Below are 57,671 nucleotides of genomic sequence, written 5' to 3'. Positions count from 1 at the left end.
GTGGCTTTGTTGGTTGATTCCATTGAGAAGGTCCAGGAGCGTTTGAACCCTAAACTTCAGATTGACGGTGTGCTGGCAACCATGTTTGATTCCCGCACCCTGCACTCTAAAGAGGTTCTTGCTCGTATTATCGATGCGTTCGGTGACAAGGTCTTTGACACCGTTATCAAACGCACCGTAAAGTTCCCCGATGCAACTGTTTCAGCAGAACCGATTCTGTCCTACGCATCCAACCATCCCGGTGCTGATGCTTACCGCCAGCTCGCACGCGAGCTGATTTCTCGTGGTGGGGCACCCTAAAGCCCAGGCCTTGAGATAGCAAAAGGGGCGCCTGCTCGTGATGAGCGGGCGCCCCTTTTTGCTATCGATAGCCTCCTAGGTTCTACGAACCTGCGGCATGGTTTTAGTTCACGGTGCTTACTGCTGCCGCTGAACCCACGTTGATTATGAAGTTATCTTCTACTGGCTGGTAGAGCGAAACTGAAGGACGTGCGTAAACGTTTTGACGCAACTGATCCTTCTCAGCATCCGTCATGAACATGTCTTCACCGCGGGTGAGCACACGCATCACCATGTCGGTTTCAACCTCAACCACGCGAGCCGCGAAATCAGCATCAGCGTCGCAAAGATTCTCGAGCATCGGCACATGCGCACGGATGATGTTTTCTGCGTGGTTCGCAAGCTCCTGCACACGAGTCTTATCGAGGCGTGCAGTCGGGGTGTTGGTGGGTAGGGTTTCAAAAGTTGCAATAGTCATTATCTTCTCCACAAGGTGTTTATAAGGGGCGCGCCTCTACTATGGGACCGCCCGCCACAATGTTTGATGGCGCGCTCGGGTAAAAAGTGAGCGCATGAACTCGTGAGTTGATGGAATGGACGCGAGGATGCGCGGTGCATCTGCTGTGTATTGCGCCAGTGTTCTTGCTGGGAACTCTTTGTGATGAGTGCGCAAGAAAAAGAAAAATCCACGAGTTGGGATGTCAGCTGTAGCGCCGTGCCAAAGTGCTTGCTACTGCTGAACCCTCAACACTACACACGTTCATGATGTAAAACAAGAGGGATTTTCAAAATATTCCCGGATGTGTCAGTGAGGGGAAGGAGACGGGCGGAATGGGGTAGTGGCGCACCTAATGACGTTAAGACCTTGAAACCGCAGGCATTTACCGGCACAATCTTTATACGAGTATTCTGCACTTTGTAGTGCACATCATTTTTCAGTCGTAAAGGACGCTTTTTCACTTTTATGAGCGCACACTCAGTCGCTGCCGTGAGGGTACCGACACAGCCTAAGAGCTCTGCGAGCACTTCTTCTCAGCAGAGCCACGAATTCACGCTACACCTTCATAACTTTGAAGGTCCTTTCGACCTCCTTTTGCAACTGATTGCCCGCCACCGTCTTGATATCACCGAGATTGCGCTGGCGCAGGTCACGGACGAATTTATTGGTTATATCAACCGTATGTACGAGCTGGGCACTGAAGCCGCTTTAGATCAGGCCAGCGATTTTCTTGTCACAGCGGCAACCCTGCTTGATATCAAAGCTTCGAGGCTTTTGCCCCAGCGTGCCCCAGAAACCACGGAAGAATTTGCAGCTCTTGAAGCCCGCGACCTTCTATTTGCGCGGTTGTTGCAGTACCGAGCCTACAAAGAAGTTGCCTCTGTTTTAGAACAGCGATTTGGTGAGGAATCATCACGATACATGCGTGATGTCACCCTCGAACCTCGTTTTGCTAAAGCACTACCTGAACTGGTTTTTGACGTTTCGCCCGAGGAATTCGCGTCCATCGCGTATAAGGCGCTTTCAACGGCAGAAGAGTCGCAGAGCGTTGAGCAGGTTGAAACCGAACACCTGAGAGTCCCCCTCACAACTATCGCAGCGCAAGAACAAGCAATTTTGGACGCGTTAGAAACGGAACAGACAGTAAGCTTTGAAGAACTTGCCAGCCGAAGCCAAGAACTTGAGATTGCTGTAGTGCGATTTTTGGCGATGCTTGAACTCTACAAGGAACACCGCATCGATGTGCGCCAGGATCAACCGTTAGCGAGCATTATCCTGACTAAGCTCGCATCCAGAACAGTCGAAACTGAACACGGCAAAACTTCAGACAGCGCCCGAAAGGAGGAGCAATGAGCATTTACCCCGGACAAGAGTTCAACCGCGATGACGAGTCGATTGTGAACCTAGGCTACTGGGATCCTGGTGCAGACGACGATGCTCCTTCAGAGCCGGCTGAAGATGTTGACCCTGCAGAAAACGACACAGAACCTGAAACTGCTGATGCAGAATCGGCTGGCGAAATGCCAACCGTCGCCCCTTCTAACCCCTGGGACACTCCTGACACCGCTCAGACCTATGCAGCGACCACTGTTAACGAACCCATTATTGCAGCGGGTGAGGACGCGGTCTCTAAAGTCGAACTGATTCCTGGCGGCGTGAAAAGCGCAGTGGAATCAATTCTGGCAGTCGCTGATGTTCCGGTGAGCACACGAGAATTCGCATCCGCTTTAATCGTCTCGGAACGAGCGGTTGATGCCGCTTTAGACGAGCTGTACATGGAATATAACGGCTATACCGATTCTGACGGCAACTCGCATGAACCCCGAGGATTTGAACTACGACGCATCAACGGCGGATGGCGCCTGTATGCTCGCAAGGATTTCTCGCCGTGGGTAGCGCGCTTCGTCACCGGCGGGCAAGGAAAGAAACTGACCGCATCGGTAATGGAAACCCTCGCTGTTATTGCCTACCAGCAACCGGCAACCCGCGGGTATGTCTCGCAGGTGAGAGGAGTGAATGTTGATGCAGCTTTTAGGACGCTCAAACAGCGTGGCCTCATTACCGAGACCGTTCCAGAAACCGGTAGCGGAGCAGCCCAGTACATCACCACCGACACCTTCCTTGAAAAACTCGGGTTAAACAGCCTGGACGAGCTACCTAAGCTCGCGCCGTTCCTCCCCGATATCAATGACATCGAAATAGCAACCGAAAATTCATAATTTTTACTAACTTCAACGAACATATGCGCTAGAGAAAACAGCACAGAAAGAGAGAAACAACATGGCACAAGGACGTTCAGGTAACCACGGACGCGGCGGCGCTGGCCGCGGTTTCGGCAAGAACAATGAGTACCGCGGTGGCAAGCCCGGTGCAGGTGGACGCGGCGGAAAGGGCGGCGGTCCTCGCGGAGGTGCAGGCTTCGGCAACGGATCAGGATTCGGCGGCGGTAAGCCGGGCAAGCCCGGTAAGCCCGGCGCTAAAAATGGTGGCGCTCGCGGTAAGGGCGCTCCCGGCAAGTCAGCTCAGGGCAAGCCTTTCCGTTCCGGCAAGCCTTTCGCATCAGAACGCGGCGAGTACCGCCCGTCATCGAACTTTCAGCGTAACGACAACTACGCTGGTTCGCACCGTCCGCGTCGTCCCAAGAACGCACCTGTAGATCACTACGATTTTTACGATCACGATGGCGTACGTTTGCAGAAGCTGATGGCTCAGGCAGGCGTAGCATCACGTCGCGTGTGCGAGCAGATGATTGAAGAAGGCCGCGTGACCGTCAATGGTGAGCTCGTCACCGAGCTCGGCGTTCGTGTTAACCCTGATCAGGCAGAAGTACACGTTGACGGTATGCGTATTCAGACCAACGAAAAGCTCGTGTACATGGCACTGAACAAGCCTGCTGGCGTGGTTTCATCCATGGATGATCCCGACGGTCGCCCCGACATCTCCAACTTCTTGCGTAAGTCCATGTCCCAGCGCGTTTTCCACGTTGGACGTTTGGACGTTGAAACCGAAGGTCTGCTGCTGCTGACCAACGACGGTGAGCTGGCTAACCGCCTAACCCACCCGTCCTACGAGGTGCCCAAGACTTACCTGGTGCAGGTTCCCGGTCCGATGGACCAGGGCATCGGCGCAGCGATGAAGAAGGGTATCCGCCTTGAAGATGGCGTTTCGCGTGTTGATACCTTCAAGCTCATCGATTCAACTCCCGGCCACATTCTCGTTGAGGTCACCATCCACTCGGGTAAGAACCGCATCGTGCGCCGTATGTTCGAAGCAGTGGGACACCCCGTTGAGAAGCTGGTTCGCGTGCAGATGGGCCCCGTGCGTATTGGTTCGCAGAAACAGGGCACTATTCGTAACCTGTCGAAGGTAGAAATCGGCGAGCTGCTGGCATCCGTAGGCATGTAATGAGCGTCGGTCTTTCAGCTGTTGAAGGGCCGGTGCTGATCATTGGTGCCGGCCTTTTAGGAAGTTCAATCGGTCTGGGGCTACGCGCTCAGAGCGTTGATGTTGTGGTGTCTGATGCTTCGCCCACAAACGAGGCTGTTGCTGAGGACATTGGCGCGGGCCGTTCTTTGCGTGCTCTCGAGCAATCGCAAGAGAGCCTATCAGACCCCGCTGTCGTAGTTGTGGCGTCCCCTCCGGACGTCACGGCCTCCATCGTTATTGAGTCTTTACGTAAGTACCCGCACGCAACGGTGATGGACATTTCCTCCGTCAAACGCTCTATTGCCGAGGAGGTTCTTGCCGCTAACGTAGATGCATCGCGCTACGTGGGCACGCATCCCATGGCAGGACGCGAAAAATCCGGCCCTGTGGCAGCACGCGGTGAGCTCTTTACCTCTATGCCGTGGGTTATCTGCGCACACGAGAGCACGCGTCCAGAAGCCGTGAAAACTGCGGTTACTATTGCGGTAGAACTCGGCGCGACGGTGACTCACCTCGATGTGGAAGAACACGACCGTACCGTGGCGTTGATTAGTCACGTACCTCAGGTCATGAGCTCATTGTTAGCCTCACGTCTGCAAGACACTCCGCTGTACGCCTTGGGGCTTGCGGGGCAGGGACTACGCGATACCGTTCGTATCGCAGGCAGCGACCCCGGGTTGTGGGTGCAAATTCTTTCTGCCAACGCGCAACCTGTGGTGCAAACGCTTTACGGTGTGCGCGAAGACCTCGAACGCCTGATCAAAACACTTGAATCTCCCACAGCATCCGGCGCTCGCCTTGATATCGCTCAGCTTATGAGCGAAGGAAATAACGGCGTGAACCGTATTCCCGGTAAACACGGCGGTGCACCGGCGGCTTTCTCACAGATGACAGTGCTGGTAGACGATACCCCAGGCCAAATTGCGCAGCTGCTGGCAGAAATCGGCGAGCTGGGCGTGAACCTTGAGGACCTTCGACTTGAACATTCACCGGGGCAACCCGCTGGTCTTGTCGAAATCTCGGTCAACCCTAACGAACACGAAAAGCTGGTTGAAGACCTCACCGAACGCGGTTGGAAGGTTGTGCGCTAGGGCAGAAACCCGCACTTTCACGGCTAAGAACCATTAGAATAGTTGACGGTACGCACCGTTAGAAAAGGAAAATTTCATGACCTCCGAACGTCTTGTGATTGCTATGGACGGCCCTTCAGGCTCGGGCAAGTCTTCAGTTGCTAAAGCTGTAGCTCAGCACTTTGGTCTGGCCTACCTCGATACCGGTGCGATGTACCGTGCCCTGACCTGGTACTGCCTCCAGCAGCAGGTTGATCTAACCGATGCAGACGCTGTGTTGGCTGCTGCGCAAAACTTCCCGCTGTCTCAAGGAACTACCGCCGACGTAGAAATGATTGAGGTCGACGGTGTAGACGTGGTCGAGGCAATCCGCGAACCCCGCATCTCGGAGAACGTTTCGGCTATCGCGTCCAACCGCGGTGTGCGCGACCTTTTGATCAACATGCAGCGCGACGCGATTAAGAATTCCGGCTACCGCATGGTGGCAGAAGGACGCGACATCACCACCGTCGTTGCCCCCGATGCTGATGCGCGCATCCTGCTCACCGCCTCAGAAGAAGTGCGTTTGGCGCGTCGTGGCTTGCAGCTGGGCGGAACGCAAAATAACGAACAGCTGGCTCAGCAGGTTTCGGCTCGCGATGCCAAAGATTCCAAGGTCAACAACTTCACCGAGGCTGCAGAAGGCGTGACCCTCGTAGACTCCTCAGACCTGAACTTCGAAGAAACTATCGACGCCGTCATCAAGGCCGTCGAAGAAGCACGCCAAAAGTAACACCCTTTGAGGTTGTTTCCACTAAACTTGTACACAATGCTTGACGCGCCGTGAGGCGCCACAACAGGGAGGTCGCTTAGATATGAGCACCGGTAATTACGAAGACAAATTCTTAGGCGGTGGCGAGGACGACGTCACCGAGCGCCTTGCCGAAATCGATGATGAGACCGCGAATCAGCGTGCAGAAGCACTGCTTGCAGGTCTTGAAGACTACGACCTTGATGAAGAAGACCGCGACCTTCTGGGTGTGTGGGGCTTTGACATCGATGAAGACGATGACGATGAGGCAGACCCGGTTGTAGCGATTGTTGGCCGCCCTAACGTTGGTAAGTCAACTATTATCAACCGCATCCTTGGCCGTCGCGAAGCTGTCGTTGAAGATAAGCCCGGCGTAACTCGCGACCGTGTGTCGTACAAGGCTGAACACTCCGGCAAGGACTTCACCTTAGTTGATACCGGTGGTTGGGAGGCCGACGCTAAGGGTATTGACGCGCAGGTTGCAGCTCAGGCTGAAATCGCTGTTGCCGGTGCTGACGTGGTGCTCTTGGTTGTTGACGCCATGGTTGGCATTACCGCAACTGACGAGGCAATCGTTCGTATGTTGCGTCGTAGCGAAAAGCCCATCATCCTGGTGGCTAACAAGATTGATGACCTGCACCAAGAACCTGAAGTTGCCAGCCTATGGTCGCTGGGTATGGGCGAGCCGTACCCCGTTTCAGGTCTTCACGGACGCGGTTTGGCAGATATGCTGGACGCGCTGTTGGAGATTCTGCCGGAGCACTCACAGTTTGCTGAACCCGAGGTCCGTGGCGGCCCGCGTCGTGTGGCATTGATTGGTCGACCCAACGTTGGTAAGTCATCACTGCTGAATAAGATTGCTGGCGAAGAGCGAGCTGTCGTGAACGACCTTGCCGGCACCACCCGCGATCCCGTTGACGAAATCGTTCACCTGGGTGATAAGCCTTGGCGTTTTGTGGACACCGCGGGTATTCGCCGCCGCGTTCACATGTCCAAGGGTGCTGATTTCTACGCATCGCTGCGTACACAGACCGCGATTGAGCGCGCTGAAGTTGCCGTCATTTTGTTGGATGTTTCAGAACCTATCTCTGAGCAGGACGTTCGCATTATTCAGATGGCAATCGACTCGGGTCGTGCCATGGTTCTTGCCTACAACAAGTGGGACACCCTGGATGAAGACCGCCGCGAGCTGTTGGAACGCGAAATCGACCGCGATTTGGCGCACGTTGCGTGGGCACCTCGCGTGAATATTTCAGCGAAGACCGGTTGGCACAAGGACAAGCTCGTTCCCGCTTTGGAACACTCACTGCAATCATGGGATTCACGTATTCCCACCGGCCGTTTGAACGCATTTTTGGGCGAGATTGTTGCAGCGCACCCGCACCCCGTCCGCGGTGGTAAGCAGCCTCGCATCCTGTTCGGTACCCAGGTGTCTTCACGCCCGCCGAAGTTCGTTCTCTTCACCACCGGCTTCCTTGACCCCGGCTACCGTCGATTCATCACTCGTCGCTTGCGCGAGGCCTTCGACTTCACCGGTACTCCTATTGAGGTCAGCATGCGCGTGCGCGAACGTCGCTCACTGAACGCTGATAACAAGAAGCGTGGTGGCGGACGCCGCTAACGTTCTCAGCGTCTAGAAACTAAAAAGGCCCCCTGCCCGATCAACATCGAGCACGGGGCCTTTGCTGTTTGAACTAGTCGAGCAGTCCGGTTTCGCGGAAGATCCGCACCGCGTTGATAAAACGCGGGAACCCAACATAGGGGTAAGCCTGAAGTAGCGCGGCAAGGATTTTCTCGGGAGAGTTGCCGGCCTTAACTGCTCCGTGAAGATGCGGTACCAGCTGGTTCGCGACATCACCGTGCGCGGTCAGAATAACCACAATCAACAACTCGCGTTGAGCGACCGATAAATCTTTGCGCGTCTCAAAATCACCGAAACCTGTAGCCGACAGGTGGTAGGCAATCGCCTCGTTGAACGGCGCTGGAAGCGATGCAAACGCACCCTTAATCTCTGTACCGTAGAGAGACTCTTGAAGCTCGCGTCCTTTTTCAAAGCGGTCATCTTCGGTGGTGGTAGCTGAGGACGGCAACGGCAGAGCAATTTCGTGAGACTCAAAGACCTTGTTCATTGTTGCAATAGCGTTGAGCGTCTTGGGATAACCGATGAACGGTGCGATTTGGTAAATAGTTTCACGAATAGTCACAGGGCTGACATCAATGTTTAACGCGGCGTGAATATGTACCTCAAGCTGGGGGAGCGTCTGCAGAGTTGCCAGAGCAACGATGGTGATAATTGCGCGGGCACGGTCATCTAAATCAGCGGTGTGAAAGATATCGCCGAAAATCTGGCGTTGCAAAATTGTCATGAACTCCGGGTCGGTGTCCATCATTCCACCGGTGACGCCGCCGAAAAGTTCTTGAAGTTTGTCTTCGGTTTGTTGGACGCGGTTGGTCTTCTCAGCCACGGTTTCCTCCTTTTGCGGTGCGTGGAGCACCTGGGTTTTCTACTTTTATCCTAGACCTGCAGACGATATGCGGGAAGGAAATAGTGTTTTATGGGTGAGCTCTCAAAAACGTGACATAGAGCGCGCAAAAAACTTGCTAAAAGTGGGGTTCTCGATTTGGCAAAGTGCAAAAAGGGTCTGTATAGTAGTACGAGTGTTCAGGGCACAAGCCCTTGAAAACAATCGGGTTGTGGCGCAGCTTGGTAGCGCACTTGACTGGGGGTCAAGGGGTCGCAGGTTCAAATCCTGTCAACCCGACAAAACAAATCCTGTCTACTTCGGTAGGCGGGATTTTTTGTTTAACTTTTCTCAGCTGTCTCACCTGCTCGTCCACGATGCGTGACCACAAAAACATCAGGATGACCACAAAACCGTCACAAACAGCGCACTTTGAGCAGTACTTTGACGCTTACGTGGTCACTGTGATGTTTACGTGGTCACTGTGTTGCGAGAAGGCTACGGTGAAGACAAAGGGAGAGGGGGGAAAAGAATGTTGAGGCTCCTACCTGCGCAGGTTCGGACGCTGCTCCCGACCGGGAGACCTCGCGCCACCCGCCTTACGGCCGCGTCCTGCCGGGCTGCCGGGCTGTCGCACCTGCTCTATCGGTAGCTAAGGATCTTTCATATCGCGTGTGAGCAAGATTCAAGCACTAGTAACCTTCGATTCACCTACCGGTAGTAAGTACGTCACATGAACCTGACAGAGTAAAGCAGTCTCATACAACAAACATCTGATCACACAGGATGTAAAGGACTGCTTTCATGACCACTCAGAACTCACCGCAACAGCGTCGTCTGCTCCCCATGCTCAACCACGTGCGCGGTAAGCGCTCTGCTGTAACCTGCGCGCTCAAGTGCAACAATGCATGTTTGGAACCCACCCCAAACTGCTCAGATAACCACTACTTCAAAGACGTAATTGAAGGCGCTATCTCACGACGCGCGATGCTCGGCGGCGTTGCCGGCGCGGCACTCGTGGTTGGTACCGGGGCTACTTCTCAGAATTCAGCCTATGCAGCACCTGGTGGCGTTCCCGGTAGCGCCAACGGCAAGCTGAAATTTAATCCCATCGCGCCGGTTGCGTCCACTGTTGATGACTTCAACGTACCCAGTGGCTTCAAGTGGGAACCCATTATTCGCTGGGGAGATCCCCTGTTCTCAAGCGCGCCTGAATTCGATATCAACAATCAAACCGCTGAAGCTCAGGCGCAGCAGTTTGGCTACAACAACGACTACCTGACAGTTGTACCGGACCCCGACAACCCATTGCGTGGCATCCTCGTAAATAACCACGAGTACATTAACCCCGCGCTCATGTTCCCAAACTCGCCGCTTTCTGTTGAACAGCTTCGCGTGTGCATGATGGCCACCGGCCTTGCTGTGGTTGAACTGGAACGCAAGAAGGTTGGCGGCCCCTGGAACTATGTTGTCGACGGACGCCGTAACCGCCGCATCACTGCAGACACAACCTTTGAGCTTGACGGCCCTGCCGCTGGCTCAGATTTGCTCAAGACAAAGGCTGACCCCGAAGGTCGTTTTGTCTCGGGTACTAACAGCAACTGCTCCGGTGGGTACACCCCCTGGGGTACAGTGCTCTCGGGCGAGGAGAACTTTGACGGATTCTTCTTTGGCCGCGGCACCGATGAAGAAAAGCGTTACGGCATCAAGAACAAGGCAACCTCTTACGGTTGGGAACGTGCAGATGACCGTTTTAATGCGAATGTGTCCGGCTTCGAAAATGAGGCACAGCGTTTTGGCTACGTAGTTGAAGTTGATCCTGAGGAACCCACCTCAACCCCGCGCAAGCACACCGCGCTGGGTCGCTTCAAGCACGAGGGTGCGAACATTCACGTTGATCCTAAGACCGGCAAAGTTGCGGCGTACATGGGTGATGACCAGAAGTTTGAGTACATGTACAAGTTCGTCTCGTCCAAGAATTACATTGAGGGCGACCGCGAGCACAACAAGACTCTGCTCTCTGAAGGCTCACTGTTTGTCGGTCGTTTTACCGGTGATACTCCAAGCCTGATTGATGGTTCAGGACGTCTACCTGAAGACGGTGAGTTTGACGGCGTTGGCGAGTGGATTCAGCTCACCGACGGTAACAAGTCGCTGGTGCCCGGTATGTCTATTGAAGAGGTGCTCGTCTTCACCCGCCAGGCTGCAGATAAGATGAACCCCACTAAGATGGACCGTCCTGAGGACGTTGAACCCTCCCCCTACACCGGTAAGATTTACGCGGCGCTGACCAATAACACCGACCGCGGCATGGGCGGCACTTTTGCTCGCCCCGATGAGGCGAACCCGCGCGCTAATAACCGCTCAGGTCACGTCATCGAGATCACCGAAGACAACAACCGGGTGGACGCTAAAACCTTCACATGGAATCTTCTGCTGGTTTGTGGTGACCCTGCAGGTGATGAACCCGTTTACTTCGCAGGGTACGATCCCGCCCGCGTCTCACCTATCTCTTGCCCCGACAACGTTGCCTTCGATTCGGAAGGTAACCTGTGGCTGACCACAGACGGCGCTCCCGATAAGATTCAGAAGAACGACGGACTGTTCAAGGTTGGTCTTGAAGGTGCTAACCGCGGCAAGGTAGAGCAGTTCCTTTCAGTACCTCGTGAGGCTGAAACCTGTGGTCCCGTTATCCATGACCAAGAGAAGATGGTCTACGTCTGCGTGCAGCACCCGGGTGAAGATGGTTCATTCGCCGAGCCTCACTCATACTTCCCGGACTACGTGAACAAGAAGAATAAGTGGTTCAAGAAGGGGCAGGCTCAGTCAACCCTTGCTGAAAAGCACGGTGTTTTGGCGCACCCGCGTCCTTCTGTGGTTCAGATTTACCGCTAAACCGCTAGAAAATCCCGTCAAGCTACGTAAACGGGGCGCCCCCCCCCACACTGTGTGAGGGCGCCCCGTTTTTCTGATTGAAAATTACTAACGACTAGCCGTGCTTTTTAGCTTGGCCCGGAGGCAAAACGGTTTTCTTGCAATCCCGTGTTGCCCTTGCCATTGTTGCACTCGCCGCGCGGATTCTTCTTGCCTGTAGGCGGCGTTACAGATTCATCGTTGGGTTGGCTAAGATTGAATCCAGCCACTAGCGGATCATGGTCCGACGAGCGGTAAGGATCAGCCGAGTACAGGTTGGTGATGTTGCTGTTGTAGCGGCTGTATTCAAAGCCGATGGATTCAACGGAGTTGATGTTCCAGACATCTGCGTCGGTGAAATTGTCGATAAAATCGCCGGACGCGAGTACATGGTCGAGCGAGCCGGTGCGGCCTCCGTAGGCGTAGGTTTGGCCGGCGTCAAAGTGAGTGTCGAGGCTGATGTAGCCTGCCCGATAGAGAACCTGGAGCGGATCTTCTTGCAGGTAGGAATTAAAATCGCCGAGCACTACAACGTTGCCGGTGTTGTGTTTAGCTTCTTGGGCGTCAGCAAACTTCACGAGGTCGGTTGCCTGCGTCACTCGTGACGCGTTTGAGGCGCCTTGACCATCGCCCTGATCCGCATTTTCGCCGGAGCCAGAGCCTTTGGACTTGAAGTGGTTGACGATCGCTACGAAGATTTCATCGTTATCGTCGCTGTTTACAGATGCGAAGGCTTGAGCCAGCGGCTTGCGGGCATTTTCAAAAGCGGTGGTGTCAGTTAGGATTTCTGATTCACCGACCGGGGCGACGCGTGCGGGCTGGTAGATGAAGGCGGTACGAATAACGTCTTCAGTTTCTGGAAGCTGCGCAGGTGAAGGCACAGCCGCCCACTTGTTCTCACCGGCGGCGGCATTCAGCGCATCCACCAGGGTGTTCAGGGCTTCGTCGCGGTCTTTGCCAAAGACGGCTGAGTTCTCAATTTCTTCAAGAGACAGTACCGAAACGTCCATAGTGTTAATGGCCGAGACAATTTTTGCCTGCTGACGCTCAAAATTCTCTTGGTTGGCGGCGCCGCGCGCATCGCATCCTGAATTGACGGTCACGGGGTTATTCTGACGGTCCTTATAGAAGGTGCAGCCGGTGAGCTCATCGCCGGTGGTTGAGAAATAGTTCAGAACGTTAAAGCTTGAGATGCTGACTTCGCCGCCGATAGGGTGAGGCGCGACCTCGCGGGTGTCCGTCCATGAGACGGGAAGATCACTGGGGCTAGTTGACCCGTTGACCGTGGTGGTGGGCTGCAACGTCCACGCGTCGAAAGAATAGGACAGCACGGCAGGGTGCTGGAAGGTTACGGGCGCGCCGATGCGCAATGGGTTATCCTGCGAGAGATAGGCGACTGGAGTCTCAGAACCACCGCGGGTGTAATCAACGGTTGACCCGTCGTCGAGAACAAAAGTTTTCTCTTTATTTGCAGCCTCGTACGCGATGGCTTCTTCACCGGGTTTTACAACGTCGGTGGCGGTGCGCAGGGGAGAGTCGCCGTTGACCAGGGTAAACGATCCGTATCGATTGGTGCTGTAGTTATCCGTTACCGTGATGTCACCGGCTGGCTGAACTAGCATGCCTTCGAGTGCCTCGCGGGCGGTGGCATCCTCAGGCAGAACATCGCGAATGGGTTCAATGCTCTGGCCAGCACCGAGTTTCTCGAGTCCACCGGTTCGAACGGTCAGCTGAGTTTGCTTCTTATACTCGCTCACCGTGCCGGTCACTTTGACGAGATCACCGATACCAACGTTTTTGACGGTGTCGACGGAGTACACGAAGATGCCGTCTGATTCTCCGGGCGTGAAGTCAGCGGAAGAAGAACCGGGTGTCTGAATGAAGTAACCGTTCAAACCGCCCTCAGCGTAGACCGCGGTGACGATGCCGGTGGTTGTCACGCTGCGCGAGGCAAGAGGCGAGACATCGGTGGTTCCTTGCACCTGAGCGATACTGACTTCTTCGGCGGCCTGTGCTGCGGGTAAGGACGCGAGTGAGCCCAAGCCGAGTGCGGCAACGGAGGTTGTTGCGGCAAGGCAGGAGAGCTTGCGCCAGCGGTAGTGAATGTTCATAGGAGGTTCCTAGTGACAATCAGTGGTTAGTGCGGTGGTTCCATCTTCAGTATAGGGAGGCTCGAGTCACGGCGGGGTTAACTGCGGGTTTATTTTGAGATTGAAGAAGTGGTGGGTTTTGATGCGGTAGTGAGTGTGTTGCTGAGGAAGGATGAAAATATTTTTTATTTCATCTATCACAGTACTTAGTAATCTGCGTCATAAGGTTTAGATGTGACTATGCATAGTGATGCGGTTCTTTGTGGAGCTGTGGACTTATGTTGGTTTTGACTCTATTTTGCGGGGAGTTGCACCCCATAAAACCGGAAAATCAAGTTGGTTTTATGTGGTAATTTTTCTAACGGAACAAACTCCACAACACATCACTCCCGTGAGGCTACCGCCTCGTGAAAGGACACCAACACCATGCAACAGGTGTACGACCCGCTAGGAAACCAAGCGCTCTCAGCCTTGGTTGCCGCAGTGCCCATCATCATCTTTCTTTTAGGTCTGACGGTACTGAAGCTGACAGGCCTCAAATCAGCAATCATCTCGCTGGTTGCAGCTGTTGCGATCGGTGTGTTGCTCTTTAAGCTTCCTTTCACCGCGTCCTTGGGCGCGATTGGACTGGGTTTCTTGGGTGGTCTGTGGCCCATCGGCTGGATTGTTTTGATGGCCGTCTGGCTGTACCGCGTCACCGTGCGAGCAGGCAACTTCGATATCATCCGCTCTTCAGTCTCTTCTATTTCAGCTGACCAGCGTATTCAGGTTCTTCTAATCGCATTTTGCTTCGGTGGCTTCTTGGAAGGCGCCGCTGGCTTCGGTATCCCGATTGCAATTTGTGCAGCCCTCCTCGTAAATCTGGGCTTTGACGCCGTTAAAGCTTGTGTGGTTGCATTGGTTGCTAACGTTGCAGCAGGTGCTTACGGCGCTATCGGCATTCCGTCCATCGTGGCTGTACAGCAGGGCGCCGTTGACAAGGCAGAATTTGCCATGATGATGGTGCTGAGCGTTCAGGTCATCTCACTCTTCATTCCTTTGCTCCTCGTTGCAATTCTTGACGGCGTACGCGGAATCAAGGAAACCTGGTGGGTTGCACTGCTCATCGGTTTTGTAGTCTCTGCAGCTCAGGCTATCGTCCTTGTTGCTCTTGGCCCCGACCTGGTGGACATTATCCCGCCGCTTCTCGGCCTGGTTGTACTTGCACTCATCATGCGCAAATGGCAGCCCAAGCACATTTACCGCGAACCCAATGCGCCAACTCTCGCAGAACTTGAATCGCAGACTGTTCGCCACACTGGCTCACAGATTGCTAAGGCATGGAGCCCCTTCCTCATTCTCTCCGCCATGATTCTGCTGTGGAGCGTCCCCTTCATCAAGGGCCTCTTCGCTGCTGCCGACCCCAAGACCGGTAAAGAAGCAGGTCTGCTTGGCTTTACCACCTTGAACTTCAAGATTCCCGGCCTGCACAACGTCATGGAGAAAGTTGCTCCCATTGCACCGCAGACCACCCCGATGCCCGCAACCTGGAGCTGGTCAATCATTGGCGCATCCGGTACCGCAATCCTGATTGCAGTTCTGATTACCATCGCCATCTCGAACATCTCATGGGGCGCTGCCTTTGAAGAATTCAAGGGTGCTATCAAACAGTTGTGGATGCCGATTCTTATGATCTGCTTGGTCATGGGCGTTGCTAACGTGATGAACTACGCGGGCATGTCATCGTCACTCGGCTTGGCGCTAGCTACGGCAGGTTCAATCTTCCCGTTCTTCTCGCCGATCATCGGTTGGATTGGCGTGTTCGTCACCGGCTCAGTGGTCAACAACAACACTCTCTTTGCCGGACTGCAGAGCGTTACCGCGCAGCAGATTGGCGCTAACCCCGCGCTGTTGGTTGCTTCCAACACCACCGGTGGCGTTATGGCGAAAATCGTCTCACCGCAGTCCATCGCTATTGCGGCTGCTGCAGTAGAAAAAGGCGGTCAGGAGTCGCAGATTACCTCTGCCGCTATCAAGTACTCCATTGCTTTGCTCGTCATCTCAATGGTGTGGATTTTCGTTCTCTCGCTCTTCGTCTAAAGAGCTGTGAGGCTAGATAGAAACAGCTTCTGAGGGATGGTTGCTCTGATGCGAGTAACTGACTCATCGGGTAGGTACTTTTCTCAAGTGCCTACCCGATTTTTGTGTGCAGTAGCTATGACGCTGTCGGTGAACCGAATGCTACTGCTCAGTTGCTCTGCACGGTTGAATGACAGAATGAATGAGAACGATTTTCAACGATAGGGAACGAAAATGTCAATGCACGATGTAGACCCCACGATGGATCCCACCGAATTCTGGGAAGGACGCTACGGTACCGGCGATAACATCTGGTCAGGCAAAGCGAACGCTGTACTTGAAAAAGTGGCATCGGAACTAACCCCCGGTACCGCGCTTGATCTGGGCGCTGGCGAAGGCGGCGATGTTCTCTGGCTGGCATCTTTAGGCTGGGATGCGACAGGTCTTGAACTTTCCCGCACCGCAGTGGCGCGTGCTGAATCGGCGGCAGAAAAAGCTGGCCTGTCTGAGCGCACACATTTCTTTGCCCAGGACTTACACCAGTGGCAGCCAGAACAACAGTATGACTTGGTGACCGCGTCCTTCTTTCAATCGCCGGTAGCTTTGGAACGTCATGAGATTCTCAAGCGCGCAACCCAGGCGGTAGCGTCCGGCGGCACCATGCTGATTACCTCGCATACCGCGCCGCCGTCAGGCAAAGAACCAAATTTTGACCGCTCGATGTTCCCTCAACCAGACACTGACTTAGCCGCCCTAAATCTCGATCCGGAACTGTGGGACGTTGCCACTGCAGAGATTTGGACGCGTGAAGGTACGCATCACGGGCACGACGAAATCATGACTTTCGAGGATACCGTTGTCATCGTGCGTCGTAAATAGTTGTTGCAAGAGATGCTTAGGCGGATGCCTCGTCCCACGAATCCTTGGCAAGACGCGCAACGTGAATAGTCAGGTAAGTGTGCTCATCCGCCGAAAGATCAACATTCAGATGTAGCTCCAAGAGCATTTTGACGCGGTGAGCGCACTCGTAAGCCTTCGGGTAACTGGTGCGCACCGCCTCACGGATGGCAGGAGCAGCTAGATCACCGCCAGCGACAGTCTTACCCTGCTCAGCGCGCACAAAAAGGTAGCGAAGATGCGTGAGACAAAACGAGCCACCGACATATGCGTCTGATCCAGCGGATGACCGTAAGCAAAAGCAATCACGTTGAAGATTTGCGCAAAGACCTCGGTCATGCGATAAATCTTGCTCAAATCCTCGTTGGAGAACTGCGTGTTCACCAGGTGAAGCGCGAACGGCGTGGCCTCTTCTTCAGGAAGGGCCACGTCAAAGCGCTCTTTCACGAGCTGCAAAGCGTACCTGCCGAACGAAAACTCACGCGGGTACAGTTGCGTCACCTCTATACTCAGCGGATAATCCACCTGAACACCGTCACGCGCTCGCGATAGCGCGTAATTGAGGTGATCTGCCAGGGGCAACACCATCGAGTGAGCGGCCTTGAGACCAAGCTGTTCTTTGGCGTAGATTTCTAGCTCTGTTGCCACCTGCAGAACATCGGACGGGATTTCAGACAGCAGAGCGCTCACATGGTCATCATCAGCTGACTGCGGCGTGAAGGTTTGCTCAATCTTTGCGGGGTCAATCTCTTGCCCCTTCTTAGCACCAAAGGCAAGACCTCGCCCTAAAACCACAGCCTGCTCACCAGAATCTGACTGCGCAAGAACAACGTTGTTGTTGTAGATATGCACGATGCGCATGAGACTCCTAGCGATTGAGAAAACTGTGGCGTAGAAAACGAAAACCGTCTTAAGTCTAAATGAAAGGTAACCGTAGATTCTTCATCAAAGAGCGAGGTGGGCGTCCTCAAATATGCATGGTATTCATCGGACAGCCAGCTGACTTGAGACTTTGTAGATTACCTACGGTTTCGATGTTCAACATCAAAGTGGAACAAAATTTCTTATCGACACACTGTTGTCATATTGCTTAGTAACACCTACCAGTCAGTAGTTTTTAAGTATGGCTACTTCATTTTCAAAAATTCCAACCACAGAAAATTTTCAACGCTTTATCACTAAGGGCTACCTCTTTGCTGCTGAGATGCGCCGCAAGGCTGGCGTAGCCCCGGCATCGCACCAGCCCTTCACCTTCCCGTTGCTGGGTAAGCCTGCAACCATTATTCGCGGTGAAGAAGCAGTTGATTTCTTCTACGATGAGTCAAAGATTGCGCGCGGGGGAGCGATGCCCGGCCCGATTAGCGACGCCCTGTTTGGTAAAGGCGCGGTGCATACCCTCGATGGTGAGGCGCACAAGGTTCGCAAAACCCAGCTTGCCGCTATGGCGTACGATGATGACCGCGTAGAGAACTTCAAAGTTCTGGTTGAAGAAGAAATTCAGCGTGTGATTGACGGTTGGGCGCAGAAACCCGGCAACGTCTACGACGATGTTGCTATCGCTTACGGTCGCGCGGCTTTCCGCTGGGCTGGCATCCCAATGAACGATAGAGAACTGCAAAAGCGCGCTGAACTGTACAGCCACCTGCTCGATAACTTCGGTTCGCCCTTGCACAATGCGCTGGCGCAGGTTGATCGCATCAAGCTCGATAAGTGGGCAAAGAAGCTGATTACCGATGTTCGCTCGGGTGCTTTGACCGTTGATCAGGATTCGGTGCTGGCGCACATTGCACGGTTGGTCGATGAAAACGGTGAGCTTGTACCCGCTAAAACTGCTGGCATTGAGTTGCAGAACTTGACGCGTCCTACCGTTGCTGTCTCTCGTTTTGCTGCTTTTGCGGCGGTTGCGTTGGTGCAGAACCCCGATGAGGCGTTCAAGGTTCGCGAGGCTGTTGTTGCCAACGGCGGACGCCTGATTAACGTTGCCGAGGCTGTGGCTTTCGCGCAGGAAGTTCGCCGTGCATACCCCTTCGTGCCTATGCTGCCCGGTTTTGCAATCGAGGATGCAGAGATTTCGGGTTGCCCCATCCACAAGGGCCAGCGCGTTCTCATGGACATTGTGGGCACGCACAACTCACCGTCCGTTTGGGAGAAGCCTGCGGAGTTTAATCCCGAACGCTGGATGGGCGTTGAGGATTACGAAGCTGTGAAGGGTTTCTTGCCTCAGGGCGGTGCGGACGTGCTGACTGGCCACCGTTGCCCCGGCGAGAAAATCGCTATTGCGGCACTGTCAGCAACCGTTGCTGCTTTGAGCGACGAAAAGGTTGAAATCTCAGACGACCCCGCCGACACTACCTTCTCGTGGACTAGCGTGCTGACCCGCCCGTCAACCGGCGTGCGAGTGAGCGTTAAGGCCTAGTTTTTAGCGACGTAAGGACGCGCCGCCCACCGTCAATGGTGGGCGGCGCGTTTTTCGTCAGTTTAGTCTCACCTAGCCCCTCCGCTGGAACTTCGTGATCGCGTCCGTCAGCCACTTGGGGCTGTTCGCATCCATAACCTTCAGCGGATTGATGCGCGGGGAAACCTTGACCACCGGTTTGTGATGCGAGAACGTGTCGAACGAGAATTTGCCGTGGTAGCGCCCCATACCTGAGGCACCCACACCACCGAAGGGGAGTGCGCCCAAGCCTGCCTGAATCAAAGCAGCATTATGTGCCACTGCTCCAGACGACGTTTTCTGCTCAAACAATCGCTGTGTCTCCCGGGAAGCACCAAAAGTGTAGAGCGCCAGCGGTTTATCCCACGCGTTGATAATCTCAATAGCGCGCTCAGGCGTCTCAACAGGCACAATCGGCAGAACAGGTCCGAAGATTTCCTCGCTCATCAACGGCTGATTCGAGCCCTCACCAAGAACCTGATTCCACTCATCCAGTACCACAACAGTCGGCTGAATATAACGGTCACTCTTATCGCAAGACACTTCATATTCAAGCGGGGCACTGCCCAACAACTCCACCAAGCGGTCAAAACGTTTCTCTGAAACAATGCGACCAAAATTCTTGGCAGTCTGCGGGTCATCACCAAAGCTTTGGCGGATCGCTTTTTCCATCGCATCTTTCAATGGGACAACATTTGCCGCGGGAGTCATCACATAATCCGGTGCCACACAGGTTTGGCTAGCGTTCAAAAACTTAGCCCACGCAATGCGCTGTGCAACATCCTCCAAATCAGCCTGCGCATCCACCCACGTAGGTGACTTACCGCCAAGCTCCAACAGAACCGGGGTTAGATGCTTGGCAGCTGCCTCAAGAATAATTTTGCCGGTCTTGCCTGACCCCGTAAAAACGATGAAATCAAAGCGATGGGTCAGAAGCCCAGTCGCCACCTCAACGGGGCCGGTAGCAATAGTGACCGCGCCATCGGGAAAATACCGAGGAATCAGCTCACCCAGTAGCGCCGCCACCTGCGCTGTCTCAGGTGCCGGTTTGAGTACTGCTGTATTACCTGCAGCCAGTACGCCAATCAGCGGATTAAGCAACAGCTGAACAGGGTAGTTCCACGGAGCCATAATCAGCACTGTGCCCAGCGGCTCAGGCTGCAATTGCGCACCCATAGCGGGCATACCGGTGCGTACTCGCGAAGTCTTCATCCACTTGCTCAGCGAGCGCAACGCCGCGTTGATCTCTGAGATGAGCACGTTGAGTTCTGAGAAGTCTGCCTCGAATTGGTTTTTGTGGAGGGTGGCGTGTAGAGCCTCATGTAGAGCGTTCTCGTTCTCTGTCACAAGACGTCGCAGCGCGAGCAAATGGGTGCGGCGCTGTTCTTGGCTCGAGTTGACGCCGGTGTTAAAGGCAGACCGGGCTGTATTGACGATGCTGGCAATAGCGGCTTTATCAGCGGTACTCATTTAGAATTCCTTTGCGCGCTGGTTTTTATTTAATCATGGCATGAAATCAGGGACTGGTACCGCTCGTTGAGCTTCACTGCGGCGCTCAATGGTGGTTCCAGTCCCTGAAAAAGAGTCGCATCGTTGTTGCCAGCGGGGCGATGATAGCCAGGACGCGCCCCACGGCGTTTGCTGTGCGGCGCGTCCTTAGGTATTAGCGTTCGATGATGACGGCGAGGTCGCCAACGTTTAGTTTTTCGTCAACGCGGGGTTCGACAACGGAGAAGTTGCCGGTGTTGGTGACGATGGTGAGAACGGAGGTATCGTAGCCTTCGGCTGCTACAGCTGGGAAGTCAACGTCGACCAGTGGCTGGCCAGCGCGTACGGTGTCGCCCTTGCCAACGTGGCGGGTAAAGTGCTTGCCTTCTAGCTGCACGGTGTCGATGCCGACGTGAACGAGCAGTTCAACACCGGTTTCTGAGCGGATGCCGTAGGCGTGGCCGGAATCCAGTGCGGTGACAATCTTGCCTGAGATGGGCGCGACCACCTGGTTTGAAGTCGGCACAATCACGATGCCCTTGCCCATTGCGCCGGATGCGAAGACGGGGTCATTGACGTCCTTCATGGCGATGGCGGTACCTGAGACGGGCGCGACGAGGTCGGTGGTGTTCTCTTCAGTAATTGCGGTGGGAATGACGGTTCCGGCGGGTACAACTACGGCGTCGGCGGGAACTACCTTGGAATTGGCGGGAACAGTCTGGGCGGGAATACCTGAGTCTTCGCCGTTGTCGAGCTTTTCAACAAAGGCGTTCTCGGTTTCGGTTTCTACCTTGGGCACACCGAACAGGGAAGTCATGATGAATGCAAAGATCATTGCCACTGCTACGCCGAGGAAGACCATGAACATTGCGGGGGTACCGATAAATACGGGCAGAGTCAGACCTGAAGGTACGACGAATGCGCTGGTCTGCGCGCCGCCTGCTGCTGCCAGTGCGCCACCGATTGCACCGCCCACACAGCCAAAGATAAAGGGCTTCTTCAGGGGCAGGTTAACGCCGTAGATTGCGGGTTCGGTGATACCTGCAAGAATGCCGGAGAGCGATGCGGGGCCTGCAACCTGCTTGAGTTTCTTGTCGCTGGTCTTGAGCATAACTGCCAGTGCAGCTGCACCCTGAGCAAGCACAGGAGCGAAGATGGTTGCTGCCATAACGTCGTGACCGAGCGTGGTGAGGTTATTGAGCATGACAGGAACCAGGCCCCAGTGCAGACCGAAGATGGTTAGTACCTGCCAGGAGCCAGCGAGAATACCGCCTGCTAGCCACGGTGCGAAGTTCCAGACTGAGGTAATGCCGGATGCGATTAGGCTAGATGCAAAGGTGGTAATGGGGCCGACGACCATCAGGGTTGCCAGGCCGACAATGGGCAGAACCAGCATGGGAACGGTGAAGTTTCGGATAGCTGAGGGGAGTGCACGCTGTAGCCAGCGTTCAAGAATACTCTGTACCCAAACAGCCAGGATGATTGGGATAACCGATGAAACGTATGAAACCATCACTACCGGAATACCGAAGAAATGAACCGGCTCACCAGCAGTGTGCAGACCAATAATGGTGGGGTAGAGCAGAATGCCTGCCAGCGCCAAAGAGGTGAACTGGTTAGCCTTGAAACGCTTTGCCGAGGTGATTGCGATGGCAAAGGGCAAGAAGTTGATAATGGAGTCACCAATGGCGTTCAGGATGATGTATTCCTGACTTTCGGCGTTGAAACCAAAAGTAACTGCCAGCGCAGTGAAAGCTTTGATTAGACCGGCACCGGCAAGCGTCCACAAAATGGGCAAGAAGATTGAAGAAATCAGTTCAATAAAGCGGTTGAGCAGATTACCCTTTGAACCTTCGGCTGAGTCGTCTGCAGCGTCGCTTCCTAAACGCGAGTTGTTGACGATGCCAGCGTAGGCGCGCGGTACATCGTTACCAATAACCACTTGGTACTGACCGCCAGATTTCATGACGGTAACGACGCCTTCGGTCGCCTTGATAGCGGCATCGTTCGCCTTGGACTCATCCTTGAGCTTGAAACGCAGACGCGTTGCGCAGTGAACGAGTGAGTTCACGTTTTCTTCGCCACCGACCAGGCGTAGCACCTCTTGGCCGGTTGCTTCGTAGTCAACTTTAGTTGCCACGGGATCTCCCTTGTATCTGACCGACAAGCCCGGGGTTGCGCACGCCAAACACCACCCACAGGCGGTGCAGAACGAGCAACTCCAAGTCTTTTTCGTTCCCTCTGCGTGCCGGTGCAACGCGCGTGCGCTGGCATCAGGTAACAAAAAAGACCCAAGTGCTGTACACAAATATGCGAGAGCACTTAGGTCTTGCCTCCAGTACAGTTTTCGTCAAAACTCCGCAGAATTTTGTGAGATCACTGCCTAAGTAACAACCCTAGGATTGCCGGTTTTTAACCGTATGGCGTCTATATAATCACACTATGTGACGCCCGTCTACTGTATGGCGCAAAATTTCAGGTTCTGGCACACAAGAGAGGTCTCAAAGCGCTCTCAAAATTTCGACCGGACGCTTTGGTACCCACCTGTGAGAAAAGGGTGAGGCTATGCCCCGAATGTGCCTTCGAGCCTGCTGGAGCTACCGGGGTGAAGTAGCACAGCCGCGCTGATTAGGGTGGTACCCGACCACGTTTTGCGTGACAGTCGCAAGCAGGGATCAGCCGGGCTAATGCCCAAAAGTTCGGCCTGCTCTGAGGTGGGTAGAACCGCCTCTACAACATGCTCACCGCGTGTGAGCGGTGCCTTGTCAGTCAGGTACGTATTCGGGGTGGTTTGCGTGAAATCTTGCTCGATGTACTGGGGGATAGCCTCGCGGTTGACGTAGCGATCCTCTAGCTGAATGGGGCGTCCATTGTCATAGTGCACCAGCACGGAGTGAAAGGCGCTTTCACCGAATCCAATATCAAAGTGCTGCACGCTATCCTTGCGGTACTCCACGCCCATGAGCACAATATCGGTACTGTGCTGGTGGCCTCGTTCAGTGACTTCATCGGCAATATTGCGTACCTCAAAGAGCGATGAGGTTGACTTGGTGTCTGAAACAAAAGTGCCGATGCCCTGGATGCGGGTGAGTAGCCCTTCGCCGGTAAGTTCGCGAATGGCGCGGTTGACTGTCATGCGCGAGATGCCAAGAGCCGCCACCAACTCATTTTCGCTGGGGATAATTTCGCCGGCGCTCCAGCGTCCTGACCGTACTTGTGAGGCAATGATGTCTTTGAGCAGTTTGTAGGCGGGCAGCTTGAGAGTCGCGTGCGATGTAAACATCTCCGCAAGTTCTTGGTCTTTAGTCACGCGCTTCTCCATTGACAATAGGTTGTATATACAAGACAATAAATCGTGTAAGCTGTGCCACGTACCTAGAAATTCTACCTGCAAGGTACGCCACAACTAAACAAACTCGTCAATAAGTCACTTCATGAATCACCGTCGATTCAAGAACACAAGGAGTCTCACCTATGACTGCTCACGAACCCCGCGAAGTACACGCGCCCACCGGCACCGACCTCAACACTCTTGGTTGGCAGCAAGAAGGCGCACTGCGCATGCTCATGAACAACCTCGATCCGGCAAACGCTGAACACCCCGACAACCTCGTGGTTTACGGTGGCACCGGCAAAGCAGCTCGTAGCTGGGAAGCCTTCGACGCGATTACCAACACCCTCAAGACCCTGAAGAATGATGAAACCCTGCTCGTTCAGTCAGGTAAGCCCGTTGGTGTTTTCCGCACCCACGAATGGTCACCTCGCGTTCTGATCGCTAACTCAAACCTGGTAGGCGACTGGGCTAACTGGGAGCACTTCCGCAAGCTCGAAGCTGAAGGCCTGATGATGTACGGTCAGATGACCGCAGGCTCATGGATCTACATCGGCACCCAGGGCATCCTGCAAGGCACCTATGAAACCTTCGGCGCTGTTGCTCGCAAGCGCTTTGACGGAACCCTCGCAGGCACCATCACCCTCACCGCTGGTCTCGGCGGTATGGGCGGCGCACAGCCTTTGGCAGTTACCATGAACGACGGTGTTGTCATCGCCGTGGATGTCGACGAATCTCGCATCGACCGCCGCATCGAGCACCGCTACCTCGACGTCAAGGCAGACAACCTCGACCACGCCCTTGAGCTGGCAATAGAGGCTCGCGACGCTAAGAAGCCGCTATCCATCGGCGTCGTTGGTAACGCAGCAGAAATCTTCCCCGAGCTTCTTGCCAAGGACGCACCCATCGACATCGTCACCGACCAGACCAGCGCGCACGACCCGCTGTCATACCTGCCCACCGACGTCACCTTCGATGAATGGAAGGCAGAAGCAGCTCGCGACCCCGAACTGTTCACCAAGCGCTCACGCGAAGCAATGGCGGCACACGTAGAAGCAATGGTCGGCTTTATGGATAAGGGCGCTGAAGTCTTTGACTACGGCAACTCAATCCGCGATGAAGCACGCAAGGCAGGCTACCAGCGCGCCTTCGAATTCCCCGGATTCGTACCCGCCTACATCCGCCCCATGTTCGAAGAAGGCCTTGGACCCTTCCGCTGGGCAGCTCTCTCAGGCGACCCCAAGGACATCGAAGCAACCGACCGTGCAATCCTCGAACTCTTCCCCGAGAACGAGCACCTTGCACGCTGGATCAAGATGGCAGGCGAAAAAGTTGAATACCAGGGCTTGCCCGCACGCATCTGCTGGCTGGGCTACGGCGAGCGCCACAAGGCTGGTCTGAAGTTCAACGAAATGGTTGCAAACGGCGAAATCTCAGCCCCCATCGCAATCGGTCGTGACCACCTTGACTCAGGTTCTGTGGCATCACCCTACCGCGAGACCGAGGCGATGAAGGACGGCACCGACGCTGTTGCTGACTGGCCGCTACTTAACGCACTGGTTAACACCGCATCCGGCGCGTCATGGGTTTCAATCCACCACGGTGGCGGCGTTGGCATGGGTCGCTCCATCCACGCAGGTCAGGTCTGCATTGCTGACGGTACCGACCTGGCAGCGCAGAAGCTTGAGCGCGTGCTCACCAACGACCCCGGCATGGGCGTTATCCGCCACGTGGACGCAGGCTACGAGCACGCAGCAAACGTTGCAGAAGAACGCGGCGTTCGCATCCCCATGAAGGAACAGGACTAAATTTGAGTTCTCATCTTTTCACCAATATCTCCTCACTCGTGACGAACGATGCGTCGCACGAGCGAGGAGCCTCGGGCGTTATCGATAACGCGGCAGTAGTGGTGGAAGATGGTCGGATCGCCTGGGTGGGGGAAGCTGCCCAGGCACCCGATGCTGATTCCAGCACTGACTTGGATCACCGCGCCGTCTTGCCCGGCTTTGTGGAGTCGCATTCGCACCTGATTTTTGCGGGCGACCGTTCACACGATTTCGCGGCGCGCATGGAAGGCACCAAGTACTCAGCTGGCGGTATTCGCTACACCATCGAGCAGACCCGTGCCGCATCACCTGAACAACTTGAGAACAACGCGCGTAAGCTCCTTGACGAGTACGCTCGTTCCGGAAGCACCACCGTTGAAATCAAGACAGGGTATGGGCAGTCTGCTGAGTCTGAGCTGACCGGCATCCAGGTGGCATCATCCTGTAGCGATGAGGCGACTCTGCTTGCCGCTCACGTTGCCCCGCCTGAATATGCCGATAAGCACGATGAATACGTGCAGATGGTCGTTGACCGTATGATTCCCGAATGCGCACCGCACGCCAAGTGGATCGACGTGTTCTGCGAAAAAGGCGCGTTCACCGAGGATGAGTCCCGCACTGTCCTCAAAGCAGGAATGGAACACGGTCTGATTCCGCGCGTGCACGGTAACCAGCTCACCTATGGCGCCGGTGTGCAACTTGCAGTGGAACTGGGGGCAGCCTCCGTGGACCACGTGGTCTACCTCAGCGATGCTGACGTGGATGCGCTCGCCAACAGCTCAACCGTTGCTACGGTTTTGCCGGGTGCTGATTTCTCAACCCGTAACGATTACCCTAACGCGCGTCGTCTTATTGACGCCGGGGCTACCGTGGCTTTGGGCGCGGACTGCAACCCGGGCACTAGCTTCACCACGTCCATTCCGTTTTGCATTGCGCTTGCTGTGCGTGATCTTCACATGTCACCGGATGAAGCCGTATGGGCAGCTACCGCCGGCGGTGCCGCGGCACTGCAGCGCACCGACATCGGCTCTTTGACAGTCGGTGCACGCGCCAACTTTATTGTCCTGGATGCGCCCAACCACCTGCACCTGGCCTACCGCCCCGGCGTTGACCTCATCAGCGGTGTGTGGCGTGACGGCGCATCATTGTATGAAAGGAGAAGTGCATGAGCACCTCCATCAGTGTTGACCAACCAGCCGCCGCTTGGAGCGGACGCATGGACGGCGATGGTGCCGAACACGCCCGCATCCACACCAACGTGAAGCCTTTAGCCGAGACTTCTTTGGGGGAGTGCGACGCCGTATTCATCGGTTTTTCATCCGATGAGGGTGTGCGCCGCAACTCAGGACGCGACGGAGCAGCTACTGGCCCCAATGCGCTACGTACAGCATTGGGTTCTCTTGCCTTAGCCAAGGCGCCCAAGAGCACTCGCGTCACCGATCTTGCATTGGCAGATGCGGGCACTATCGTTGTCGATACCGACCTTGAAGACGGCCACCGCAAACTTGCTGAAGCCGTTTCCACTGCCATCGACGCGGGAACTCTGCCTGTTGTTCTCGGCGGTGGCCACGAAATAGCGTTCGGTACCTACAGCGGCGTTGCCGGTTCAAAGCTACGCGCTCACAACGGCAAACCACGTACCGTGGGCATCCTCAACCTTGATGCCCACTTTGATTTGCGCCAGGCTGATCGCCCCACCTCAGGGACACCTTTCAAACAGGCACTGGATGCTGAACGCGCTCACGCCACCAACGCCAAATACGCGGTCATCGGTATCTCAGAAGCATCCAACACCCAGGTTCTCTTTGACACCGCCCAAGAGTACGGCGTGAAATACCTGCTCGATGAAGAATGCACCGTCTCGAATAAAGAACACATTGAAACATTTGTGCGCTGGTTCATCGAATCCGTTGATATCGTCTACCTGACGCTTGATCTCGATGTGCTACCGGCAGCAAACGCCCCCGGCGTCAGCGCTCCAGCAGCCTACGGTGTGCAACTGGAAATCATCAACAGCATCATCAAACAGGTCACCCGTAGCGGCAAACTCATTGCCTTCGACATCGCCGAACTCAACCCGAGCTTCGACATCGACGGACGCACCGCCAAAACAGCGGCACGTCTAGCCCACACCGCCCTCACTCACCACCAACCTTTCTCAGCATAAACTGAGCAAAATCTCGCGAAGGGAAAACAATGACTACCTCACGCCCCACCGTAACTGTCGGCATCGGCGCCGTCAGCTTCGAAGACGTCATCAACGTCGCACGCAACAACGCTGAAGTAAAGCTCAGCGAAGACGCACTGGCAGAAATCGGAAAATCAGCAGAACGCATCCGCGAACTCGCTAACCACGAAAAGCCCGTCTACGGTGTCTCCACCGGTTTCGGCGCGCTCGCATCCAAGCACATTCCGCTGGAGATGCGCACCGCACTGCAGCGCGGTCTGATTCGTTCGCACGCTGCAGGCTCTGGCCCGGAGGTTGAACGCGAAGTAATCCGCGCGCTCATGTTTCTGCGTCTTTCAACCCTTGCGACCGGACGCACCGGCGTTCGCCCCGAAGTTGCACAGGCTTACGCAGATATGCTCTCTGCCGGTATCACCCCGGTAGTGCACGAATACGGCTCACTGGGTTGCTCCGGTGACCTAGCACCGCTGGCTCACTGTGCACTTGCCATCATCGGCGAAGGCTACGTCCGCGATGAAAACGGCGAACTGTACGAAACCGCAGACGCCATGGAAAAGTACGGACTTAAGCCTGTAGAACTGGCTGAAAAAGAAGGTCTTGCCCTCATCAACGGTACTGACGGTATGCTGGGCATGCTCGTGATGGCACTTGATGACCTCGACCGCCTGACCAAGCTGGCAGACGTTGCCGCAGCAATGAGCGTTGAAGGTCTTGTAGGCACCGACCGCGTGTTCTCTGCAGACCTGCACGAACTGCGTCCTCACCCCGGCCAGGGAGATGCCGCAGCAAATATGCTCAAGGTCCTCGAAGGCTCAGACATTATTCAGCACCACTCAGGCAATCACAGCACCTACGTACAGGATGCCTACTCCCTGCGTTGCGCACCCCAGGTAGCAGGCGCTGTACGCGATACCATCGCTCACGCCCGCACCGTCGCTCAGCGCGAACTCGCATCGGCAGTCGATAACCCCGTGGTAACTCTCGACGGTCGCGTAGAATCCAACGGTAACTTCCACGGCGCACCCGTGGCATACGTGCTGGACTTCCTCGCTATCGCAGTGGCGGACGCCGCATCCATCTCGGAACGACGCACCGACCGCTTCTTGGATACCGCCCGTAACCGCGGCCTGCCTCCCTTCTTGGCAGATGATCCCGGCGTAGACTCCGGCCATATGATTGCCCAGTACACCCAGGCAGCAATCGTCTCTGAGCTGAAGCGTCTGGCTAACCCCGCATCCGTTGACTCCATTCCGTCATCGGCAATGCAGGAAGACCACGTATCCATGGGCTGGAGCGCTGCACGCAAGCTACGCCGCGCCATCGATGGTCTGACCCGCGTCATCGCTATCGAGATTCTGACCGCGGCCCGCGGTATTGATCTGCGCGCACCTCAGGTGCCTGCACCTGCGACCGCCGCTGTGATTGATCGCCTGCGTCAAGAGGTCCAGGGGCCGGGCACCGACCGCTTCCTCTCACCTGAAATTGAGGCAACAGTAGAAATGGTTGCAAACGGCGAGCTTCTGGATGCGGCGCAGTCCGTAACCGGCAAGCTCAACTAGACTAGGCGGTTTCGTCAGATACATATGATGTTCCCGAGATACATACAGTTTCCGTGTGTATCTCGGGAATTTCGTATGCAGCGATAAATCTTGAAAATTTGAGCGAAAAGACCGCCAACGACCATAAAACTCGGAATTGAATTTCCTCACTCGAACTTCATCGCAGAAGTAGCTAAAAGAGTAAATGTCAACGCTACCAGCATAAGAAACATTGACCATTCGCCGTTGAAATTCTCACTTGATAACTTGCGACCAAGAAAAGCTATACCGGCAAGATAAACGATAAAGCCGATGAGGCTCGCCCAAAAGTTAGCGTCATAGAAATTGAACTCAAAGTGGTGTTCTGTAAGCGCAGATATAAAGTACAGAAGCACAGGCGCGCTGATAATACCCGTGGCAAAGAACGTGACAATGGTGTAATCAACCTGAGGATCCGTTGTATCATCAACTAGCTTTTCGAGTTGACCTTTAGAATTATCTGGATTCACCGGTGGAGTTGGATGCTTAGTCATTTTTCTTACGTCTCGTCGATACCATGAAGATACTCTTTAATAATCCTGACAGACAGTAAACTTTTCCCAAAGATGTGCAGAGATTCTTTGCAGTACCTCTTATCTGTTTAAAAACTGAGGAAAGTAATTAACACAATAGTTCTACTCACTGTGCAGTAAAGAACTCAGCTGTATATTTGAACGACACTACTTTGCCCCTGAAAGGTCTGCCGTGCTTATCGCATCTTTAGTTTTTGTTACTGGCGCAATTTTGATTCACATTTATATCTGGGTTCTTGAGACCTTTCTATGGGACCAGCCCAAGGGCATGAAAGTCTTTGGTAGCACCCCCGAACGTGCCGCTATCACCAAAGAAATGGCAGTAAATCAGGGGCTGTATAACCTGATGCTGGCACTTGTAGCTGCGGTAGGAGCAGGTGCAACTGTCGCCGGCGCATCCTGGGGTCCGGCACTCATCTTTGCCGGGGCTGGCTCAATGGCTGTAGCAGGAATCTTCTTATTTTTGACTTCACCCGATAAGCGTAAACCTGCCCTGATTCAGCTTGTACCTCCGCTGTTGGGCGTCCTTCTGCTGGCAGTTGCGTAAGCACAGCACTGTATCTTTTCTCAGGTAATCGCCGGCGGGATTTCTGACTTAATCGCGGTAAATACCTGAGATTCCGCGCCGGTGTGAATCTACCAGGTGCGTATCAATCAGGCCAATGGCTTCCATCAGAGCGTAGGCACTGGTGGGGCCAATGAAATTAACCCCTTGCTTTTTTAGCTCTAGCGCAAGGGCTGCCGACGTCGCGTCCTGCGTTGGAATCTCTTCTAAGGACGCAGGACACGGGGTAGCGGCGGGTCTGAAGCCCCAGATGAGGGCGGGGAGACCTGCGTCCACGTCGAGCGTACCGGCAGGTTCAACGTCGTTGGTTCGAACACGATCTACCGTGAAGCCCTGCAAGGATGCCTCACCTGCGGCTGCGCGCTCACGTAGCGCGAGAGTTACCTGCGCATTAGCGATGGCGGCACGAATCTTTCCGCGATGCCTAATGATGCGGGAATCATGGGCAAGACGCTCAATATCGTCCTCGGTGAATTGGGCTACGGCCTCGGGGTCGAAATGGGCAAAGACCTCCCTGAACGCTTCGCGTTTGGCCAAAATGGTGCGCCACGATAAACCTGCTTGAAAACCTTCGAGGCACACCCGTTCGAAGACGCCTCTCTCGTGTGTCACCGGCACGCCCCATTCGGTGTCATAGTAGCGCTGCAATAGCGAATCTGCTTGTGCCCATGCGGGGCGAACGAGTTGGTCAGTCATGTCTTCCTCACTGCTATTTCAGCGGTAATCCGGCTGCTGCTAGCGCTGCTAATCCAGTATCTCGCAGGGTCAAGTTAAACCTACCTTCGGTAAGACCTGCGCTGTGCAAACCGATGTCGGTGGGAGCTGTCCCGGCAAGAATTTTGGGCACCCCGTGGTACATGAATCTGCTGGGGCCGCCGAAAACAACAAGATCGCCGGATGCCAGCCGAAGGTCAATGTAGGGGTGGTTTTTGGTTTCTGTGTTTCCTGCCCTAAAAATGGCGGTGTCGCCTATGGATAGCGAAACGATGGGGGCGCTGGAGCGTTCTTCTTTGTCCTGATGCATACCCATGGACGCCTGCGGTGAGTAATAGTTCACCAGCGCCATATCCGGGGTGTAGGAGCGCGCCCAACGTATCGTGCGTTCGGTTTCCTCCACCGGCCACTGCAGATTTGGCCGGGCATAGGCGTCCTCTACCGCGCGGCGTCCTAACCTTACAATCCAATCCGGGACGGGTAGGGGAGCGGCGCCGCCTAGTTCAGGTACAGACTGCGTGTATTCGTAGTTGCTCCAATGCCAGCCCAAGGACGTCATTTGAACAGACATTTTCTTGCCGAAAATATCGGGGCTGTGCGGCGGGATGCCGCGCTGGGCAAAGAGCTGAAACTGGCGGACTAAAAAGAGCTGCTGAGTCGCGTCTAACCAGCCGGGAAGGTGAATAACTCCCGGTAAAATTTCGCGTGCCTGGCGCGGTAAATCGCTGTCGGTAAAAAGAGAATCAGACATAAGTGAGCTCTTATTAGAACAGGCGACCTTCTTCTTCGGCGGACGGCGCTTCAAGATCGAGCAGGTATTGCTTGCGGTCGATGCCTGCTGCATAACCGGTCAGTTTGCCGTCTGCAGATAGCACACGGTGGCAGGGGACAAAGATTGAAATTTTATTGTGGCCCACGGCTTGTCCTACTGCTTGGGCAGGAGCTCCCGGGCCAACGATTTTACTGATGTGCCCGTACGTGGTGGTGTAGCCGTAGGGGATATCTTTTAGGGTCTCCCACACAGCTAGCTGAAAGTCAGTGCCGTCAGGGGCTAGGGGGAGGTCAAAGCTGGTGCGTTTACCTTCAAAGTACTCGCTCAGTTCTTCAGCGGCCTGTTGCAGTATGGGAGAATCGTTGAGTTGGACGCGGTCTCCGAGCACATGCGGGGTGGGAAAGTGTGCTTGGCCTTGAAACCAGGAGCCCACCAATGCAGTGCCTGTGGCAGCTAGATAGAGCGTGCCCAGTGGAGATTCGTACAGAGCATGTACCGTGGTTGCCTCAGTGCCCTCGGCGTCTGTCTGCGGTGCGCCGGAGGCAACTGTGGTGTCGTTAGATTCTAGCGGCTGAGAACTGTCGGTCATGTCTGCTGTGTGTTGTGCGTCCATATCAATATTGTGACATGAAAATATTTGTTGCATCTGTTAAGTAAATTTTCAAGCGGTGTGTGCTCCCGGGTGTATGGTGAAAAAGATGCAAACTCCCTGAAGAGGAGTCGAAAATTGTCAGACCTTATTATCGATATCACCGAAGAAAATGAAGGTACCTACCAGGCTCAGCTTATGGGACACTACGGTGTTGCAAAACCTATTCTTGATCTCAACGGCGCAGAAGACGTCACCGAAGGCATCCTGAGTGAAGATCAAGAATCAGCGTACATCCTGGCTGAATTTTTACTGGAGCACCAAGAAGCAGGTTTGCTGCCGCCCATCGTTGAAATTGCTGATGTTGTAGCTGCTTACGATTTTGCCATCGAACGTTTTGAAGAACTAAAGAAATAACGCCACAGGTACAGAAGGTGCAGATACAAGGCCGTATCTGCACCTTCTGCCTCTTAACTTCAAGGATGCGCTATTGAGAGGCTACTGCTGCCAGGTGAGAGCCGCGCCGGTATGACCGGTCAGTGCGCCGGTGACCAAAACAGCTAGGGCACCGATAATCAGAACAAAGCGCAGAACCGCAAATACCTAAGGCTTGCCGGTAAGCGATTCTAAAGCGCTAACGCGGTGTGCCTGCGAGCTCAACACCCACCACAGCAGGCACGCGATCACAAGCACGCCAGTACTAGCTACAGCCGCATCCGCATACTTTTCATGCTGGTGAAAATTCACGTCGGTGACTGTCTTACCCAGCATTTCACCGGTTTCTTTCGTCAGCAGAGCTGCCACGCCTGTGATCACAGCCAGCACCGGCAGACCCCAGCCCAGCCACCGGCTAAAACGCGATGAGACAGCAAGTGCTATACCTACAAAAGCCAGAACTACCATCAGCACAACACCAAAGTGAACAACCAACGGGTGCGCCGGTAAACCCAAAACCTGCATGAAACTCCCCTTGAGAACAAAAACCAAAATGACCGCTGAGGTCTAATTCGCTGTGTTACTCGTTGAGAATACCTGTGCGTTTTTTGTGTAGCTTATGAGTTTCCTGGGAACTGAGGGTTGTATAGTAGCGGCCAAAGCTAGGCGTGACTTGGGGTTTTGCTGAACTTAAGCTGGTAAATAGCTAAGCTTTTCCTCAGCCAGTAGGTGTCTGCACACGCAGGTTGCGCATCCTGTTAATGGTCGCCATCAGCTCGGACGCGCGCGGCATCGCAAGGTCACCGCGAAAGTTCTTGCCGCCACCGGTTAAACCATCCAGCCCATTAGCGCGCAACTGCGCAATCACAAGCTGCGCGGTACTGGCAATGCTGGTGGTCGGAGTCAGTTGCTGATCCACTTGTTTCAACGCAAGTGCAATAGCCTGGGTCTGCGAGGAATCAACAAGCTGAGACACATAGCGCAGCTCGGTGCTCTGCTTATCGATCTCAACCTCATGCAAACCTCGCGCTCGCGGGCCTTTACGCGCCTGTTGAGTACCTAGAGCACCCGGGCGGGCAACGCGGTAAGGCGCAGGATCTTGCTTGAGCATTTTTTGCTCAGAGGCACTGAGAAAACCGGTATAAATTTTCTCACCTTCACTGTGGATATCGCTGACTGGCCGTGGCGGCGCATAGCTCGCAGCGATTTCGTGGGCTCGAGCGGTGACGTCCTGCGGAACGTATTCGTTCAAGGCAATCACAGTGTCAGCCTCCGAGAAGAATGCCCCGGAGCCGCCCATCACAATCACAGTCGATACGCCTAGCTCGTCATACATTGCCCTGACCCGATCGACAAACGGGGTAATAGGCTCAAAGCGCGGAGCCACCAGTTCTTTCATGGCGGTGTCGCGGATCATGAAGTTAGTCGCTGAGGTATCCTCGTCCATCAGCAGAGCCGATGTTCCAATTTCCAAAGCTTCTGCAACATTTGCCGCCTGCGATGTTGAGCCCGATGCATTAGACGTTGAAAAATCACTCGTATCGATTCCACCGGGTAAGTTTGAGATAAACGGATCGATATTGACGCCCGTGACAGCTCGTCCGTCTTCAGCGCGCACCGCCATAGCATCGGCCGCGGTGATAACAAACTCGCGTCCATCGCCGGGAACATGAGCATAGACACCGCGTTCTAAAGCCTTTAACACGGTGGATTTGCCGTGGTAGCCGCCGCCCACAATGAGAGTGATGCCCTTGCGAATTCCCATACCTTTAAGGACGCGACCGCTAGGGGCAGTAAGGTCCACCTGCAAAGACTCCGGCGACTCAAAGGGCACTGCCTGCGCCAGCGGACGGTCAGAATCACCGCTAGCGCGTGCGAGCACCGAGCCATTGGCAACAAAACCAATCAGACCGTCATGTGTGAGACTATTCTGCAGCCATAAAAAATCGGTGTAGGTGATAACGTGCTCAGCCAATGCCTCACGATCGAGGTCCTCACCCAGGGCACTAAAACGCACAAGGTCGGGCAAATCATCCACCAGTAACCGCGCGGCAAGAGCACCTTTGACGCGTCGTCCGGCAGCGGGAAACCCGAACGTTAGACGAATCTGAACCTCGCTGTCATCAATAACAACCGATGATCGTTCCAAAATTTCTTGGCCGGGGGATACAAACCGAAAATCTCGTGGGCCGTGAGCAATAGCATCCGCAATATCGCGAGCGATGAAGTCGCGAACAGCCACCTTCTGCTCATAGGTGCTCAAAGTATCTTCTGACAGGTTGGTTTTGCTGATCGGCACGCTGATGCGGATGCGCGATGGCGGCGCATACGGGTCAGACTGCACCCTATCGATGTGAAGGGAAAACCCCTCAAATTCATACGTGCCCGTCAAAGATTTGAGAGCACCGTAGGATTTTCCATCGAGTGAACGTAAACGTTGAGCCAACGAAGATGAAGTAGCCATGTTCTCCACCCTACAGGTTTAAAACAAAAGAGTTCTCGCCGGGAGCTTTCACCCGGCGAGAACTCGTACGATATCAGCGCATCACAAATTAGTGCTGCTCAACGTCATCATCAACCCAGTCGAGGGTCTTTGAGACTGCCTTCTTCCAGTTGCGGTACTGACGCTCGACCTCTTCTGAGTCCATCTGAGGCGTCCAACGCTTATCTTCAACCCAGTTGTCGGTCACATCCTGCTCGCCATCCCAGAAGCCAACAGCGATACCTGCTGCGTAGGCCGCGCCGAGAGCGGTGGTTTCAATAACCTTGGGGCGAACAACTTCAACACCCAAAATGTCAGCCTGGAACTGCATGAGGAACTCGTTAGCGGTCATACCGCCGTCTACACGGAGTTCGCCCAGCTGCACACCAACGCCGGCTGCCTCAGCATCAGCGTTCATAGCATCGAGAACTTCACGGCTCTGCCATGCCACGGACTCAAGAGCTGCACGCACAATATGTGCGCGGTTGACATAGCGAGTCAAACCAACGATGACGCCGCGGGCGTCTGAACGCCAGTGCGGTGCGAACAGACCCGAGAAAGCGGGAACGACGTACGCCCCACCGGAATCTTCAACGCTGGTAGCCAGCTGCTCTGACTCCGCAGCGTCCTTGAGCATACCCAAGTTATCGCGCAACCACTGAATCAGTGAACCCGAGACCGCAACGGAGCCTTCCAAAGCGTAGACGGGGTCAGCGTCACCCAGTTTGTACGCAACCGTGGTCAGCAAACCGTTGTCAGAGATAACGGGTTCAGTGCCGGTATTCATCAACATGAAGTTACCGGTACCGTAGGTGTTCTTTGCCATGCCCTTTTCAAAACATGCCTGACCGAAGGTAGCAGCCTGCTGATCGCCGAGGATGCCAGCAATCGGCACGCCGTTGAGCAAGCCCTTTTCGCGGCCCTTGCCGTAGATTTCAGATGAAGACTTAATCTCGGGCAGCATGCTCATGGGAATACCCATCTCAGCTGCAATCTTTTCATCCCACTGAAGGGTGCGAATGTTCATGAGCATGGTGCGTGATGCGTTGGTAACGTCGGTGACGTGAACACCGCCGTTGGTGCCACCGGTGAGGTTCCAAACAACCCAGGTGTCGGTGTTGCCGAAGAGCAGATCGCCTGCTTCAGCCTTTTCGCGGGCGCCTTCAACGTTATCGAGAATCCACTTGACTTTGGGGCCCGAGAAGTAGGTTGCAAGATTCAGGCCGGTAATGTCTTGATACTTGCCCGCGCCGGCTTCTCCGCCGAGCTCATCGCAAATCTTCTGGGTGCGGGTGTCCTGCCAGACGATAGCGTTGTAGATGGGTTCACCGGTGTTCTTATCCCACACCACAGCAGTCTCGCGCTGGTTGGTGATGCCAACAGCAGCGATTTCGTGATGGTTGATTTCCTGGGCGGTCATCGCTTCACCCACGACCTTGCGGATATTACGCCAGATCTCCATGGGATCGTGCTCAACCCAGCCAGCCTTGGGGAAAATCTGCTTGTGTTCCATCTGACCAACCGAGCAAATCTCGCCCTTCTTGTTGAACAGGATAGCGCGGGAACTGGTAGTGCCCTGGTCGATGGACAGGATGTACTTCTTGCGTTCGGGTAGTTTCTCGGCCATGAGATGACTCCTCACATCGTTGTGCGGTTAAAACAAAGTTTGAATTCAACCGGTGGGTTTATATAAGTGTAGGTGCGGAAGCTGGGCATTAGCTGATTGTCACCTGCCCGCGTCCGCGCGAAAAATTTAGATAGCGAGCATCGCGGGGACAATCAGCGCCGCCAGGACTCCGCCAATGATAGGACCAACAACCGGTACCCACGCGTATGCCCAGTTTGATGAGCCCTTGCCCTTGATAGGCATGAGGGCGTGAGCGACGCGGGGTGCAAGGTCACGTGCAGGGTTGATGGCGTAACCGGTGGGGGTACCGAGTGAGATACCAATGGCGAGAACCACCAGCGATACACCGAGCGGACCCAGACCGGAGGGGGTAAGACCCGATGCCACGACAAATCCCACGAGGACAAAAGTCGCGATAGCTTCGGTAACTACGTTCCAGCCGTAAGAGCGTACAGCGGGGCCGGTTGAGAATACACCGAGAGTGCTGCCGGGCTCTGCTTCATCAAAGAGCTTCTTATACGCCAGGTAAGCTAGCCACGCACCGATAAAGGCACCGAGGAATTCACCGGCAAAGTAGACAAACATGTTGCCTACGGTGGGAGCTACACCGGGGGCGAAATCATTTCCCGCTACAAAAAGACCAATGGTCACCGCAGGATTAAGGTGCGCACCCGAGGGCGCAGAAACATATACAGCTGCGAACACAGCCATTGCCCAACCAAAAGCAATCAACAACCACTCATTATTGCGCGCTGCAGATTTAGGCAGAGTAACAGCTGCACATACACCGGCACCCAACAGCAAGAGCACCGCAGTACCCAAAACCTCAGAGGAGAAAACTCCTAACGTTGTTGCCGTACCCTCAGCAGTTTTCAGGGCAGTCGCACCGTCGGCAAGAAGCATCGGTGCCTGAGCCATAAGAGACATACGTAGGTGTCCTTTCTGCACAACCTTGTGCATCAAGTCAGTGGAAACCGTATAGATTTCCAGTGAAAGACGTTGGCTCGAATTCTCAAGCAATCGTCTTAGCTTTTAAATTGTTTTTGCTACTGATGAGTAGTCTAGGGGCTGATCCAACGCCGTGAGACATTAAATCCGCGAAAACATTTCCAAAACATGAAACCGGTGGTCAGTGCCGTTTTCCGACCCCCGGTGCACACGCATCCTTAGAGCTGGTGCGAACGAGAGGCTGCCAGGAGCTTACGTTCTTCTTTGCCAATGATCATCATGAGAATCAACGCAAGAACAACCACACCCAGCAGGCATCCGTACGCGACATTCCAGCCAAAGTATTGAATCAACAGGCCGACGCCGGTTGACGCGAGAGACGCGCCGAGCAGGTAGCCAAACAGACCTGTAAAGCCAGCTGCCGTGCCTGCAACATTGCGCGGCGAAAGGTCAATAGCCTGCAAGCCAATGAGCATAACCGGGCCGTAAATCAGGCCACCGATAATAGCAATCAGCAAGTAGAACCAACCAATGTGCGCCGTGGACGGCAACCACCAGTAGATAGCAAGCGCAATGCCAACACCTGCCAAGAAAACAAGACCTGCTCCGGAACGCCAACCTTTGAAAACCTTGTCGGAGAGCCAGCCACACAAAAGCGTGCCCACAATGCCAGCGAGCTCATAGATGGCAAAGCCAAGAATGCCGTCTTTGACGTTGGTGCCGTGAATCTGGTCGGTGAGGTAAATCGGAATCCAGTTCAGAACACCGTAGCGCAGGGTATATACAAACACGTTAGTGACGGCAAGAAGCAAAATGACGCGGTTGGTCAGAACGTGCTTGAACAGCATGTCCTTCCAGCTGGCGTCGTTTTCAGCGACTTCAATTTTTGCCGGATCGTTACGGTATTCCTCGATAGTCGGTAGACCCATGGCTTCGGGGCGGTCACGAATCATGAGGAAAGCAATCAGCGCAACAAACAACGCAACGAGAGCAGGAGCCCAAAAAGCAGGACGCCAGTCAGCTTCACTGGTTGCAAAATTCTGCAGTGCCCACGCGGCGATAATACCTACTGCGGCGCCACCGACATTGTGTGCGCAGTTCCAAATGGAAGTCATCCAACCGCGTTCTTTGGTGGAGAACCAGTGCACCAGCACGCGCCCTGACGGCGGCCAGCCCATTCCCTGGAACCAGCCGTTGATGAACATCATGATCGCAAAAAGCGTGACGGTTGCTGAAAGCGCTGGAACAAAAGCAATTAATAGATTGACGATGGCAGAAAGAGCCAGACCCAACGGCATGAAGTATCGCGCATTGGAGCGGTCTGACAGCATCGCCATGAAGAACTTCGACAGACCGTAAGAAAACAGCACAGCATTTGCCACAATGCCGATGCCTACGGGCGTGAGAACGTCGTGTTCTTTAAGGACCGCTGAAACCAGCGAAACGTTATTGCGAATCAGATAAAAACCCGCGTAACCAATGAAGATTCCCAGAAAAGCGCTCGCACGGTACTTTTTGTACAGTGAAGCTACCCGTGACTCTTGGACGCGAGGTGCAGCAGGTGGCGCTGTAAGAAATCCGAGAGAGGATTTATGCTCTGACATAGTTCGTCCTTGAACTGTGAAAGGTGTGTTTCGCACGGCACGGCGTTGTACCGATGCGCGGGGTATTCACCGTAGGTGATACCCCTGTGCGAATCTGACCGGTTATTCTAGATTCGAAAAGTTTAAGGGGTGAAGCGGTGCAAACATAATTGAGCACCTTTAGTGTCGATGTTCGCACCGCTTCATTCAAACGAGCTAAACCTTATTGGGTTTATGCGCGTGAAACGACGGTTTGAGCGTTGCTCAAGAGCCCGGTTGCAGCTGAGTCGGTGGTCTCATTTTCTGCTGCTGCGATAGCCTCAACGCGTGCCTTGTACGTATCTAGCTCGTGCTGTTCGGTAGCAGCATCCCAACCGAGTTCTTCGCTCATAATCTCGATGATTTCTTCAGCGCTGGAAAGTCCGCGGTCACGCTGTTCAAGATCCAGGCGCGCACGGCGAATCAGGATATCTTCAAGGTGAAGTGCGCCTTCAAAGCGAACGCCAAACAGAACGTCAGCGCGCAAGAACTGGGGTGCATGAGCCAGAGGAGTTGCCAACGAGCCATCTTCTTCGATGAGTGCCAGAAGTTCGTGGATATCTGAGCCGTAGCGCTCCAGCAGGTGGGTCATGCGCTCATCGTTCCAGCCGTGAATCTGAGCGATTTTAGCGCGCTGTGCTTCAGCCGCGCTGTAACCGGTTGCACCCACGAGCTCAATGGACTCTGTGACTGACGGGCGAGCCTTAGCGGTCTCACCGAGAGCAAAGTCAACAGCGTCCTCAGCCATAACTCGGTAGGTCGTCAGTTTGCCGCCGGCGATTGCACTCATACCCGGGGCAATCTGGGTAACAGTGTGTTCGCGTGAAACCTTGGTTGATGAAGACTCTGAACCTTCCTTGAGCTTAGGCTGCAGAAGCGGGCGAAGACCGGCGTAGGTGCCGATAATATCGTCCTTGGTGAGTTCATTAGCAAGCAGGCGGTTGGCTTCATCGAGAACATACTGAATATCATCAGCGGTAGCTACCGGGTTGTTGATGTCCTCGGTGTACGGGGTATCGGTGGTGCCGATAATCCAGTAACGCTGCCACGGGATAACAAACAATACTGACTTTTCAGTCATGGTGAAGATGCCGCTGGTTGCCTTAATGCGATCGCGGGGTACCAGAATGTGAATACCCTTGGATGCCAGTACCTCAAGGCCAGCGTCTTCCTGTGCCAAAGATTCGGTTTCTTCGGTCCATACGCCGGTAGCGTTGATAATGTGCTTGGCCTTGATGGATGCGTTCTCGCCGGTTTCCAGGTTGCGCACTTCAGCGCCAACTACGGTGCCGAGGTTGTTCTTGACAACGTTGGTGAGCTCGACGCGTGATGCGGCAAGCGCGCCGTAGCCTGCTGCGGTGCGAATGAGGTCGATGACCAAGCGGGCATCGTCAACGCGAGCATCGTAGAACTGGATAGCGCCGGTGAAGACATCGTTTTTGATGTCGGGGAAGATTTTCTTGGCACCCTTTTTGGTGAAGTGCTTCTGGGCGGGAACAGTGCGACGGCCGCGTGCACCTGCAAATGCCATGGTGTCGTACATACCGATGCCTACTGCTGAATATGCGCGTTCAATAACGGGCATCTTCAGCGGCCAGAGGAAAGGCTGTGCCTTCACTAGGTGGGGAGCGGTCTTTTCGAGAAGGAGACCGCGTTCTTTCAGTGCCTCAGCCACGAGCTTGAAGTCAAGGTTATAGAGGTAGCGCAGGCCGCCGTGAACAAGCTTTGATGACCATGAGCTGGTACCGTTTGCCCAGTCGCCCTGATCGATAATAGCGGTGCGCAGGCCGCGGGTTGCCGCGTCCAGCGCGATACCGGCGCCGGTGACACCGCCGCCAATAATCAGGATATCGACGCCTTCATCATCGGTCATGGCCTGAAAAGCGCGATCGCGGGATTCTTTGTTGAGGTAGCTTGCTTGGGTGAAATGCGTGCTGCGCATCGTTACTCCTGAAAAGATGGTCAACTGTATTTACCGTTTATTCGACCCCAAAAGGGTGAATAAGACCAAAAGAATTGAACGATTGTGCATTGTAGAATTAATTTTATGCACGAACGTTCACAGCAGGCTTTTATTGCCGCTGAGCTTTATTACATGCAGGGGCAGACCATGGATGCCATTGCTGAGCACCTGGGTATTTCGCGTCCTAGCGTCTCTCGTCTGCTCAAAACGGCGCGTGAAGAGGGCATCGTGCGCATTAGTCTCAACGATAAATATCGCACCCAAGATAGCTTGTCCCAGCGCATTTCTGATCAATATCGCGTGCGCGCTCGAGTGGTGGAGACCACCGCGCGCATGACTCCTTTGACGCGTATGGATAAAGTAGCGCGTATTGCTGCGGAGGTTTTTGATAGCTATATCAACGATGGCACTATTGCCGGTATTGCCTGGGGCTCTACGGTGAGTGAGGTGGCTAAGCACCTGCACAAGCGTCCGGTCACTGACGTCACCGTGGTTCAGCTAAATGGGGCGGGCAATGCTAGACACACAGGTATTCCATATTCGGGCACAATCTTGGGTTCGGTGGCTGAGGCTTATGGGGCGAAAATGGTGCATTTTCCGGTGCCCGCATTTTTTGACTTTGCAGCTACTAAGGATGCGATGTGGCAGGAGAGAAGTGTTGCCGGCGTTCTCTCGGTGCAGAGAAAAGCAGATGTTGCCCTTTTTGGAATCGGCGCTTTTGGTGGCGCTATTCCTTCTCATGTGTATAGCGGTGGCTATTTCGACAGTGAGGAGCTGGCCACTATTCGCGCGCAGGGGGTAGTGGGGGATATGTGCACTCTTTTATTGCGCGACGACGGTAGCTATGCGGACCTCGAGATTAATGCGCGAGCTACCGGGCCGACCCCTGCCGAGCTTGTCAAAATCCCACGACGCGTGTGCGCGGTGTCAGGTAATCACAGGGTAAAAGCGCTGAAAGGTGCCTTGAACACCGGCGCAATTACAGATGTGATTATGGATTCTCAGTTGGCAAAACTATTGGTCGAAAGCTGAGTTTTTCTTGTGTTGGGCCGCCCATTTGAGGGCATTCTTCACTGCTGTGATAGATAGCTGTTCACTGTTTTCTTCCCGAGATACCGCATAGATTTTGCGGTAATACTGATGAGATGTCTTGAGCATGGTGATGTTATCTAGATTTTGCGCGGTTCGCGCAATGAATCCGGGGATAACCGCTGCGGTATAGCCCGCCTGTACCAGGTGTACGTGTGTCATGACGTCGTCAATTTCGTACTGAATCTTTGGATCAAAGCCTTCAGAGCGACAAAGATTAATGGCCCATTCGCGACTGGTGTTGCCCTTATTTTCCAATACCCAGGGGATTTCACTCGCTTGCTTGAGATGCATGATTCCCGCATCTTCGGCAGTGATGGCATAGAGCGGATCCTCTGCGATGAGATCGTAGGCGAGTTCGGGAATTTCTGGGATGTAGTAGCTGGGGTAGGTTTCGGCAATGGTGAGGTCGAACTCTCGACTTTTTGTAAGACTTAACCCGATCTCCGGTTCGATTTGAACAACATGCAGGGTGACTTGCGGTGCGTGCTGCTGCAGATGTTCAAGAGTAAGCGGTAAGAGGGCTAGGGCGGCAGACTGAAAAATCGCGATGCGTACGGTGCCTGCTGGTTCACCGCTGAGCCTTTCCATTGCCGTTTTCATAGAGTCAAACTCTTTGAGTACTGAGCGGGTGCCGTCAACGAGAACTTGACCTGCAGTGGTAAGCTGCAACCTGCGTCCTACGTGAGTAAGTAGGGGAGTGCCAGCCTCTTTTTCGAGCTGTGAAAGCTGTTGAGATACTGCCGATGAGGTGAGGTGTAGGGTTTTTGCTGCGGCTGCAACAGTGCCGCGTTCGTGAACTTCTAGCAGCATATTGAGTCGGCGAATATCGTACATGGTGACGGCTTTCTCGCGAGGTTATAAGGCGTAGCTATAGTTAAGAAATATTTAACTAATTATATAAGAATAATTTAATTTTACTAAAGGCGTGATGTGGAGCATAATTGCCTAGAACACAGTTTTTACAACGACGTAAACGAAAGGCTCTAGATTATGAGCGAGAAAGTATTCGCAGATGAGCGCTACCAGAAGATGGCACACGACGCCGTCGCGCTGGCAGAGCAATGGGTGAGAGAATCCCAGAGCGTACCCAGCGATCCGGCAGCTGAAAAACTTGCCGGTGTCCTGAAAGACCCTCACGGCCTTGAATTTACTGTGGGCTTTGTGGACAACGTTGTTCGCCCTGAAGACAAGGTAGTTGCAGGTAAGAACCTCGGACGTATTGCACCCATCGTTCCCTCATTCTTGCCCTGGTACATGAAGTCAGCTGTGGGACTCGGCGGCAAGCTCGCTGCTCAGGCACAGTGGCCCACCGTTGATATCGCGCGCGCTGTGCTCCGCCAGATGGTTGGCCACCTCATTGTGGACGCTCGCGACGAGAAGCTCGGTCCCGCCATTGAGCACCTCACCGCCAGCGGCAACAAGCTCAACGTTAACCTTCTGGGTGAGGCAGTGCTGGGCGATAAAGAAGCAGCGCGCCGCCTGAGCGAGACCAAGCGTCTGCTCTCCCGCGATGACATCGACTACGTCTCCATTAAGGTGTCATCTGTGCTCGGCCCGCACTCACACTGGGCATTCGATGAAGCAGTGGATTACGCCGTCAAGAGCCTCACTCCTCTCTACGAACTGGCTGCAAACGCTCCCACCAAGAAGTTCATCAACTTGGATATGGAAGAGTACAAAGACCTCGATATGACCATCGACGTCTTTACCAAGATTCTTGACCAGCCACACCTTAGGAACCTTGAAGCAGGCATCGTTCTTCAGGCCTATCTGCCCGACACTCTGGACGCAATGCAACGTCTTCAGGCATGGGCTGCACAGCGCGTTGCTGACGGTGGCTCACGCATCAAGGTTCGCCTCGTCAAGGGCGCAAACCTCTCCATGGAAGTTGTTGAAAGTGTCATCCACGGTTGGGAACTGACCACCTGGGATTCCAAGCAGCTCACCGACACCAACTACAAGCGCATCCTCGACTACGCACTGCGCCCCGAACACACCAAGAATATTCGTATCGGTGTTGCTGGCCAGAACCTGTTCGACGTTGCCTTCGCCTTGCTACTGTCAGAAGACCGAGGCGTTGAAAAAGACATCGAATTCGAGATGCTCATCGGTATGGCATCGCAGCAGGCAGAAATTATCCGCCGACGCGTCGGCCACCTGTTGCTGTACACCCCCGTGGTACGCCCCGAAGAATTCGACGTGGCAATTTCATACCTGGTGCGCCGACTTGAAGAAAACGCATCTAGCGAGAACTTTATGAGCGCCGTCTTTGACCTCAACGACTCCGAAGAGCTCTTCAATCGTGAAAAGAACCGCTTCTTGCGCTCGCTGAACTCAGTGACGGATGAGGTTCCCGGCCCAAAGCGCGCTCAGAACCGTTTGACCGAAACCCCCGAAAACGTCTTTGTTCCGCGCGGAAAATTCGAGAACACTCCCGATACTGACTCAGCGCTGGTCGCAAACCGTCAGTGGGGTCGTGAGATCCTCAAGCGTTCAGAAAATACCGATCTCGGCATTGCAACTCTGAAGGCTAACGAGGTCAGCTCTAACGAGCAGGTCGAAGAAATCATCCTTGATGTTGTAGAAGCATCGAAGAGCTGGGGTGCGCTGTCAGGCAAGGAACGTGCAGACGTTTTGCGCAAGGTTGGCGTTGAGCTGGCTGCCCGCCGCGGTGAACTGCTAGAGGTCATGGCCGCCGAAGCCGGTAAGACTCTCGACCAGGGTGATACTGAGGTCTCAGAAGCAATCGACTTTGCTTACTACTACGCAATGCTCGCGGAGCAACTTGAAGAAGCTGACGGTGCAGAGGCTATTCCGGTTCACCTAACGCTGGTTGTACCGCCGTGGAACTTCCCGACCGCTATTCCTACCGGTGGCGTGCTCGCAGCACTGGCTGCTGGCTCCGGCGTTATCTTCAAGCCCGCGTCCAACACCGCTCGCACCGGCGCTGTTATTGCAGATATTCTCTGGAGTGCTGGCGTTCCCAAGAACATCATGAAGCTGGTCAAGTTCACCGATCGTGAGGCTGGCAAGTATGCGGTATCGCACCCTGCTGTTGACCGCCTGATTCTGACCGGTGGTTATGAGACCGCTGAGACCTTCCGTTCATGGCGCAAGGATCTTCCCTTGTTCGGTGAGACCTCAGGTAAGAACTCGATTATCGTCACTCCGAACGCGGATCTCGACCTGGCGGTGAAGGACGTTGTTTATTCAGCTTTCGGTCACGCAGGTCAGAAGTGCTCGGCTGCATCCACCGTTATTCTGGTGGGTTCGGTTGCAACCTCAAAGCGCTTCCGTAATCAGTTGCTCGATGCTGTGTCATCACTGCACGTAGCGCATCCGCAAGACATCAAGTCAGAAATGGGTCCGGTTATTGCTGAACCTGAAGGCAAGCTGTTGCGCGGTTTGACCACCTTAGGTGACGGCGAGCAGTGGGCTATTAAGCCCCAGCAGCTTGATGAGACCGGACGCCTGTGGTCACCCGGTGTTCGCAGCGGTGTTAAGCCCGGTAGCGAATACCACATGACCGAGTACTTCGGCCCGATTCTTGGTGTTATGACCGCTAAGACTCTCGAAGAGGCAATTGAGTTGCAGAATGCACCCGATTACGGTTTGACTGCTGGTTTGCATTCGTTGGACGCTGGTGAGCTGGAACTGTGGCTCAGCAAGGTTCAGGCGGGTAACCTCTACGTCAATCGCGGTATTACCGGTGCTATTGTGCGCCGTCAGCCTTTCGGTGGTTGGAAGAAGTCAACTGTGGGTTCGGGTACCAAGGCCGGTGGCCCCAACTACCTGGTTGCTTTGAGCGATTGGAAGTCCGCTGAATCTCAGGCATCGCAGGCGCCTTCTTCAGTTGGTGTTCGTGAGACTCTGGCGACACTGCGTGAACCGACAGCGGTCAACGGTGAGCAGCTTGATTACCTCTCACGCGCAACGTCATCAGATGCTGAAGCATGGGCTTTGGAATTTGGCGCTAAGCATGATCCTTCACAGCTAGGCGTGGAGCGTAACATTCTGCGTTATGTTCCTCAGAAGGTTCAGGTTCGTGCTGATTCAACTGCGGATCTTGCTCAAGCTCTGCGCGTTGTCTTGGCGGGCGTGGCAGCAGGTGCTCCCTTGCAGTTCTCCACTGCAACCGATGTACCCGTTGCAACTCACGGTGCTCTGGAGAACGCTGGCGTTGAGATCGTCGTTGAAAGCGATGAGGAATACCGTGAAGGTCTGCGCAAGCTGGCTGGTAAGTCAATGCGCGAGCTCGAGGACACCCCACTCGGTGGCTCACGCATCCGCTACATTGGTGATGACGAGCTGGGCATTTACGAAGCTTTGAACGGTCGTCCCGATATTGCGGTTTACTTCCAGCCTGTTACCGAATCAGGCCGCGTAGAAATGCTACCTTTCGTCAAGGAGCAGGCAGTATCTATCACTGCGCATCGCTTTGGTAACCCTGACCGTTTCTCAGAAGCTGTCATCTAACAAAGCTGTATTAGCTAACTGGGATAACTAGTTGGCAAAACTGAATATTCAGAAGAAGAGGCGTAGCTTGCACTGGTGCAGGTTGCGTCTCTTCTTGTCAGAGGGCGCGCAACTGGAACAGGGCAGGCATAAGAAGCATTGGGTATATTGCGTTAAGCACGTGAACTCTTAGGAAAATTTGACCGGCTCAACTGCATTGCGCATCACAAATACGTGTTGTCTGTGACATACTTTTACTTGTGTTTTTATGCAGGTTCCCTCACCTGCGCAACCACTCATACTGCCCTTCACGCACGGGGCGCATCGCACCAATTAGCGAAAGGACTCATAGACCATGAGCAATATTCCCGCAGAACTTAAGTACACCGCTGAGCACGAATGGGTAGCAGCTGTTACTGCTGAGGGCACCGTTCGTATCGGCATCACCGACCACGCGCAGGACGCTTTGGGTGACGTTGTTTACGTTGACCTTCCTGAGGTTGGCGAATCATTCGATGCAGAGTCAACTTTTGGCGAAATTGAGTCAACCAAGAGCGTCTCAGATTTGTTCTGTCCCGTCTCAGGCGAGGTTGTTACCGTCAATGACGCTCTTGATACTGATCCTTCACTGGTGAACTCCGATCCTTACGGTGAAGGCTGGCTCATTGAGCTTCATCCCAACGACGAAGGTGACCTTGAGAACCTTTTGACTGCTGACGCATATGAGCAGGAAATCGCCTAACACTTGCGGTCAGTAGGGCACACGTGCCCGCCGTAAGAGGAAAACTTGTGAAAAAGCCCCGCTACGATGCGGGGCTTTTTGCGTGTGAGTTGCTTTGCAGACCGTGTAGAAGGGAGCAAGCTTGAGTGTTTTTGCTCGTAGTAAAGCACCAGAAATATGTATCTGGGAGAATGCCCGCTAAGATTAAACAAGAGATTTACTGTTTACCGAATCGTTACCAAGTTACCGGTGCGGCAAGCAAGTCTTGAAACTCCCCACAGCATACAGCACGATACTTTTTGCGAGGAATCCCCAATGACCCAAAACCACGAAGCACACCCGGCAACATCAACTATTTCGCTGGGCAACGTTGAGTCACTTGGCAACAACACTTTTGCGTTGACCCCCGAAGAATCAGATACCATTGCGACTCTGCCTGCAGGATCGGCACTTCTGATCGGTATTGAAGGTCAGGTGAAGGGAACTCGTTTCTTGCTGACCGTTGAGCAGGACCAGAACGGTGCTGATCAGCCGATCGTTGCAGGCCGCAAGCCCACCAGTGATATTTTCCTGGACGACGTCACCGTTTCGCGTGAGCACGCTGTTTTTGTTCCCAATGCGGGCACCTTCATTTTGACCGATGGCAACTCATTGAACGGCACCTACGTCAACGGTGACCGTGTTGAAGAAGCCATCTTGAAAAACGGCGATGAAATCCGCATCGGTAAGTTCCACTTTGCTTTCTACCTCGGAGCACGTCAGAACTAATGACTGAATCCCCAGAAAATTCTGTTGATACAACGAGCTCATCGCGAGACCTGAAGAACAAGACTATCGGTCAAGTATTGAGCCAGTTGGACGCTGATTTTCCGGGTATTAGTGCCTCTAAGATTCGTTTCTTGGAAGATAAGGGCCTCATTTTTCCGCAGCGCACTAATACCGGGTACCGCAAGTATTCGCAAAAAGATATTGAGCGTTTGCGGTATATTCTTGAGCTTCAGCGCGATCAGTATTTGCCGTTGAAGGTGATCAAGGCCCGCCTTGAGGCCGTGGATGATGGGCGCATCGCATCTCCCTATGCTGAAGTGAAGTTAGATGAGCAGGGTGATCCTCCAGCTCGTGAAGACGTTTCTTCTACACCTCAGGCGGCGGACGTAGAGCCCGGTGGTACGTACACCATTCGTGAGCTCGCGGCGAAAACCAATAGCGATTTGGCGACTTTGCGTGAGCTTATGAACTTCGGTTTGATTCGCGAGGTTGATGGCGTTTTTGACGAGTACGATGTTGTCGTTGCTCAGGTGTGCGCTGAGCTCGCCTCGCACGGTTTGCAGCCGCGTCACCTGCGCTCTTTCAAAGCTGCAGCTGAGCGCGAGGTTGGTCTGATTGAAACCGCTGTGGCGCCTTTGGCTTCGCGTAAGGACGTCGGTGCTCAGGCGCTGGCTTCTAAACGTGCTGGGGAGCTTGCGCAGTTGTGTCTTCGTCTTCACATGGCGTTGGTGGCAGCATCCATGCCAAGTTACGACTAGAATAGGTACGCAGATAATTTCAGAGCGTGAAATGTGAGGGACGCGAGCGTGCTCCCCATTTTGTGCTTTAAAAATCCGACCGCAACCTGCGTGTTAATTCCGATGCGGAGTTAAGGCGCGTTTTAAGCTGGCTAGTACGTGGTTTTCAGTTGCACGGCAAATATGCTGGCAACCGGTACGATGGTAGCTAGTGCACCATATCGATGATGGAAGGAAGAATCGTGGCTAATGACTTTTCAGCCGATGAGCCTGTGAATGGTTCCTCTGTTGCATCATCGCATCTCGGGGTTGCTCGTGAGGTGCCTATGGATCAGCCTCTGCTAGGTTTCGACGACGTGATGCCGCAGCAACCCCCGCAGGGTGAGCAGGGCGTCCTATTTGATGACCCCGTGAGTCTGGTTGATGAGAACCTGGGATACCGCGGTCCTACTGCGTGCAAAGCCGCTGGTATCACCTATCGTCAGCTTGATTACTGGGCTCGTACTCAGCTTGTGGAGCCCACGGTGCGTTCAGCATCCGGTTCTGGTACCCAGCGTCTGTATAGTTTCCGCGACGTTTTGGTTCTCAAGATTGTAAAGCGCCTGCTTGATACCGGTGTTTCACTGCAGCAGATTCGATCTTCGGTTGAGCACTTGCGTACCCGGGGTGTTGAAGATCTTGCGGGTATTACTCTGATGAGCGACGGTGCAAGCGTTTACGAGTGCACCAGTGCCTCTGAGGTTATTGATCTTGTTCAGGCTGGTCAGGGCGTCTTTGGCATTGCTATTGGACGCGTGTGGCGCGAACTTGAAACTAACCTGGCGCAGTTGCCGGGTGAGACCACTGTTGAAGCTGAAGAAGAAGTTCACGACGAACTCTCAGCACGACGCGCGCGTAAAGCTCAAGGTATGTAAGCATTTCTTATTTGAAGATCACTAAAAGGGCGGCTCTTAATGGTTGAGAGCCGCCCTTTAGTGTAAAGATTTAGTTAGCGCTCTGTGGTAGCTGTCTCTGTGGAAACTGTTGGCTGTGCTTCTGCCAAGAGTCCTGCCAAAAGGCGAGTATATAGTTGCGCATGCTCGGAGAGATCGCTTTTTCTCCAGAAGTGCAGGGGGAAAGCGGCGCCGTGTGCGGATTGCACCTCAGGAGTTTCTGGTAGCACAGTGTGGGCTACGAGATCACCGTAGGTATCGCGTAACTCGTCCATGCGAAAGCGATGTTCGGGGCTGTTGCGATTGTATCTATTCACCACGATGGACGCAGACTCTACTCGATAAGGGGAGTTCGCTTCGAACTGGGCAATTGCTCTGAGGGTGCGTTCGGTGCCGGCAACTGAGAATAGCGTGGGTTCTGCAATTGAAATGACGCGGTCGGAGGCAGCCCACGCGGTGGCTGTTAGACGCGAAAGCGTGGGCGGGCAGTCAATGAGGATGAGATCAAAGTCCTCTTTGATACTCTCTAACTTTTGGGACAGAAGGTAGAGGGTCTGCTTATAGGTCAGCGCATCAAATCGGGAGCTCATGGCAGAACCGCGTAAAACCTTAATATCAGCGCCCTCGGGTAGCGGCACGCGTCCCCATGCACTTGTAGAGAGCGCCTTGTCAAAACTGATGTTTTTATCCAACAGTGCGGTGCCGACATCGCACGCTGTGCGTGTGTCTACGGCGAGTCCCGTTGAAGAATCTGCGTGCGGATCAAGGTCAATCACAAGCACGCGTTTTCCCTGCGCTAAGGCCGCAGATGCAAGACCTAATGTCACCGATGTTTTTCCGACGCCGCCTTTGAGGCTGCTGATGCTGATGGTGGTGGTCATGGCGACGAAGTCCTTACATGAGGGGAGCGGGGTAAATGATGCGTAGACACCTTATTGTAGTTGAAAAAATGGTAACAACACCGGTAGGTAATCGTTGAAAGCCGGGGTCATCTGCAGGAACGCTAAGTGACTCAATCGCACCATGTCTATACCTAGATAGATACCCCTGCGCATCTCGTAAATGATGAACGTCACAAAAAGTTAAGTCGTTACGCATCTGCTGTTCGATATGCGAAAAAAATACTCGTTTTAGCGCAACTCACAGTTATAGTGGTGGTGTTCACACAGTGTGGAATGGAGCTTTGACCTTGTCAGCGAGATCGAAGCGGAAACGGATAAATTGAATGTTTAACAAGATTCTTGTTGCAAACCGTGGCGAAATTGCCATTCGCGCGTACAGGGCAGCTTACGAGCTCGGTGCAGAGACTGTTGGCGTTTTCCCTTACGAGGACCGTCACTCGATTCACCGTCAGCAAGCCGATGAGGCCTACCCCATTGGCGAAGAGGGGCACCCCGTCCGCGCCTACTTGGACGTAGATGAAATTATTCGCGTTGCCAAAGAAGCAGGCGCGGATGCTATCTACCCCGGTTACGGCTTTCTTTCTGAGAATCCTGAGCTTGCGCGAGCGGCTGCTGATAACGGAATTACTTTTATTGGCCCGCCCCCCGAAGTTCTAGAACTGGCAGGTAATAAGGTAGCGGCGCTCAAGGCTGCGCGCCGTGCCGGAATTCCGGTTCTGAAATCATCGGAGCCGTCAAAGGATATTGACTACCTGCTTGAAGAAGCAGAAAAAATTGGCTTCCCGATCTTCGTTAAAGCTGTTGCAGGTGGTGGCGGACGCGGTATGCGCCGCGTTGAAACCCGCGATGCTTTGAAGGATTCGCTGGAAGCTGCGATGCGTGAGGCAGACACTGCTTTCGGTGACCCCACGGTCTTCTTGGAGCAGGCGGTATTGCGTCCTCGACACATCGAGGTGCAGATTCTGGCTGATAGTCAGGGAAATATCGTTCATCTTTTTGAGCGAGACTGCTCACTGCAGCGTCGCCACCAGAAGGTTGTTGAGATCGCTCCCGCGCCGCATCTTGATGAAGAAATTCGTCAGGCGCTGTTCCGCGATGCTGTAGCTTTTGCAAAGGAGCTGGGCTACACCAACGCTGGTACCGTTGAGTTCTTGGTTGATACCGCCGGCGAGCGCGCTGGTCAGCATGTCTTTATTGAGATGAACCCGCGCATCCAGGTGGAGCATACCGTTACTGAAGAAGTCACTGATGTTGATCTGGTGCAGTCGCAGATGCGTATTGCTGCTGGCGAGAGCCTTGAAGATTTGGGTATTCGCCAGGATGAGTTGCAGGTGCGCGGTGCGGCGATGCAGTGCCGTATCACCACTGAAGATCCTGCTAACGGGTTCCGTCCTGACGTGGGTAAAGTGTCGTACTACCGTTCAGCGGGTGGCTCCGGTATTCGCTTGGATGGCGGTACGGTGTACACCGGTGCGCAGATTTCGCCCCACTTTGACTCCATGCTGGTTAAGCTCACCTGCCGCGGACGCGATTTTGGTGCTGCCGTGCAACGCGCGCAACGTGCTTTGGCGGAGTTCCGTATTCGCGGTGTTGCCACCAATATTCCTTTCTTGCAGGCTGTTCTGAAAGACCCGATTTTCCAGGCTGGCGACGTCTCGACTCCGTTTATCGATGAGCACCCCGAATTGCTGAACACTAAGGGGTCATCTGATCGCGGTACCAAGGCTTTGCAGTACTTGGCGAATACTACGGTCAATCAGCCTCACGGTGAGCGCATTGAAGGTACGGACCCGCGTCTGAAATTGCCTCGATTCCCCGGTGATAAGCAGGAAGAACCGTTCCGTACTCCGTTTGATGCTTCTGATCATGAGCCGCCTGCGGGCTGGCGTCAGAAGTTGCAGGAGCTTGGGCCGGAGGGCTTTGCGAAGTACCTGCGCGACTACAAGCCGGTAGCGGTAACCGATACAACCTTCCGCGATGCTCACCAGTCTATTTTGGCGACGCGTGTGCGTACCCGCGATTTGTTGGCGGCAGCTCCGGCTGTAGCTCATACCACTCCAAACCTCTTCTCGATGGAGGCTTGGGGCGGTGCAACCTACGACGTTGCTCTGCGCTTCCTCTCTGAGGATCCGTGGGAACGTCTGGCGCACCTGCGTGAGGCTATGCCTAACATTCCGATTCAGATGCTTCTGCGCGGCCGTAACACCGTGGGCTACACACCGTACCCCACCGAAGTAACCGATGCTTTCGTGGCTGAGGCTGCTGAAACCGGCGTCGATATCTTCCGTATTTTCGATGCTTTGAACGATGTCTCTCAGATGGCACCGGCAATTGCCGCTGTGCGCAAGACGGGCACCGCCGTAGCTGAGGTAGCGATGTGTTACACCGGCAACTTGCTCGATGAGAATGAGACCGTCTACACGCTGGATTACTATCTCGACCTCGCGCAGCAGATTGTGGACGCCGGCGCGCACATCCTTGCTATTAAGGACATGGCTGGGCTGTTGCGTCCTGAAGCAGCTCGACGATTGGTCACCGCTTTGCGCGAGCGTTTTGATCTGCCTGTTCACCTGCACACGCATGATACTGCAGGCGGTCAGGTGGCAACGCTTCAGGCTGCTGTTGAAGCTGGCGTGGATGCTGTTGATGTGGCTACCGCGTCAATGGCAGGTACTACTTCTCAGCCGTCCTTCTCTGCTTTCTTGGCTGCAATGGACGGAACTGAACGTGCTCCTGAATTTGAGATGGACGCGGTTTTGGCGCTTGAGCCTTATTGGGAAGCGGTTCGTGCGATCTACAAGCCGTTTGAGATGGGTCTGAACTCACCGACCGGACGCGTGTACAACCATGAGATTCCTGGTGGCCAGCTGTCTAATCTGCGTGCCCAGGCGACTGCTCTTGGTCTGGGCGATCGTTTCGAGGCAATTGAGGATATGTACGCTGCGGCTGACAAGATGCTCGGTCATATTGTGAAGGTGACCCCGTCATCTAAGGTCGTTGGCGATCTCGCTTTGCAGCTGGTCGGTATGGGCGTTAGCCCCGAGGACTTCGAGAAAGATCCCCAGAACTTCGATGTTCCGGATTCAGTTATTGGCTTCCTCAATGGTGAGCTTGGTACTCCGCCTGCCGGTTGGCCCGAGCCTTTCCGTACCCGTGCTCTTGAGGGACGTAAGCTTTCTAAGCCTCAGGTTAACGAGATCTCTGATGAGGATGCTCAGGCACTGGCAGGGGATTCGCAGACACGTCGCGCAACCCTCAACCGTTTGCTCTTCCCCGCGCCCACCCGTGAGTTTGAAGCAATCCGTGAGGAATTTGGCGATGTGTCGATTTTGCACACCCGTGACTTCCTGTACGGCATGATCGAAAACCGCGAGCACGTCATTTCATTGGGTAAGGGCGTTCGCCTGATTGCAACCTTGCAGGCAATCTCTGAACCCAACGAAAAGGGCATGCGTCAGGTGATCTGTACTCTCAACGGTCAGTCACGCACTGTTGAGGTTCGTGATCACTCGGTGGAGTCTAACGTGAAGAGCGCTGAAAAGGCGGATGCGGCTAACCCCGGTCACGTGGCAGCTCCCTTTGCCGGTGGCGTCACTATCACCGCGCAGGTCGGCGACAAGATCGAGGTTGGCGATCAAATTGCGACTATCGAGGCGATGAAGATGGAAGCATCTATTACCTCACCCGTCGCAGGAACTGTGGAGCGCGTTGTTTACAACGAGGTCTCCAACGTTCAAGGCGGCGACCTGCTGATCGTGGTGAAAACCGACTAACCTCTAGCGAGAAAAACTTACCCGGTTCTGTGCTTTACACCCGATTTTTCGGGTATATTGCACGGGATCGGGTAACTTTTTTGCCCGCGCACCGCCGATTCGCAACCAACAAAGAGCCGACCAGCCGGGAACAAAAACGCTCTAATCGATGTTGATACAGTAGTACAAAAGACCCCTGCAGAAAGGGCACACGAATGGACACCCAAGAATTTGACCTCATCATTATCGGCTCAGGCTCCGGTAACTCACTGATCGACGGGAACTGGGATAACAAAAAAGTAGCCATCATCGACGGCGGAACCTTCGGCGGTACCTGCCTTAACTTCGGTTGCATTCCCACCAAACAGTACGTTTACCCGGCAACTGTTGCACACACCGCTGAACATATCGACCACCTGGGTGTGAAAGCAAAAGTTACCGACGTGAACTGGTCAGCGATGCGCGACCGCATCTTTGCGCGCATCGACGCTATCTCCAACGGCGGCCTAGACTACCGCAAGGGCCTGAACAACGTCACTGTCTTCGAAGAATACGCCCACTTTGTCGATATCCATACCCTGGAAACTGATTCTGGCGCTCGCCTGAGCGCACCCCAGATTGTGCTGGCAACCGGGTCACGCTCAGTACTTCCCGATGTTCCCGGTATCGATTCATCCCTGGTGCATACCTCGGACACCGTGATGCGCATTGATGCGCTGCCTGCCCGCGTCCTGATTCTCGGCGGCGGATTTATTGCAGCCGAATTTGCTCACGTCTTTAACGGACTGGGAGCAGAGGTTATTCAGGCGCATCGCTCTGATGTTTTGCTCCGCAAAAATGACTCTGAGATTTCTCAGAAGTTCGCAGAACAGGCAGCCAAGCAGTGGGATCTACGCCTAAACCGCTCGCTCAAAGAAATTCGTGAGAACTCGGATGGGACTGCAACTGTCACCTTCAAGCACGAAGGAAAGATAGAAGAAATCGAAACCGATCTGATTCTTGTGGCCACTGGACGCCGTCCCAACAGCGATACGTTGGCTGCTGAAAAGTTCTTTGACGTCGATGAGAAAACCGCCTTGGTGAGTGTTGATGCTGCCCAGCGCGTTCTCAAAGACGGTGAGCCCGTTGACGGTATTTTTGCGCTGGGCGATGTCAGCTCGATGTACCAGCTCAAGCACGTGGCTAACGCCGAGGCGCGTACCGTGCAGTACAACCTGGTTCATCCCGAGAGCATGCGAGAGACTGACCACCGCTATGTTCCTGCGGCTGTCTTTACTCACCCGCAGATTGCGCATGTGGGTCTGACCGAAGAAGAAGCTCGTGAGAAAGCTCAGGACGAGGGCTTTGAGCTTGCTGTTAAGGTGCAGAACATTGGCGATGTTGCCTACGGCTGGGCGATGGAAGATTCTGTAGGCTTCGTCAAGCTACTTGCCAACAAGAAGACCGGTGAGCTACTAGGCGCACACATTATGGGTGAGGAAGCCTCGAACCTCATCCAGCCCATTATTCAGGCGATGAGCTTCGGTCTTTCTGCGCACGAGATGGCGCGAGGTCAATACTGGATTCACCCGGCATTGAGCGAAGTCATTGAAAATGCACTGTTGGGACTAGAAACCGAAAAATAGAAAACTGTTATTAAATAATTGCGCCGTTGAAGTCATCTGAGTGATTTCAACGGCGTTTTATTGAGTGAATAGATTACTTGCTGACGATTTTTTGAGTTGAGCTACGGTAAGTGAGTACCTGCCCGGTGCTGAGAGCGACTGTCACGATAGAAAACACCGCTACTGATACAGCTCCTGCTACTTCTCGGGGAACATCGGTGTAGTTCACCGCAAATCTTCCTGAGCCGCCAGTGGTGTATGACTGGCAGCCTGCGGCGGTAGTGGTGTAGGTTCCGCTACCGGTGTATTTAAGGTTCACATCCCAAGCCTTACGGGTGACTCCATCTGAATACACCGTGTCTTGGTTATTTTGAGTATTCGTGACGGTGGATGACCATCCTGCACGCGGAAGAGTCGAATCTGCGCCCTGTCCGGTCACCGGTTCTGGCTGAGTAGTCCAAGTGACAGAACAGCCGACAGCGGTGCACTGACCTGATTTGTTGTAGCTTGAGCTGGTATTGCTGATGAAGAAAAAACCGTTACCCTGAGCGTTTTGTCCTTGGTGATTTTCAATGAACCACTGTTCGTTAACGCTGGTTACAGTAACACCCGCTGGCAGGTTATCGACGTATACCTGCTCACCAACTGAAATCTGCATATTTGTTTTCTGGGTGTCAGTAGTGCTTGTGGCTGCAATACCCCAGCGGGTTGTAACGCCACCGCTCGTGCGAACAGTAGGGGTTCCGCAGCGCGATGCTGCATACGCCGGTACTAGAGTGGTTGCGGCAACGGCTGGTGCCGCCCATGCCGCGTCCTTTGCGAGGGATCGTCGCGAAACTGTTGTGCTCGTTGTGTCTCTTTTCTACAAGGGGGACTTCTCGGCTTGCCCACCCCAACAGTGTTCGCTGATAGTAAATTTTGTTTAATGAAAAATTTACTCCGAAAAATATTAGGCTATCAATTTAATTCTGCGTAAATCACTCATTTTATGTATTAAAAAATTGATAAAGTCCGTATAATTGTGTAAAAGTAAAAAGGCCATATAACAGTCCTTTTACGGTACAATGTTTTTAACGACAAAAACATACCCAGGAGGACTTTTACATGACCCAAGTACATTTTACACTGAA

46 protein-coding genes and 1 tRNA gene (1 of these 47 running past the window's edge) are annotated in these 57,671 nt (G+C 54.2%); 26 read left to right on the top strand and 21 right to left on the bottom strand.

Going from position 1 to position 57,671, the window contains the following annotated elements:
- Positions 1 to 300, top strand: partial view of a ParA family protein gene (locus HF984_RS08175; RefSeq protein ID WP_228008245.1) — the 3' portion only. Its footprint begins 564 nt before the window's first position; only the last 300 of its 864 coding nucleotides appear in the window; its start codon lies beyond the left edge, outside the window; it ends in the stop codon at positions 298 to 300.
- A 103-nt stretch (positions 301 to 403) separates the two neighbouring features.
- On the opposite strand, the gene HF984_RS08170 is transcribed toward HF984_RS08175, so the two are convergent.
- The gene (locus HF984_RS08170; protein WP_168615186.1) at positions 404 to 757 is read right to left on the bottom strand and encodes a hypothetical protein; all 354 of its coding nucleotides are present in this window, start codon (positions 755 to 757) and stop codon (positions 404 to 406) included.
- Positions 758 to 1,243: 486 nt separating this feature from the next.
- Between HF984_RS08170 and HF984_RS08165 the strand changes: the two genes are divergently transcribed.
- The 6 genes from HF984_RS08165 to der all read left to right on the top strand — a co-directional run bounded on the left by HF984_RS08165 (position 1,244) and on the right by der (position 7,685).
- Positions 1,244 to 2,131: a segregation and condensation protein A gene (locus tag HF984_RS08165; protein WP_168615185.1), complete on the top strand. Its 888-nt coding sequence runs from the start codon at positions 1,244 to 1,246 to the stop codon at positions 2,129 to 2,131.
- A complete protein-coding gene (gene scpB, locus HF984_RS08160; RefSeq protein ID WP_168615184.1) occupies positions 2,128 to 2,997 on the top strand; it encodes an SMC-Scp complex subunit ScpB in 870 nt (289 codons plus the stop codon). Before HF984_RS08165 ends, scpB begins: the two co-directional genes overlap by 4 nt.
- Before the next feature lie 61 nt (positions 2,998 to 3,058).
- Positions 3,059 to 4,183, top strand: a complete 1,125-nt coding sequence (locus HF984_RS08155; RefSeq protein WP_168615183.1) for a pseudouridine synthase — start codon at positions 3,059 to 3,061, stop codon at positions 4,181 to 4,183.
- Complete coding sequence (locus HF984_RS08150; protein WP_168615182.1) at positions 4,183 to 5,295, top strand: prephenate dehydrogenase; 1,113 nt, start codon at positions 4,183 to 4,185, stop codon at positions 5,293 to 5,295. The genes HF984_RS08155 and HF984_RS08150 overlap by 1 nt, the downstream gene beginning before the upstream one ends.
- A gap of 76 nt (positions 5,296 to 5,371) precedes the next feature.
- Positions 5,372 to 6,046, top strand: coding sequence for a (d)CMP kinase (cmk, locus tag HF984_RS08145; protein WP_168615181.1), 675 nt, complete (start codon positions 5,372 to 5,374; stop codon positions 6,044 to 6,046).
- 82 nt (positions 6,047 to 6,128) lie between these two features.
- Positions 6,129 to 7,685: a ribosome biogenesis GTPase Der gene (gene der / locus HF984_RS08140; RefSeq protein ID WP_168615180.1), complete on the top strand. Its 1,557-nt coding sequence runs from the start codon at positions 6,129 to 6,131 to the stop codon at positions 7,683 to 7,685.
- A 73-nt stretch (positions 7,686 to 7,758) separates the two neighbouring features.
- Here der and HF984_RS08135 read toward each other — a convergent pair whose 3' ends face one another.
- Positions 7,759 to 8,529 carry a carboxymuconolactone decarboxylase family protein gene (locus HF984_RS08135; protein WP_210729661.1) on the bottom strand — a complete coding sequence of 257 codons (771 nt, stop codon included), beginning with the start codon at positions 8,527 to 8,529 and terminating at the stop codon, positions 7,759 to 7,761.
- A 223-nt stretch (positions 8,530 to 8,752) separates the two neighbouring features.
- On the opposite strand from HF984_RS08135, the gene HF984_RS08130 reads away from it, so the two are divergent.
- Positions 8,753 to 8,826, top strand: a tRNA-Pro gene (locus HF984_RS08130).
- Positions 8,827 to 9,330: 504 nt separating this feature from the next.
- Positions 9,331 to 11,421, top strand: coding sequence for a PhoX family protein (locus HF984_RS08125; RefSeq protein WP_168615179.1), 2,091 nt, complete (start codon positions 9,331 to 9,333; stop codon positions 11,419 to 11,421).
- Positions 11,422 to 11,528: 107 nt separating this feature from the next.
- Here HF984_RS08125 and HF984_RS08120 read toward each other — a convergent pair whose 3' ends face one another.
- Entirely contained in the window at positions 11,529 to 13,550 is a 2,022-nt protein-coding gene (locus HF984_RS08120; protein ID WP_168615178.1) for an ExeM/NucH family extracellular endonuclease, read from the bottom strand.
- A gap of 405 nt (positions 13,551 to 13,955) precedes the next feature.
- Between HF984_RS08120 and HF984_RS08115 the strand changes: the two genes are divergently transcribed.
- Both HF984_RS08115 and HF984_RS08110 read left to right on the top strand, forming a co-directional pair.
- Positions 13,956 to 15,608 carry an L-lactate permease gene (locus HF984_RS08115; RefSeq protein WP_168615177.1) on the top strand — a complete coding sequence of 551 codons (1,653 nt, stop codon included), beginning with the start codon at positions 13,956 to 13,958 and terminating at the stop codon, positions 15,606 to 15,608.
- 213 nt (positions 15,609 to 15,821) lie between these two features.
- Complete coding sequence (locus HF984_RS08110; RefSeq protein ID WP_168615176.1) at positions 15,822 to 16,466, top strand: SAM-dependent methyltransferase; 645 nt, start codon at positions 15,822 to 15,824, stop codon at positions 16,464 to 16,466.
- 16 nt (positions 16,467 to 16,482) lie between these two features.
- Here HF984_RS08110 and HF984_RS11565 read toward each other — a convergent pair whose 3' ends face one another.
- Positions 16,483 to 16,707, bottom strand: a complete 225-nt coding sequence (locus tag HF984_RS11565; RefSeq protein ID WP_343947732.1) for a PRD domain-containing protein — start codon at positions 16,705 to 16,707, stop codon at positions 16,483 to 16,485.
- A complete protein-coding gene (locus HF984_RS08105; protein ID WP_247596553.1) occupies positions 16,665 to 17,345 on the bottom strand; it encodes a CAT RNA binding domain-containing protein in 681 nt (226 codons plus the stop codon). Before HF984_RS08105 ends, HF984_RS11565 begins: the two co-directional genes overlap by 43 nt.
- Before the next feature lie 262 nt (positions 17,346 to 17,607).
- Here HF984_RS08105 and HF984_RS08100 point away from each other — a divergent pair, with 262 nt between their 5' ends.
- Entirely contained in the window at positions 17,608 to 18,900 is a 1,293-nt protein-coding gene (locus HF984_RS08100; protein ID WP_168615175.1) for a cytochrome P450, read from the top strand.
- Positions 18,901 to 18,972: 72 nt separating this feature from the next.
- On the opposite strand, the gene HF984_RS08095 is transcribed toward HF984_RS08100, so the two are convergent.
- From HF984_RS08095 to hutC, 3 genes are all read right to left on the bottom strand, one after another.
- Positions 18,973 to 20,388: an aldehyde dehydrogenase family protein gene (locus HF984_RS08095; RefSeq protein WP_168615174.1), complete on the bottom strand. Its 1,416-nt coding sequence runs from the start codon at positions 20,386 to 20,388 to the stop codon at positions 18,973 to 18,975.
- 193 nt (positions 20,389 to 20,581) lie between these two features.
- Positions 20,582 to 22,546: a beta-glucoside-specific PTS transporter subunit IIABC gene (locus tag HF984_RS08090; protein ID WP_168615173.1), complete on the bottom strand. Its 1,965-nt coding sequence runs from the start codon at positions 22,544 to 22,546 to the stop codon at positions 20,582 to 20,584.
- A gap of 423 nt (positions 22,547 to 22,969) precedes the next feature.
- Positions 22,970 to 23,716 (bottom strand): histidine utilization transcriptional repressor HutC, encoded by a 747-nt coding sequence (gene hutC, locus HF984_RS08085; RefSeq protein ID WP_210729660.1) that lies wholly within the window; start codon positions 23,714 to 23,716, stop codon positions 22,970 to 22,972.
- 164 nt (positions 23,717 to 23,880) lie between these two features.
- Between hutC and hutU the strand changes: the two genes are divergently transcribed.
- From hutU to hutH, 4 genes are read left to right on the top strand one after another with little or no spacing between them, the layout of a single operon-like run.
- A complete protein-coding gene (hutU, locus tag HF984_RS08080) occupies positions 23,881 to 25,545 on the top strand; it encodes a urocanate hydratase (protein ID WP_168615171.1) in 1,665 nt (554 codons plus the stop codon).
- Positions 25,546 to 25,547: 2 nt separating this feature from the next.
- Entirely contained in the window at positions 25,548 to 26,732 is a 1,185-nt protein-coding gene (gene hutI / locus HF984_RS08075) for an imidazolonepropionase (RefSeq protein WP_168615170.1), read from the top strand.
- Complete coding sequence (gene hutG, locus HF984_RS08070) at positions 26,729 to 27,730, top strand: formimidoylglutamase (protein WP_168615169.1); 1,002 nt, start codon at positions 26,729 to 26,731, stop codon at positions 27,728 to 27,730. The genes hutI and hutG overlap by 4 nt, the downstream gene beginning before the upstream one ends.
- A gap of 29 nt (positions 27,731 to 27,759) precedes the next feature.
- Positions 27,760 to 29,310, top strand: coding sequence for a histidine ammonia-lyase (gene hutH / locus HF984_RS08065; RefSeq protein ID WP_168615168.1), 1,551 nt, complete (start codon positions 27,760 to 27,762; stop codon positions 29,308 to 29,310).
- Between the two features lie 146 nt (positions 29,311 to 29,456).
- Here the strand turns inward: hutH and HF984_RS08060 are convergent, their stop codons facing one another.
- Positions 29,457 to 29,822, bottom strand: a complete 366-nt coding sequence (locus HF984_RS08060; protein WP_168615167.1) for a hypothetical protein — start codon at positions 29,820 to 29,822, stop codon at positions 29,457 to 29,459.
- Positions 29,823 to 30,033: 211 nt separating this feature from the next.
- Here HF984_RS08060 and HF984_RS08055 point away from each other — a divergent pair, with 211 nt between their 5' ends.
- A complete protein-coding gene (locus HF984_RS08055) occupies positions 30,034 to 30,408 on the top strand; it encodes a DUF1304 domain-containing protein (RefSeq protein WP_168615166.1) in 375 nt (124 codons plus the stop codon).
- A gap of 48 nt (positions 30,409 to 30,456) precedes the next feature.
- On the opposite strand, the gene HF984_RS08050 is transcribed toward HF984_RS08055, so the two are convergent.
- From HF984_RS08050 to HF984_RS08040, 3 genes are read right to left on the bottom strand one after another with little or no spacing between them, the layout of a single operon-like run.
- Positions 30,457 to 31,122 (bottom strand): DNA-3-methyladenine glycosylase I, encoded by a 666-nt coding sequence (locus HF984_RS08050; protein ID WP_168615165.1) that lies wholly within the window; start codon positions 31,120 to 31,122, stop codon positions 30,457 to 30,459.
- A gap of 13 nt (positions 31,123 to 31,135) precedes the next feature.
- Entirely contained in the window at positions 31,136 to 31,891 is a 756-nt protein-coding gene (locus HF984_RS08045) for an alpha-ketoglutarate-dependent dioxygenase AlkB family protein (RefSeq protein ID WP_168615164.1), read from the bottom strand.
- Between the two features lie 13 nt (positions 31,892 to 31,904).
- Positions 31,905 to 32,525: a methylated-DNA--[protein]-cysteine S-methyltransferase gene (locus HF984_RS08040; protein WP_247596551.1), complete on the bottom strand. Its 621-nt coding sequence runs from the start codon at positions 32,523 to 32,525 to the stop codon at positions 31,905 to 31,907.
- Positions 32,526 to 32,639: 114 nt separating this feature from the next.
- Between HF984_RS08040 and HF984_RS08035 the strand changes: the two genes are divergently transcribed.
- Positions 32,640 to 32,918, top strand: coding sequence for a hypothetical protein (locus HF984_RS08035; RefSeq protein ID WP_168615163.1), 279 nt, complete (start codon positions 32,640 to 32,642; stop codon positions 32,916 to 32,918).
- 186 nt (positions 32,919 to 33,104) lie between these two features.
- On the opposite strand, the gene HF984_RS08030 is transcribed toward HF984_RS08035, so the two are convergent.
- From HF984_RS08030 to HF984_RS08005, 6 genes are all read right to left on the bottom strand, one after another.
- Positions 33,105 to 33,461 carry a DUF2231 domain-containing protein gene (locus tag HF984_RS08030; protein ID WP_168615162.1) on the bottom strand — a complete coding sequence of 119 codons (357 nt, stop codon included), beginning with the start codon at positions 33,459 to 33,461 and terminating at the stop codon, positions 33,105 to 33,107.
- Between the two features lie 193 nt (positions 33,462 to 33,654).
- Positions 33,655 to 35,400 carry an ABC-ATPase domain-containing protein gene (locus HF984_RS08025; RefSeq protein WP_168615161.1) on the bottom strand — a complete coding sequence of 582 codons (1,746 nt, stop codon included), beginning with the start codon at positions 35,398 to 35,400 and terminating at the stop codon, positions 33,655 to 33,657.
- Positions 35,401 to 35,488: 88 nt separating this feature from the next.
- Positions 35,489 to 37,045, bottom strand: a complete 1,557-nt coding sequence (gene glpK, locus HF984_RS08020; RefSeq protein WP_168615160.1) for a glycerol kinase GlpK — start codon at positions 37,043 to 37,045, stop codon at positions 35,489 to 35,491.
- Between the two features lie 126 nt (positions 37,046 to 37,171).
- Positions 37,172 to 37,972 carry an MIP/aquaporin family protein gene (locus HF984_RS08015; protein ID WP_168615159.1) on the bottom strand — a complete coding sequence of 267 codons (801 nt, stop codon included), beginning with the start codon at positions 37,970 to 37,972 and terminating at the stop codon, positions 37,172 to 37,174.
- Between the two features lie 239 nt (positions 37,973 to 38,211).
- Positions 38,212 to 39,597, bottom strand: a complete 1,386-nt coding sequence (locus HF984_RS08010) for an MFS transporter (protein WP_168615158.1) — start codon at positions 39,595 to 39,597, stop codon at positions 38,212 to 38,214.
- A gap of 211 nt (positions 39,598 to 39,808) precedes the next feature.
- On the bottom strand, positions 39,809 to 41,557 hold the full coding sequence (locus tag HF984_RS08005) for a glycerol-3-phosphate dehydrogenase/oxidase (RefSeq protein ID WP_168615157.1): 1,749 nt from the start codon (positions 41,555 to 41,557) through the stop codon (positions 39,809 to 39,811).
- Positions 41,558 to 41,662: 105 nt separating this feature from the next.
- Here HF984_RS08005 and HF984_RS08000 point away from each other — a divergent pair, with 105 nt between their 5' ends.
- On the top strand, positions 41,663 to 42,610 hold the full coding sequence (locus tag HF984_RS08000; protein ID WP_168615156.1) for a sugar-binding transcriptional regulator: 948 nt from the start codon (positions 41,663 to 41,665) through the stop codon (positions 42,608 to 42,610).
- Here HF984_RS08000 and HF984_RS07995 read toward each other — a convergent pair.
- A complete protein-coding gene (locus HF984_RS07995) occupies positions 42,593 to 43,504 on the bottom strand; it encodes a LysR family transcriptional regulator (RefSeq protein WP_168615155.1) in 912 nt (303 codons plus the stop codon). The genes HF984_RS08000 and HF984_RS07995 overlap by 18 nt on opposite strands.
- Before the next feature lie 156 nt (positions 43,505 to 43,660).
- On the opposite strand from HF984_RS07995, the gene HF984_RS07990 reads away from it, so the two are divergent.
- From HF984_RS07990 to HF984_RS07970, 5 genes are all read left to right on the top strand, one after another.
- Positions 43,661 to 47,146, top strand: coding sequence for a bifunctional proline dehydrogenase/L-glutamate gamma-semialdehyde dehydrogenase (locus HF984_RS07990; protein ID WP_168615154.1), 3,486 nt, complete (start codon positions 43,661 to 43,663; stop codon positions 47,144 to 47,146).
- 334 nt (positions 47,147 to 47,480) lie between these two features.
- A complete protein-coding gene (gcvH, locus tag HF984_RS07985) occupies positions 47,481 to 47,867 on the top strand; it encodes a glycine cleavage system protein GcvH (protein ID WP_168615153.1) in 387 nt (128 codons plus the stop codon).
- A gap of 294 nt (positions 47,868 to 48,161) precedes the next feature.
- Entirely contained in the window at positions 48,162 to 48,614 is a 453-nt protein-coding gene (locus HF984_RS07980; protein ID WP_168615152.1) for an FHA domain-containing protein, read from the top strand.
- Positions 48,614 to 49,372, top strand: a complete 759-nt coding sequence (ftsR, locus tag HF984_RS07975; protein ID WP_168615151.1) for a transcriptional regulator FtsR — start codon at positions 48,614 to 48,616, stop codon at positions 49,370 to 49,372. The genes HF984_RS07980 and ftsR overlap by 1 nt, the downstream gene beginning before the upstream one ends.
- A 305-nt stretch (positions 49,373 to 49,677) precedes the next feature.
- Positions 49,678 to 50,265 (top strand): MerR family transcriptional regulator, encoded by a 588-nt coding sequence (locus HF984_RS07970; protein WP_168615204.1) that lies wholly within the window; start codon positions 49,678 to 49,680, stop codon positions 50,263 to 50,265.
- Positions 50,266 to 50,339: 74 nt separating this feature from the next.
- Here HF984_RS07970 and HF984_RS07965 read toward each other — a convergent pair whose 3' ends face one another.
- Positions 50,340 to 51,164, bottom strand: coding sequence for a ParA family protein (locus HF984_RS07965; protein WP_168615150.1), 825 nt, complete (start codon positions 51,162 to 51,164; stop codon positions 50,340 to 50,342).
- 344 nt (positions 51,165 to 51,508) lie between these two features.
- On the opposite strand from HF984_RS07965, the gene HF984_RS07960 reads away from it, so the two are divergent.
- Together HF984_RS07960 and HF984_RS07955 are read left to right on the top strand one after the other, a co-directional pair.
- On the top strand, positions 51,509 to 54,958 hold the full coding sequence (locus tag HF984_RS07960; RefSeq protein ID WP_168615149.1) for a pyruvate carboxylase: 3,450 nt from the start codon (positions 51,509 to 51,511) through the stop codon (positions 54,956 to 54,958).
- Positions 54,959 to 55,152: 194 nt separating this feature from the next.
- A complete protein-coding gene (locus HF984_RS07955) occupies positions 55,153 to 56,562 on the top strand; it encodes a mycothione reductase (RefSeq protein ID WP_168615148.1) in 1,410 nt (469 codons plus the stop codon).
- A 73-nt stretch (positions 56,563 to 56,635) separates the two neighbouring features.
- Here the strand turns inward: HF984_RS07955 and HF984_RS07950 are convergent, their stop codons facing one another.
- Positions 56,636 to 57,199, bottom strand: a complete 564-nt coding sequence (locus HF984_RS07950) for a hypothetical protein (RefSeq protein WP_168615147.1) — start codon at positions 57,197 to 57,199, stop codon at positions 56,636 to 56,638.
- Positions 57,200 to 57,671: the final 472 nt, after the last annotated feature.

The sequence above is a fragment of the Rothia terrae genome (assembly GCF_012396615.1).
Lineage (GTDB): Bacteria > Actinomycetota > Actinomycetes > Actinomycetales > Micrococcaceae > Rothia > Rothia terrae.
The sequence above is the reverse complement of the archived record's forward strand: the minus strand, read 5'-3'. Positions and strand labels throughout refer to the sequence as shown.

Coding starts and splice junctions, on each gene's coding strand:
- HF984_RS08110 (WP_168615176.1), top strand. CDS start 15,822: ATGTCAATGCACGATGTAGACCCCACGATGGATCCCACCGAATTCTGG.
- HF984_RS08060 (WP_168615167.1), bottom strand. CDS start 29,822: ATGACTAAGCATCCAACTCCACCGGTGAATCCAGATAATTCTAAAGGT.
- HF984_RS08095 (WP_168615174.1), bottom strand. CDS start 20,388: ATGAGTACCGCTGATAAAGCCGCTATTGCCAGCATCGTCAATACAGCC.
- HF984_RS08165 (WP_168615185.1), top strand. CDS start 1,244: ATGAGCGCACACTCAGTCGCTGCCGTGAGGGTACCGACACAGCCTAAG.
- HF984_RS07965 (WP_168615150.1), bottom strand. CDS start 51,164: ATGACCACCACCATCAGCATCAGCAGCCTCAAAGGCGGCGTCGGAAAA.
- HF984_RS08040 (WP_247596551.1), bottom strand. CDS start 32,525: ATGGACGCACAACACACAGCAGACATGACCGACAGTTCTCAGCCGCTA.
- HF984_RS07950 (WP_168615147.1), bottom strand. CDS start 57,199: ATGCAGATTTCAGTTGGTGAGCAGGTATACGTCGATAACCTGCCAGCG.
- HF984_RS08010 (WP_168615158.1), bottom strand. CDS start 39,597: ATGTCAGAGCATAAATCCTCTCTCGGATTTCTTACAGCGCCACCTGCT.
- cmk (WP_168615181.1), top strand. CDS start 5,372: ATGACCTCCGAACGTCTTGTGATTGCTATGGACGGCCCTTCAGGCTCG.
- HF984_RS08050 (WP_168615165.1), bottom strand. CDS start 31,122: ATGACTGACCAACTCGTTCGCCCCGCATGGGCACAAGCAGATTCGCTA.
- HF984_RS07995 (WP_168615155.1), bottom strand. CDS start 43,504: ATGTACGATATTCGCCGACTCAATATGCTGCTAGAAGTTCACGAACGC.
- HF984_RS07980 (WP_168615152.1), top strand. CDS start 48,162: ATGACCCAAAACCACGAAGCACACCCGGCAACATCAACTATTTCGCTG.
- HF984_RS08030 (WP_168615162.1), bottom strand. CDS start 33,461: ATGCAGGTTTTGGGTTTACCGGCGCACCCGTTGGTTGTTCACTTTGGT.
- HF984_RS08100 (WP_168615175.1), top strand. CDS start 17,608: ATGGCTACTTCATTTTCAAAAATTCCAACCACAGAAAATTTTCAACGC.
- HF984_RS08015 (WP_168615159.1), bottom strand. CDS start 37,972: ATGTCTCTTATGGCTCAGGCACCGATGCTTCTTGCCGACGGTGCGACT.
- HF984_RS08105 (WP_247596553.1), bottom strand. CDS start 17,345: ATGCGCATCGTGCATATCTACAACAACAACGTTGTTCTTGCGCAGTCA.
- HF984_RS08115 (WP_168615177.1), top strand. CDS start 13,956: ATGCAACAGGTGTACGACCCGCTAGGAAACCAAGCGCTCTCAGCCTTG.
- HF984_RS07990 (WP_168615154.1), top strand. CDS start 43,661: ATGAGCGAGAAAGTATTCGCAGATGAGCGCTACCAGAAGATGGCACAC.
- HF984_RS07955 (WP_168615148.1), top strand. CDS start 55,153: ATGGACACCCAAGAATTTGACCTCATCATTATCGGCTCAGGCTCCGGT.
- hutG (WP_168615169.1), top strand. CDS start 26,729: ATGAGCACCTCCATCAGTGTTGACCAACCAGCCGCCGCTTGGAGCGGA.
- der (WP_168615180.1), top strand. CDS start 6,129: ATGAGCACCGGTAATTACGAAGACAAATTCTTAGGCGGTGGCGAGGAC.
- HF984_RS08005 (WP_168615157.1), bottom strand. CDS start 41,557: ATGCGCAGCACGCATTTCACCCAAGCAAGCTACCTCAACAAAGAATCC.
- HF984_RS08120 (WP_168615178.1), bottom strand. CDS start 13,550: ATGAACATTCACTACCGCTGGCGCAAGCTCTCCTGCCTTGCCGCAACA.
- gcvH (WP_168615153.1), top strand. CDS start 47,481: ATGAGCAATATTCCCGCAGAACTTAAGTACACCGCTGAGCACGAATGG.
- glpK (WP_168615160.1), bottom strand. CDS start 37,045: ATGGCCGAGAAACTACCCGAACGCAAGAAGTACATCCTGTCCATCGAC.
- ftsR (WP_168615151.1), top strand. CDS start 48,614: ATGACTGAATCCCCAGAAAATTCTGTTGATACAACGAGCTCATCGCGA.
- HF984_RS08000 (WP_168615156.1), top strand. CDS start 41,663: ATGCACGAACGTTCACAGCAGGCTTTTATTGCCGCTGAGCTTTATTAC.
- HF984_RS08170 (WP_168615186.1), bottom strand. CDS start 757: ATGACTATTGCAACTTTTGAAACCCTACCCACCAACACCCCGACTGCA.
- hutU (WP_168615171.1), top strand. CDS start 23,881: ATGACTGCTCACGAACCCCGCGAAGTACACGCGCCCACCGGCACCGAC.
- hutH (WP_168615168.1), top strand. CDS start 27,760: ATGACTACCTCACGCCCCACCGTAACTGTCGGCATCGGCGCCGTCAGC.
- HF984_RS08045 (WP_168615164.1), bottom strand. CDS start 31,891: ATGTCTGATTCTCTTTTTACCGACAGCGATTTACCGCGCCAGGCACGC.
- scpB (WP_168615184.1), top strand. CDS start 2,128: ATGAGCATTTACCCCGGACAAGAGTTCAACCGCGATGACGAGTCGATT.
- HF984_RS08150 (WP_168615182.1), top strand. CDS start 4,183: ATGAGCGTCGGTCTTTCAGCTGTTGAAGGGCCGGTGCTGATCATTGGT.
- HF984_RS07960 (WP_168615149.1), top strand. CDS start 51,509: ATGTTTAACAAGATTCTTGTTGCAAACCGTGGCGAAATTGCCATTCGC.
- HF984_RS08025 (WP_168615161.1), bottom strand. CDS start 35,400: ATGGCTACTTCATCTTCGTTGGCTCAACGTTTACGTTCACTCGATGGA.
- HF984_RS08125 (WP_168615179.1), top strand. CDS start 9,331: ATGACCACTCAGAACTCACCGCAACAGCGTCGTCTGCTCCCCATGCTC.
- HF984_RS08155 (WP_168615183.1), top strand. CDS start 3,059: ATGGCACAAGGACGTTCAGGTAACCACGGACGCGGCGGCGCTGGCCGC.
- HF984_RS07970 (WP_168615204.1), top strand. CDS start 49,678: ATGGATCAGCCTCTGCTAGGTTTCGACGACGTGATGCCGCAGCAACCC.